The 57,671-nt window shown below is 70.3% G+C and carries 39 protein-coding genes (1 of these 39 running past the window's edge); 15 read left to right on the top strand and 24 right to left on the bottom strand.

The annotated features are described in order from the left end of the window. The 5 genes from MDN94_RS15295 to glgP form a co-directional block, all read right to left on the bottom strand. Positions 1–6,524, bottom strand: partial view of an RHS repeat-associated core domain-containing protein gene (locus tag MDN94_RS15295; protein ID WP_482726347.1) — the 5' portion only. It extends 361 nt beyond the left edge of the window; 6,524 of the gene's 6,885 nt are visible here — the first part of the coding sequence; it begins with the start codon at positions 6,522–6,524; its stop codon lies off the left edge, out of view. Between the two features lie 115 nt (positions 6,525–6,639). Beyond that, entirely contained in the window at positions 6,640–10,287 is a 3,648-nt protein-coding gene (locus MDN94_RS15290) for a LamG domain-containing protein (protein ID WP_482726346.1), read from the bottom strand. 23 nt (positions 10,288–10,310) lie between these two features. Next, positions 10,311–11,867: an FG-GAP repeat domain-containing protein gene (locus MDN94_RS15285; RefSeq protein WP_482726345.1), complete on the bottom strand. Its 1,557-nt coding sequence runs from the start codon at positions 11,865–11,867 to the stop codon at positions 10,311–10,313. Between the two features lie 296 nt (positions 11,868–12,163). Then, positions 12,164–13,732 carry an FG-GAP repeat domain-containing protein gene (locus MDN94_RS15280; protein WP_482726344.1) on the bottom strand — a complete coding sequence of 523 codons (1,569 nt, stop codon included), beginning with the start codon at positions 13,730–13,732 and terminating at the stop codon, positions 12,164–12,166. A gap of 429 nt (positions 13,733–14,161) precedes the next feature. Continuing rightward, positions 14,162–16,846 carry an alpha-glucan family phosphorylase gene (gene glgP / locus MDN94_RS15275; protein ID WP_482726343.1) on the bottom strand — a complete coding sequence of 895 codons (2,685 nt, stop codon included), beginning with the start codon at positions 16,844–16,846 and terminating at the stop codon, positions 14,162–14,164. A 474-nt stretch (positions 16,847–17,320) separates the two neighbouring features. Here glgP and MDN94_RS15270 point away from each other — a divergent pair, with 474 nt between their 5' ends. The 4 genes from MDN94_RS15270 (at position 17,321) to glgB (ending at position 25,701) form a co-directional block, all read left to right on the top strand. After that, positions 17,321–19,318, top strand: coding sequence for an alpha-1,4-glucan--maltose-1-phosphate maltosyltransferase (locus MDN94_RS15270; protein ID WP_482726342.1), 1,998 nt, complete (start codon positions 17,321–17,323; stop codon positions 19,316–19,318). Further along, positions 19,315–21,051 (top strand): maltose alpha-D-glucosyltransferase, encoded by a 1,737-nt coding sequence (gene treS, locus MDN94_RS15265; protein WP_441266093.1) that lies wholly within the window; start codon positions 19,315–19,317, stop codon positions 21,049–21,051. Before MDN94_RS15270 ends, treS begins: the two co-directional genes overlap by 4 nt. Positions 21,052–21,228: 177 nt before the next feature. Continuing rightward, positions 21,229–22,605, top strand: a complete 1,377-nt coding sequence (locus MDN94_RS15260) for a maltokinase N-terminal cap-like domain-containing protein (RefSeq protein ID WP_482726341.1) — start codon at positions 21,229–21,231, stop codon at positions 22,603–22,605. Between the two features lie 51 nt (positions 22,606–22,656). Next, positions 22,657–25,701 (top strand): 1,4-alpha-glucan branching enzyme, encoded by a 3,045-nt coding sequence (glgB, locus tag MDN94_RS15255; RefSeq protein ID WP_482726340.1) that lies wholly within the window; start codon positions 22,657–22,659, stop codon positions 25,699–25,701. Between the two features lie 106 nt (positions 25,702–25,807). On the opposite strand, the gene MDN94_RS15250 is transcribed toward glgB, so the two are convergent. Together MDN94_RS15250 and MDN94_RS15245 are read right to left on the bottom strand one after the other, a co-directional pair. Then, positions 25,808–28,057, bottom strand: coding sequence for a HelD family protein (locus tag MDN94_RS15250; protein ID WP_482726339.1), 2,250 nt, complete (start codon positions 28,055–28,057; stop codon positions 25,808–25,810). A 1-nt stretch (position 28,058) separates the two neighbouring features. Then, positions 28,059–28,547: a hypothetical protein gene (locus tag MDN94_RS15245; RefSeq protein WP_482726338.1), complete on the bottom strand. Its 489-nt coding sequence runs from the start codon at positions 28,545–28,547 to the stop codon at positions 28,059–28,061. Positions 28,548–28,780: 233 nt separating this feature from the next. Between MDN94_RS15245 and MDN94_RS15240 the strand changes: the two genes are divergently transcribed. Next, positions 28,781–30,217: a WGR domain-containing protein gene (locus tag MDN94_RS15240; protein ID WP_482726337.1), complete on the top strand. Its 1,437-nt coding sequence runs from the start codon at positions 28,781–28,783 to the stop codon at positions 30,215–30,217. Positions 30,218–30,248: 31 nt separating this feature from the next. Here MDN94_RS15240 and trxA read toward each other — a convergent pair whose 3' ends face one another. The 3 genes from trxA to MDN94_RS15225 form a co-directional block, all read right to left on the bottom strand. After that, a complete protein-coding gene (gene trxA, locus MDN94_RS15235) occupies positions 30,249–30,590 on the bottom strand; it encodes a thioredoxin (RefSeq protein ID WP_482726336.1) in 342 nt (113 codons plus the stop codon). Between the two features lie 3 nt (positions 30,591–30,593). Beyond that, entirely contained in the window at positions 30,594–30,986 is a 393-nt protein-coding gene (locus MDN94_RS15230) for a MerR family transcriptional regulator (RefSeq protein ID WP_482726335.1), read from the bottom strand. A 161-nt stretch (positions 30,987–31,147) separates the two neighbouring features. Next, entirely contained in the window at positions 31,148–32,521 is a 1,374-nt protein-coding gene (locus tag MDN94_RS15225; RefSeq protein ID WP_482726334.1) for a cation:dicarboxylate symporter family transporter, read from the bottom strand. Positions 32,522–32,648: 127 nt separating this feature from the next. Here MDN94_RS15225 and MDN94_RS15220 point away from each other — a divergent pair, with 127 nt between their 5' ends. The 6 genes from MDN94_RS15220 to MDN94_RS15195 all read left to right on the top strand — a co-directional run bounded on the left by MDN94_RS15220 (position 32,649) and on the right by MDN94_RS15195 (position 39,448). Beyond that, complete coding sequence (locus MDN94_RS15220) at positions 32,649–34,655, top strand: sensor histidine kinase (RefSeq protein WP_482726333.1); 2,007 nt, start codon at positions 32,649–32,651, stop codon at positions 34,653–34,655. Further along, the gene (locus MDN94_RS15215) at positions 34,652–35,332 is read left to right on the top strand and encodes a response regulator (protein WP_482726332.1); all 681 of its coding nucleotides are present in this window, start codon (positions 34,652–34,654) and stop codon (positions 35,330–35,332) included. Before MDN94_RS15220 ends, MDN94_RS15215 begins: the two co-directional genes overlap by 4 nt. Positions 35,333–35,486: 154 nt before the next feature. Next, positions 35,487–36,845 carry an extracellular solute-binding protein gene (locus tag MDN94_RS15210; protein WP_482726331.1) on the top strand — a complete coding sequence of 453 codons (1,359 nt, stop codon included), beginning with the start codon at positions 35,487–35,489 and terminating at the stop codon, positions 36,843–36,845. Between the two features lie 70 nt (positions 36,846–36,915). Further along, positions 36,916–37,719 carry a carbohydrate ABC transporter permease gene (locus MDN94_RS15205; RefSeq protein WP_482727080.1) on the top strand — a complete coding sequence of 268 codons (804 nt, stop codon included), beginning with the start codon at positions 36,916–36,918 and terminating at the stop codon, positions 37,717–37,719. Then, a complete protein-coding gene (locus MDN94_RS15200; protein ID WP_482726330.1) occupies positions 37,719–38,543 on the top strand; it encodes a carbohydrate ABC transporter permease in 825 nt (274 codons plus the stop codon). The genes MDN94_RS15205 and MDN94_RS15200 overlap by 1 nt, the downstream gene beginning before the upstream one ends. A 284-nt stretch (positions 38,544–38,827) precedes the next feature. Further along, on the top strand, positions 38,828–39,448 hold the full coding sequence (locus tag MDN94_RS15195) for a helix-turn-helix domain-containing protein (protein WP_482727079.1): 621 nt from the start codon (positions 38,828–38,830) through the stop codon (positions 39,446–39,448). 260 nt (positions 39,449–39,708) lie between these two features. Here the strand turns inward: MDN94_RS15195 and MDN94_RS15190 are convergent, their stop codons facing one another. Next, positions 39,709–40,734 (bottom strand): ATP-dependent 6-phosphofructokinase, encoded by a 1,026-nt coding sequence (locus MDN94_RS15190; RefSeq protein ID WP_441266109.1) that lies wholly within the window; start codon positions 40,732–40,734, stop codon positions 39,709–39,711. Between the two features lie 303 nt (positions 40,735–41,037). On the opposite strand from MDN94_RS15190, the gene pta reads away from it, so the two are divergent. The 3 genes from pta (at position 41,038) to pyk (ending at position 45,906) form a co-directional block, all read left to right on the top strand. Further along, positions 41,038–43,119: a phosphate acetyltransferase gene (pta, locus tag MDN94_RS15185; RefSeq protein WP_482726329.1), complete on the top strand. Its 2,082-nt coding sequence runs from the start codon at positions 41,038–41,040 to the stop codon at positions 43,117–43,119. After that, positions 43,116–44,369 (top strand): acetate kinase, encoded by a 1,254-nt coding sequence (locus tag MDN94_RS15180; protein WP_482726328.1) that lies wholly within the window; start codon positions 43,116–43,118, stop codon positions 44,367–44,369. Before pta ends, MDN94_RS15180 begins: the two co-directional genes overlap by 4 nt. A 106-nt stretch (positions 44,370–44,475) precedes the next feature. Further along, the gene (gene pyk, locus MDN94_RS15175) at positions 44,476–45,906 is read left to right on the top strand and encodes a pyruvate kinase (RefSeq protein ID WP_482726327.1); all 1,431 of its coding nucleotides are present in this window, start codon (positions 44,476–44,478) and stop codon (positions 45,904–45,906) included. A gap of 224 nt (positions 45,907–46,130) precedes the next feature. Here the strand turns inward: pyk and MDN94_RS15170 are convergent, their stop codons facing one another. From MDN94_RS15170 to MDN94_RS15150, 5 genes are all read right to left on the bottom strand, one after another. Beyond that, complete coding sequence (locus MDN94_RS15170) at positions 46,131–46,691, bottom strand: hypothetical protein (RefSeq protein ID WP_482726326.1); 561 nt, start codon at positions 46,689–46,691, stop codon at positions 46,131–46,133. A 125-nt stretch (positions 46,692–46,816) separates the two neighbouring features. After that, complete coding sequence (locus tag MDN94_RS15165; protein WP_482726325.1) at positions 46,817–48,148, bottom strand: hypothetical protein; 1,332 nt, start codon at positions 48,146–48,148, stop codon at positions 46,817–46,819. Next, the gene (locus MDN94_RS15160) at positions 48,138–48,683 is read right to left on the bottom strand and encodes a DUF6114 domain-containing protein (protein ID WP_482726324.1); all 546 of its coding nucleotides are present in this window, start codon (positions 48,681–48,683) and stop codon (positions 48,138–48,140) included. Before MDN94_RS15160 ends, MDN94_RS15165 begins: the two co-directional genes overlap by 11 nt. Positions 48,684–48,780: 97 nt before the next feature. Then, entirely contained in the window at positions 48,781–49,437 is a 657-nt protein-coding gene (locus MDN94_RS15155; protein ID WP_441266120.1) for a DUF6230 family protein, read from the bottom strand. A gap of 717 nt (positions 49,438–50,154) precedes the next feature. Next, positions 50,155–51,123: a tetratricopeptide repeat protein gene (locus tag MDN94_RS15150; protein WP_482726323.1), complete on the bottom strand. Its 969-nt coding sequence runs from the start codon at positions 51,121–51,123 to the stop codon at positions 50,155–50,157. A 282-nt stretch (positions 51,124–51,405) separates the two neighbouring features. Between MDN94_RS15150 and MDN94_RS15145 the strand changes: the two genes are divergently transcribed. Further along, the gene (locus MDN94_RS15145) at positions 51,406–52,053 is read left to right on the top strand and encodes a TetR/AcrR family transcriptional regulator (protein WP_482726322.1); all 648 of its coding nucleotides are present in this window, start codon (positions 51,406–51,408) and stop codon (positions 52,051–52,053) included. A 28-nt stretch (positions 52,054–52,081) separates the two neighbouring features. Here MDN94_RS15145 and icmA read toward each other — a convergent pair whose 3' ends face one another. The 8 genes from icmA to MDN94_RS15105 all read right to left on the bottom strand — a co-directional run bounded on the left by icmA (position 52,082) and on the right by MDN94_RS15105 (position 57,620). Next, positions 52,082–53,782, bottom strand: a complete 1,701-nt coding sequence (gene icmA / locus MDN94_RS15140; protein ID WP_482726321.1) for a coenzyme B12-dependent isobutyryl-CoA mutase large subunit — start codon at positions 53,780–53,782, stop codon at positions 52,082–52,084. A gap of 78 nt (positions 53,783–53,860) precedes the next feature. Next, positions 53,861–54,190, bottom strand: coding sequence for a DUF3817 domain-containing protein (locus MDN94_RS15135; RefSeq protein WP_441266124.1), 330 nt, complete (start codon positions 54,188–54,190; stop codon positions 53,861–53,863). Positions 54,191–54,242: 52 nt separating this feature from the next. After that, positions 54,243–54,752 (bottom strand): MarR family winged helix-turn-helix transcriptional regulator, encoded by a 510-nt coding sequence (locus MDN94_RS15130; RefSeq protein ID WP_482726320.1) that lies wholly within the window; start codon positions 54,750–54,752, stop codon positions 54,243–54,245. Positions 54,753–54,855: 103 nt separating this feature from the next. After that, a complete protein-coding gene (locus MDN94_RS15125; RefSeq protein WP_482726319.1) occupies positions 54,856–55,488 on the bottom strand; it encodes a TetR/AcrR family transcriptional regulator in 633 nt (210 codons plus the stop codon). Continuing rightward, positions 55,485–56,165 (bottom strand): DUF4166 domain-containing protein, encoded by a 681-nt coding sequence (locus MDN94_RS15120; protein WP_482726318.1) that lies wholly within the window; start codon positions 56,163–56,165, stop codon positions 55,485–55,487. Before MDN94_RS15120 ends, MDN94_RS15125 begins: the two co-directional genes overlap by 4 nt. Next, positions 56,162–56,851 (bottom strand): hypothetical protein, encoded by a 690-nt coding sequence (locus MDN94_RS15115; protein ID WP_482726317.1) that lies wholly within the window; start codon positions 56,849–56,851, stop codon positions 56,162–56,164. The genes MDN94_RS15120 and MDN94_RS15115 overlap by 4 nt, the downstream gene beginning before the upstream one ends. 134 nt (positions 56,852–56,985) lie before the next feature. Beyond that, on the bottom strand, positions 56,986–57,279 hold the full coding sequence (locus tag MDN94_RS15110) for an MTH1187 family thiamine-binding protein (protein WP_482726316.1): 294 nt from the start codon (positions 57,277–57,279) through the stop codon (positions 56,986–56,988). Next, positions 57,276–57,620 carry a DUF3817 domain-containing protein gene (locus MDN94_RS15105; RefSeq protein WP_482726315.1) on the bottom strand — a complete coding sequence of 115 codons (345 nt, stop codon included), beginning with the start codon at positions 57,618–57,620 and terminating at the stop codon, positions 57,276–57,278. The genes MDN94_RS15110 and MDN94_RS15105 overlap by 4 nt, the downstream gene beginning before the upstream one ends. Between the last annotated feature and the right edge of the window lie 51 nt (positions 57,621–57,671).

The raw sequence follows: 57,671 nt of genomic DNA, 5'->3' as shown, positions 1-57,671 counted from the left end.
TACGCGTGGACTCCGGAAACCGTGAGGTCGTGCGTGCGCTGGCGCTTCTCGAAGAAGTCCAGTGTGGTCAACTCGACCTGGTCGCCGTCGGCCGTGCGCAGGTCCATGCCCGGCTCGAGGTCACCGGCATCGACCCACGCCTGCGCGGACTCGACCCAGAACGGGTGCGTGACGGTGGAGACCAGCGTCTCGGCTCCCGAACCCGTCGAGACCGTCAGCGTCACGAAGTCCTTGTCGTCCTCCGTGACGATCGTACCGACGACCTCGCGGTCCGAGTTCTCGCCGGTCTTCGGATCGGTGACCTCGACCTTGTCGCCGAGCCGTACGTCCTCGATCTTCTTCTTGCTGCCGTCGGCCATGAGGACGAGGGATCCCGGCAGGAAGCTGTGCGCCTCGCAACTGTCGTCGTCGCGTTTCTTGTTCTTGCCCTTGGGTTTCGCCTTCTTGGACTTCTCCAGGGCGTCCTCGGCCTTGTCGAGCTGCTTCTCCGCCTTGCGGAGCCTGTTGATGGCTCCGTAGAGGTCCGGCAGGAGCTCGATGGCCTTCTTGATCTTCTTTGCCTTGACCAGACCCTTGAGCCACGCCCCGAGGAACAGACTCGCCACCTCGCCGGCAGCCTTCAGACAGGTACCGACCGCAGGGTTCGACGCGCAGTCCTGCACGGCGTTGACACCCGCGATGTCCTTGAGCTCCTCGATGATCTTGTCGGTCACCTCGGTGATGCCCTGGTTGGCCGACGCGACCGCCTGCTTGGCCACCTCGACGTCCTGCTCCTCCTTGGTCTTCGCCGGAGCGGACTTCTTCGATTCGCCGAACTCCCAGCCGTTGGGGCCCATCCGGCAGGTGATGATGCCTTCCCAGCACTCGGCGGGAATGGTGCCCGAGGGGTCGGCGAAGGTCACCGGCGAGTTGTTGCCGTAGGCGTACCCGCTCATCTGCTGGGCGTTGGCAAAGGCGACGATCGGGTCGGCCGAGATGAAGCGACCGAGCACCGGGTCGTACTCGCGGGCGCCGAGATGGGTGAGTCCTGTGGTCTCGTCCAGAGTTCCTCCGACGAAGCCCTCCTGCCCCGGCCAGCTGCCACCACCCGGGGCCTGGCCACGCGCGTTGCCGAACGGGTCGTAACGACGCTGCGTCACCGCTCCCGTGGCCGACTGGACGGCGACCTCACCGGTGCCGTTGTGGTCGGAGGCGAGGAAGGTGATCGTGTTGTCGTTCGTCCGCACTGCGACGTTCTGCCCGGCCAGCGCGTAGTAGCGGGTGGCCTGGACGCTCGTCGATCCGGCCGGGAGGAAGAGCTCCATGCCCGGCAGGTAGACGGTCGTGCCCGAGGGGTCCTTGCGCTGGACCCGGCTGCCCTCGGAGTCGTAGAGGAAGGTGGTGTCCCCGGCCTCGTCGGCCGGCGTAGTGACGTCGTCGGGAACGGCCACCTTGCTCAGCTTGCCGGTCACGTCCCAGCTGAGCGTGTCGGTGTCGCCACCCACAGTGCGGGTGTCCATGTTGCCCGCTGCGTCGTAGCCGTACGTGGACTGCCGATCGCCGGTCGGCGTGTTCTCGACGACCTTGGTCACGGCGTGCGGTCCGGCGCCGTTCTCGCCGTAGGTGTAGGTCCGAGTGACGTCCTTGGACGTGTCCAGACCGGTGTCGTGGACGATCTCCTGCGTACGGTTGCCGATGGCGTCGGCCCGGTAGGACTTCCAGTAGGCCGCGGGTCCGCCGAGCGCGGCGGAGCCGGGATCGGCCGCACAGGCGGACGGCTGGGAGCCGTCGACCGGGGCGATGGTGCCGATCGTGCCGGAGCCGGCCGCGGTGGTGGTGTTGGCCGACGGCGTCCACGCCTCGGAGAGACGCTTGTTCGCGTCGTACCGGAAGCACTGCACGTCCACCAGGCTCGACCCCGCGCCGGTGTCCGCCATGGACAGGATGTTGCCGGCCTTGTCGTACGAGTACGCGGTCTGCTTGACCGGCCCGCCGGTCGAGCCGTAGACGTCGACCTTCGCTTCCTTCAGACGCTTGGTCCCGCGCTCGTAGTCGAAGGTCTGCCAGACCTTCTTGCCGCCGGAGTTCAACTCGAACTGCAGCAGCTCACTCGTCGGCGACCAGGTGGTGCCGGAGATGATCGTGTCCGTGCCCTTCATCGTGACGGGCCGCTGGAGCTCGTCGTACCCGAAGGCCAGGACCTCGGCGGACAACCCGCCCGCGGCCGGCAGGCCGGAGGACTGCGGGGTGCCGTCACGGTTGAAGGCGCTGGTGAAGGTGTAGTTGCCGGCCAGTGCGCCCTGCGACGCGGGCACGGTGTACAGCGTCTTCGTCGGACGGTAGAAGTCGTCGGCGGTCTGGACGATGGTGCCGAAGTACTCCGTGCCGCTGATCCACCGGAGCGACGCGTACGGCTGGCCGAGAAGGCCGGGGCGGTCGTACCGCGTCTCCGTGATCTTCTTACCCGCCGAGACCGCACCGTCGTACGTGGCGGTCATGCGTCCGATGGCGTCGTACGTGCTGGTGATCGTCGTGTTGCGGCCCTCGTGGGTGACGGACGTGACGCGGTCCGCGTTGTCGTAGCCCATCACGGTCGTGCCGGAGTCCGGGTCCTGGGACCGGATCTTGCGGCCGCGCTGGTCGTAGTCGAACGACCAGGTGTTCTGCTGGGAGTCGACGACGGTCTCCAGCTCGCCGGACGGCGTGTAGGAGTACTTCGTGGACGTGTACGCCACCGGCCCCGTACCGCCGGGCGTGCCGCTCTGGTACTGGCGCACCTCGGTGACCTTGCCCGAGGCGTCGGTCAGCGTGGTCGTGCCGACACCGCCCTGCGGGGGGATCTGGTGGATCCTGTCGCCCTCGTGCACCGTGGTGCTGCGCCACTGCTCGACGCCCGCGACGGAGAACACGGTGGCGGTGGCGCGCCCCATGTCGTCGTACTCGTAGTGGGTCTGCGACTCGACCTCACCGTTGTGCACGACCAGCAGCTGGTCCGAGGGGGCGCCGGCCGCCTGGTAGGTGTCGTAGGCGGTCTTCAGCTTGCCCCGGCTGTCGTAGAAGGTGTCGGCGACGAGCCGTGTGCCGCCGGGGCCCACGGCCTGACGCTGGCGGGCTCGCAGCATGCTGTCGTAGAGCGTGTACTCGCTGCTGTAGGAGCCCCCCTCCTCCAGGATCTCGGACTTGACGGCCACGGGGGCGTCCTGGCGGACCAGGTAGGTGTACTTGTTGTTCGGCGTCTGGTTGCCGGCCTTGCTGCGGTCCTGCAGCCACACCGAGGTGACACGGCCGAGGCCGTCGAAAGCCATGTCGGTGCGCTTGCCGTTGGCGTCGGTCTGTCCCCGGGACTGGCCCCACGCCGGTTCGTAGTCCGTGGTGACCGCGTGCCCCAGGACGTTGGTCGCCTTGGTCTGCGTCGTCAGGCCGTTGACCATGGTGTACGTCGTGGTCGTCTTGCCCGTTGCCGGTGTGGTCGCCGTGGACGGGCGGCCGTAGGTGTCGTAGGTGTTCTTGAAGGTCTCCTGGTAGGTGGGCGTGGTGCCGTCGTGCGACGCGAGGCGTTCGGAGGAGGTCTCCAGTCCGCGGGTCGGGGCGGCACCGTGGGCGAGGGCGTCGTAGAAGGTCCGGGTGTCGGAGATGACCTGCGTCTTGCGGTCGGGCGTGACGGCACAGTTGACGGCGACGGTCTCGACCCGCTTGACGCGGTCGAGGAAGTTCTGGCCGCCGGAGGTGTTGTCCGCGTACGTGGTGCGGGTGCAGGTGTCGTCCTTGGCCGCGGCGTCCTTCTCCGCCTGGCTCGCGGTGGCGGGTACCACCAGCCCGAAGTCCTCGGCCTCGGTGATACGACCCGTGCCCGTGGCCGTGTCGTAGGTCGTCTCCGTGCGGCTCTCACGCCAGCCGCCCGCATTGAGCGCGGTGAACCCGCGGGTGACGGTCGGCTTGACCAGAGTGGCCCGGACGGTGCCCCAGCTCTTGGTCTGGGTGGCGGTGTGGTGCTTCCAGGGCTTCTTGATCACCTTGGTGGCGACCGAGGCGCCGTTGTAGACCTGGGTCTCCAACTCGAAGCCGGTGAAGTCCTCGTCGTCGGTGTACACCGTGCCGGTCGAGTCGGTGACCGACGCGGAACGGGTGCCGCCTCCGGGTAGCTTGTCGCCGTTCAGGCCCTGCATGTAGGTGTACTCGATGCGGGACCGCTGCACGTCCTCGGAACCGCTGGTGACCTTGACCTTGCCGTAGCCCTGCCACTCGCCCCAGGTCAGGAACTCCGTGGGAGTGATGCCGTCGGGCTTCGAGTGACGCCAGCCGGCCGGACCCTCGTAGGAGTACCTGGTCACCATCTTGTCGGCGCCGCCCGTGCGGTCGGTCTCGACGATCTCGGCGACCACGTACTTGTGGAACCAGTCGTCGATCGGGTCGACATGACCGGGGGCGGCCCACTTGACGGGGTAGCAGCGCTTGGTCGACTCGCCCGGCTTGGGCAGGGTGGGGACGGTGCACTCCGCAGGTGCGTAGTTGACGTCCAACTGCGCACCGGTCTCGCTCACCACTGCGGCCAGGCGGTAGCGCTTGAACGGGGAGATGTTGTCGCCGATCGCGTCGACGCGGTTGTCCTTCTGCTCGCCGAACAGCTCCAGTGAAGGAACCTTGGCCGTGGTGCCGACCCGTCCCTCGTGGTCGATCTTCGACAACCACATGCTCTTGGAGTCGTCGCCGTTGTCCAGGAACAGGTGTGTAAAGCCCCAGGCGTCCACGTCCTGGTAGTCGGTGGCGTCCTTGCGTATCTGGGTGATGACGGCCTTGAGCCGCTTCGTGGTGAAGAACGTCGGCGAGATCTGGTCGGAGCCGCACTTGGTCGACGCCTTGCACTCCCGGTCGATCGGCACGTCCGGCCAGCGTGCGGCGTTGGCCGACGTTCGCTTGCTCTCGGCGCAGTCGAAGGAAGTGTCCGGCAGACAGCGCTCGGTGACGTCGAAGACGACACGCGCCGGAGCCTTGGCCGCGTAGGCCTGGCCGTCGCGCTGGCCGTAGTCGATCCGCTTCAGGTATCCGCCGCGGTCGTACGCGGTGCCGTTGACGTCGGTCTTGCCGTTCAGGGCGTAGTGGTTGACCTCCTTGGCGTAGTAGTGGGAGACGACGTTGTCGTGCGGGTCCTTGACGTAGTCGAGGTTCCAGCGCCAGGCCTGCTTGCAGTGGGCGCTGGTGAACGTCGCGTTGTAGCAGGGTTCCCCGGAGTCGTCGCCGAAGACGGGCAGCGTCCACACGGACGATGTCTCTTCGTTGCCGGCCGCCCAGCCCGGAAGCCGGTTCAGGCCGAAGTAGTACTCCTTGCTGTCCGGGGTGGTGATCCGCCAGTGCTCACCGTCGTTGTCGCCGTTGGTGGCTCCGGTCAGCTTCTCCACCTTGGAGCCGTCGGAGTTCGACAGCCGCCACTGGCCGGTCGCGTCGTCCTTGATGATCTGGGACGCGCTGCCGTTGAGCATGATGGTGGCGTTGTCGAACGCCCAGCACTGCTCGGCCGAGCCGTCGTGGCCGTCCTCGGTGCACGGCTTGTACTGGCGCTCGATGTACCCGGACTCGTAGCTGAAGCCCTCACCGATCCAGGAACCCTGGTTGTTGGTGGCCGAGGTGCGGCCGTCGGTGGACTGCGACTGGTACGAAAGCCCGACGGTGGGCGCCAGACCGCCCGCGACCGGCACCGTGCGCATCGGGTAGGACCAGGAGAAGCCGCCCGTCGACTGGGAGACGCTCCAACTCGCCGAGGGAGCGAGCGCGGTCGCGCCGTAGGTGCCCTGTGAGGACGACGCTCCCGCTGTCAGGGCGACGAGTGACGCGCCTTGGACGGCCATGGTGGACGGGCCGCCCGGCTCGGCGGCGGCCGTGACCTCGGCCGTCGCGGTGTTCGTGGCGGGATCGTTCACCGTGGGCAGCGGTGTGCCGGTGGACGGGCAGGCCTTGCTGCCCGGTTCGGCGACCGCGGCGCAGGCGGGGAGCTGGACCAGACGCAGTCGGGCTCCGTACGAGCCGCCGTACGCCTCGTCGAAGGCCGAGTAGTCGACGGACAGACGCACCTTGGCGTCGGCCTCGGCTCCGTCGGCCCGCTGGACGCGCAGGACGGCCCCGGCACCGAGGTCCGACGCGCGCTCGGCAGGCAGGACGTCGATCCGTACGTCGGCAGGGCCGGCGGGCGCCTTGGCCGTGGAGGACCGGGCCCCTGCGCCCTTGCGGTCCGTCGCCTGCTTGGTACTCACGGGCGCGACCGCGACCGGAAGGCCGCCGACCTTCACCTTCGTGGAGGATGCGGAGACGGCGACGTCCGCGCTGCCGCCGACCGGCCAGACCGCCTTGTCCAGCCGGCTGACAGCCGCCTTCTTGGCAGGGTCGGACGGGCGCGGCAGAGCCTTGCCGTCCTTGCCCTCCAGGGGGTCGCCGAAGTTCTGTACATCTGGCCGGCCGCGGCCCTGCTCCTCGACCGGCAAGGCCTCGGCGGCACTGCCCGCCAAGGCGATGATCACACCCAGCGCGGTCGCTGAGAGCAACCACCTGGGCATGTGCCGGTTCATCAACCGGCCTTGGAATGGCATCACGTGTCTCCACACGTCGACAGGAATGGAACAGACCGTGCGGGCGGGCCGGCTCTGAAGGTCCGACCCGCCCGCACGGGGCTTACATGTCCGGCAGAGCCATCGGGTTGGACATCTGCTGGATCGCGGTCTTGTCCGCGGCTCCGCTGTAGACACGGACCTCATCGATCGCGCCCGCGAAGTACTCGCTTCCGCCGCCGAGTGCCGAACGGCCCACCTGGAGGGCGCCGGTGGCGGCCCACAGGGTGTCGTCGGTGCCGTGCGCGATGTCGGCGAGCATGCCGTTCACGTACAGCCGGATCTCGTTGGCGAACGCGTCGTAGACCACGGCCAGGTGCTGGCCTGCAGGGTCGGTGTCCGGCAGCTCCTGGTCGTCGGCGAACCTCTTCACCGGGGCCGTGGCCGAGTCGGACTCGGCGACCGCGAGCTCCCACATCGACGGAGTCTCGGCGTCCGGTGCGGGCCTGTAGCGGACCGCGAGGCGGTTGGCCGCCGCCCCCGGCAACGAGAGGACCGTTTGGGCCTTCTCCGGGTCCAGCGTCGTGAGCAGCGTCCGGGCGGTGAGCGTGAAGCTGCTCGCTCCGGTGACGGGTGCGGTGGCCGTGGACGCGTAGTCCCCGTCACCGTCGAGCACCAGGTGGCCCGCCCCGACGAGGGGGTACGGGTCCAGCGACAGCGGGTCGTCCGGCGCGCTCTTCACGGCCGCGTTGCCCGCCAGCGTCAGCGCCTGCCCCGCCCCCGTGTCCGGGGACGAGCCCGAGGTGGCCGAGTCCAGCTGCCAGTAGTTCTTCCGGTCGGGCTTGACCGTCATCATCTCCGCCACCTGCGCGGCGGGCAGAACACGGTCGAAGACGCGAACCTCGGCGAGGTCGCCGTCGAAGTTGTCCCGGTAGCCGCTCTTGGCCGTGGTGCGGCCGAGCTGCAGCGGGCCGTAGGAGCGCCACACCGAGCGGCGGGAGGCGGTGCCCTTCGAGTCCTTGTTGACGTAGAGCCGCAGTTCGGACTTGGTGGCGTCGTAGACGCCGGTCAGCAGGACCCACTGGTCGGGGACGACGCTGACGCCCGTGGCGACGGCCTTCCACTCGCCGAGCGTGTCGACGTCGGTCACCGGGACGGAGAACGCCCAGGTGCCGGCAGTCTGGTCGTAGCCGAGCGTGAAGCCCGGTTCGCCGGTGCCGTCCTGGCTGATGACCGCCATGTCACGGGTGGGCGTGCCCTTCGGACGGACCCAGGCGCTGACGCTGAAGCTCTTCGCGGAGTCGAGGACCGTCTCGTTGACGTCGGCGTAGGCGGCGGAGGTCCCGTCGAAGCGGGCGGCGGCGTCGGCCTTGCCGCCGGGGCCCTCCACCCCGAAGGTGACACCGGTGCCGGCGTCCGCGGAGAAGGCTCCCGTCTCGTCGTGCGCCTCGGTGCTGGTCGGCGCGTCGGCGAGGTTCCACTGGGCGGCGACGGGCGTGCCCTCGGTGACGAGGAACTCGTAGTGCGCCTTGGTGCTCGGGTTCTCCGCCTTGTCGACGGCGATGACGTCGACCCAGTGGCGTCCGGCGCGGGTCGGCATCCAGCTCACCGTCGCGGGGCCGCCGGCCGAGGTGGCGTTGATCGTGGTCGTCGGCGTTGCCGTGCTGTCGAACGCGTAGCGGTATTTGACGACGTCCGTGTCGGGCACGGAGTCGTTCGGGTTCGGCGAGAAGGTGAACGAGCCGTAGGTGCCGACGCCGTCGTGGTAGACGGTGTCGGACGGGTACTGCTTGGACAGCACGTTCGGCCTGCCCGGCAGCGTCCGATCGTAGATGAACTCGCAACGTACGGAGTCGCCGTCGTAGCTCCACGGGCCGTAGCCGTCACCGTCGTAGGCGCGGGCACTCCAGTAGATGACGGTGTTCTGCGGGATCGTCGACTTCACCGTGTGCGTGAACTTGGTGCCGGAGGTCGGTGCCAGCCAGGAGGGTGTGAGGTACGTGTAGCTCTTGGCCTCCTTGGTGACCGGGTCGGTCCAGTCGACCTTGAACTCGACCTTGACCTTGTCGGTGTTGCCGTTCGCGTGGTCGGGGTCGCTGGCCACGGCCTGGAGCTGCGGCGGGACCTCGGCGTACGGACGGCCGGTGCCGGAGGTGCAGACACCGCCGGGGTTCTGCGACAGCGTGGTGATCTTCCGCGGCAGGTTGTTGTAGCTGATGGAGAGGTACGCGTTGCCGCAGATCCGCTTCCACTCGGGCAGCCGGGTCTCGTCGGCGGCGCGCAGACCGAGCGTCATCGAGGACCAGCCCTCGGCCGCGGCGGTCTTCACCTCGCTGGTCAGCTCACCGGTGGGACCGGACTCGAAGTGCAGGTTGGCCTGGCTCGAGCAGCTGGTCGGCGAGATGGCCTTGTCGACCGTGCCGATGTGGTCCAGCCAGTCGTCCGAGGTGTTGGACCAGCTGGAGGACGACGTGATGCTGTAGTTCTTGCCTCCGATGCGGTAGAGCCGGATCGGTTCCGCGGTCGGCGAGGCGCTGTAGATGTGCTCGACACGGGCGGAGAACGTGGCGCCGAGGATCTGCTTGCCCTTGTAGAACGACATCGGCATGGTGAACAGCAGCCGCCGCACACCCACCCCGTTGCAGGACACCGGGCTGTAGTCGGTGGGGCACTTGCCCACACCGGCGCTGCCGGAGTACTTCCAGTCCTGCTCGCTCGGCATGCCCGACATCACGCCGGTCCACGCGGTGCGTGAAGTCGTGCGCTGGATCGGGTCGATGACGACCGGGAAGACGGTGTCCTTGCCCTTGAGCAGCTTCTGGTCGGGCACCAGGGACAGCTTGCCCTTGCCGACCTCGATGCCGAGCGGGGAGGTCTTCCCGCCGCCGCCGGGGCCGGCGAGCGCGGCCTCGGGTGCGACGGACGAGGCCGGAGCGGCGTCCGCGGACGCGGCGGCGACCGCCTTGGAGACGGCCTTCGGTCCCTGCTTCCTTGCGGCTGCCTCCTTGACGGCGGCCGAGTCCCACATCACCGGCTTGCCGGCCTCGAAGACGGTGCCGCCGACGGCGGCGTCCTCGGCCTTGAGGGCGCCGGTGGCGTCCTCCTTCACCGTGAGACCGTCGGTCTTCAGACCGAGGTCGAGCCTGGCGAGGCGCGGATCGGCGGCGGCCTGCGGGGTCTTGACGACGAGGAGGTGGCCGAAGCCGTCCGCCTCGGCGCGCACCGCGAGGTCGACGCCGGGCAGGGCGTCCTTGTAGGTGGCGGTGTCACCGTCGAGGACCGGCGCGGGAAGCTTCCCGTGCGGCCAGGTCAGCGACAGCTCGCGGCCCGCCTGGTTCATGGTGACGAACGGCTTACCCGCCGTGCCGTCGGAGAACGACAGGCCGACCGCGGCCGCCTTCGGCGCCACGCTGCCGTCGGCGCCACGCACCAGGGTCCTGTCGATGTCGACCCATGAGCCGCCCTGGAAGGTACGGATCGGGTCGGTGTACTCGCGGGCGGTGAAGGTGCCGTTGGGCTCGGCGTAGATCTCCCGGCGTGCCGTGCGCATGCCGAGGATCTCGATCTTCTTGCCGCTCTTCTTGGCGACCGCGAGGGCCTCGGCCTCCGTCTGCACGGGCGTGCCGGTGCCGACCGCGGCCTGCTCGGGTGCGGCGTCGCTGCCGTCCGAGGCGTCCGGCAGCGCGTTGAAGCCGCCGGTCAGTACGGCGCCGGCCGCCACCGCGGCGATCGCGCCGCGCAGCACGAGGCCGCGTCGTATACGTCTGGACACGTGTCCGTTCTCCCTGTCGTTCATCAGCGGACCGCCGCACCGAATGCGGTGTCGCCGGCGGGAATTCCGTCCCCGCCGGGCGTGAAGGTCTTCGTGGGGGCGCTGCCGCCGGCCGTGCCCCACGGGAAGAGGTGCACGGCGTGGTCGGCCGCCGGCCCGTAGGGCATCCCGACGTAGAGCCCGCCGGGGCTCGCGGCCAGGCTCAGGCCGGCGAGCTGTGTGGGGGCAGGCGCAGCGGGGATGCCCCAGCCCGGGTCGATCCACGCGTCGGACGCTCCGGGCGCGCCGACCATGGGGACGATGTGGACGCCGCCCTTCTCCGGGTGCTCCTCGGCCGACTCCTCACCGGGGACGCCGATGGCGAGCCGGGTGTTGGTGCCGGAACTCGTGCTGCTGGGCGCGGTGTTGACAGCAGCCAGGCGCTGGCCGAAGAAGTCGCCCGCTTCGCTCGCCTGCTCGACGTCGGCGGTGTCCTGCTCGATCCACTGGGTCTCGGTGAAGCTGCCGCTCGCCGTGAGCCTGAAGATCTGGACGGCGCCCGCGTCGACCACGCTCTTGAGGTCCTCGCCGGGCACGCCCACGGCGAGCAGCGACTCGGTGGTGGAGGTGGCCCCGGAGGGGCGGTACGGAACCATCGCGAGGGCGGTCCCGAAGCCGTCGCCCACCTCCTCGTTGCCGGCGATCGCGTCCTGGTCCTGGGCGAGGCCGACCAGCGGCTTGGGGTACCCGGAGACCAGGGTGTGGCTGAACACGGCGACGCCGCCCGCGAAGGTGGTGGTGCCGAGCGCCTCGCCGGGGGTCCCGACGGCGAAGTGGGTGGGGGTGGCCACGAGCGTCGAGCCGAACCGGTCGTCGGTCTCGGCCACTCCGGGCACGGCTCCCGCCGTCTCGGTGTCCTGGTGGTTGCCGTGGGCGGTGGTGGCGTCGGCGGAGACGTAGAAGAACGCCCCGGTGTCCGCGACCGTGCCGATGTCCTCGCCGGGAGCACCGATCAGGAGGTACGAGGAACCTCCGGCGGCCTTGCCGGCGGCCAGTGCGTACCCGGTCCAGTCACCGGCTTCGTCGCCGCCGCCCAGCGAATGGGTGGCACCCTGCTTGTGTTCTCTGACGGCCCTGCCGCCGAGGAGACCGGTCGCCGATCCGTAGATGATCTGCACGAGCCCCGCATCCGGGCTCTCCAGGTCTTCGTACGGGATACCGACGGCGAGGTCGCTGCACCCGTCGGCGTCGGCGTCGTAGACCGCGAGGGCGAAACCGTACTGGTCCTCGTTCTCGGCCCCGCCGGGTACTCCGGCGGTCTCCTGGGACAGCTGCAAGGTGCCCTTGCCGCCGCCGTACACGATGTGTACGAGGCCTGCCCGGGTCTTGCCGTTGACGGTCGCCTCCGGGTCGGCGATCGCCGTGTCCCGGATTCCGTCGCCGTTGAAGTCCGACTCCACGCCGGAGCAGGCGGCGGCGACGGCCGCGGCGGGCGTCACCGGCCCGGCGCCCAGGGCCGAGGCGGTCAGGACGAGCGCGCCGGCGGCGAGCGCCGTCCGTCGTCGCGTGGTGCGTCGTGGCCGACGCGTAGGACTGGTCACTGCGTTGGTTCCTCCCCTTTGCTACCCGGCTGCTTGCGCCGGAGGTTCTCGGCGTCGGCGCCGTGCGGCGCCCACGTGTGTCGAGGGGGCCGTGGGTGCGGGGGCGGAGCCGTTCGCGGTGCCGCCCGGCGGCTTCCGCGGACGGGCATACGTGTCCGAGGGCACGCCGGACACAGCCCTGTGGGGATCTCCGCCACCAGAACATCTCGTCGGCCCGGGGCGCACGGGCCCACCGGCACGGCACGGCCCACCGGCGCCGCGGCCCCTCGGCCACGGCGCGGACCGGCCGCCTGCTGTCAGCTCAGGAACGCGCCGAACGCGACGCCGTCGACCGGGATTCCACCCTGGCCGGGCCGCCAGCTCTGCGTGGGCGCACCGCCGTTGGGCGTGTTCCACGGGAAGGCGTGGACGGCCCGGTCGGCGACGGGACCGTACGGGACACCCACGTAGAGCGAGCCCGGGCTCGTGCCGAGGCCCATGCCCGTGAGCATGCGGGGCGCGCGGGCGGCGGGGATGCCGTTGCCGGGCGAGATCCAGCTGTCGCCGGCACCGGGCGCGCCGAGCAGCGGCAGGATCTGCACGCCGCCTTCCTCCCGGTACTCCTCGGAGGACTCCTCACCGGGCACGCCCACGGCGAGACGCATCGTGGCCGCGGTGCCGGTCGCGGTCGGGGCCGTGTTGACCGCGGCGAGACGCTGGCCGAAGAAGTCGCCGGCCTCTGCCTCACCCTCCGTGTCGGGCTGGTTCTGGTCGATCCAGGTGATCGGCGCCACGGTGCCGTCCGCCTTGAGGTGGTACGTGTGCACGGCGCCGGCGTCGACGGTGGTCGCCAGGTCCTCGCCGGGGACACCGACGGCGAGGAGTGAATCGGAGTTCGAGGTGGCGCCGGCCGGGCGGTAGGGCGCCATCGCCAGGGACGTGCCGTACTGGTCGCCGGCCTGTGCGGTGGTGTCACCGCTGCCACTGCGGCCCTGACCCATGCCGAACAGCGGGTCGGGAATGCCGGAGGTGTTGATCGAGGGCCGGAAGGCGATCACGGCGCCCGCGAACTCGACGTTCGCCGAGGTGGTGGCGATGGACTCGCCGGGTGCGCCGACGACGAAGTGGCGGTCGGTGGCGGCGATCGACCCGCCGAAGCGGTCGTTGGGCTCGGGGTCCTCCCACACTCCGGCACTGTCCTGGGCCACGTGCGCGACGTTGTAGGCGGTGCCGTAGACGTAGTGGAACATCCCCATGTCCTTGCCCTCGGCGCCGTCCTCGCCGGGCGCTCCGATCACGAGGAAGGGGATGTTGGTGGCCGACCTGCCGGCGGCCACGGCGTATCCGACCCAGTCCTCGGCCTCGTAGCCTCCGGCGAGTTTGCCGTCGCTGCCCTGGCGGAAACCGATGGTGCCGAGCCCGTTCCCTGCCATGCCGGCCGGTGAGCCGTAGATCAGGTGGACCAGGCCCGCGTCCTTGACGGTGCGGTCGGTCAGGTTGATGTCCTCGAAGGGGATACCGACGGCGATGTCGCTGCATCCGTCGGAGTTGGCGTCGTAGACGGCGTAGGAGAAGCCGAACTGGTCACCGGTCTCCGCCCCGTCGGACACGTTCGGCGAGTCCTGCGAGAGCGCGAACGTGCCCTTGCCGCCGCCGTAGACGATGTGGATCTGCCCGGCGCGCTCCTTGCCCGCGATCGTGGCCTCCGGGTCGGCGATCGCGATGTCGCGGATCCCGTCACCGTTGAAGTCGTGCTGCGCTCCGGCGCAGCCGGTGGCGGCGACCGCCTGGCTCAGCGGTGCCGCCCCCTGCCCCAGCAGGGTGACGGCGCAGGCGAGTGCCAGCGCCGTCACACCACGGGTCGTTCGTGTGCCGATGTACGGCATGTTTCCCCCACCCCGCGCCGTACTCCGCGAGGAGCGGCGACGGCCTTTCGGTTGACCTGTCGTCGGGGCGGCCCCGGCTCATGGCCGGGGAAGCCCCGTGTGCTCCGGCAGACCGTGTCCGAACGTGGGGAAGCGTTTCCGCAGGGCCTCCCCGCCCCGCGGGCGCTTCGCCGCCCGGTTCCCTGCCCCCACGATCCACGGAAGCGGAACGGGACTATGGCATGATCACGCCGATCACGACAAGATCACATGTCCGACATGGAGCCATCGATCACGAACACAGGTTGGTCACAGGGCCTTTGATACGACGTCACGAGTCCTTCACAAAGGGATACCTGCCGCGTACCCGGAACAACGGCGTACGGCCGCCCCCCACGGGAGCGGCCGTACCAGGTCCCCGGCCTCTCGGCCTCGTCGCGAGTCAGCACGTCAGCGCATCAGCACGCCCGCGTCCTCGCCCGACGTCTCCGTCGGCACGGCGACGAGCCCGAGGTCCGAACCCGACGGCAGCAGGCGGTGCGCCGGCAGGATGCGGACCGTGTAGCCGAAGGGGCCCGTCCGGTCCAGCGCGAGGGGCCCTTCGTACACCCAGCGCCCCTCGAGGTCCGGGCCGCTCGCCGGCTTCAGCGGGAAGGTCTGGGCGTCGCGGATGGCGTCGTCCGAGTCGACGCGGCCGGCGACCACCTGTACCTCGACATCGTCCGGCTGGAGTTCGCCGAGCGCCGCCTGGACGCGGATGGTGAGGGTCGAGCCGAGACCCGCCGACGCGACCTGGCCCGCGGCCGCGTCCTGGTCGACGGCCTCCACATGGTCGACGGCCACCTGACGCCAGGCCGAGCGCACCCTGGCCTTCCAGACCGCGAGATCCTGTGCGCTGGTGGCGTCCAGGGCGCGGTGCGCCCGCGCCGCCGGTGCGTACAGCCGCTCCACGTACTCGCGCACCATGCGGCCCGCGAGCACCTTCGGGCCGAGGGTGGTCAGGGTACGACGCACCATCTCGATCCAGCGGTCGGGCAGCCCGCCGGTGCCCCGGTCGTAGAACCGCGGGGCGACCCTCTCCTCGATCAGCGAGTACAGCGCCGCGGCCTCGAGTTCGTCGCGGCGGTCCTCGTCGGTGGACGCGCCGTCGGCGGTGGGGATCGCCCAGCCGAAGTCCGGCTCGAACCACTCGTCCCACCAGCCGTCGAGGACGGAGAGGTTGAGGGCTCCGTTGAGCGCCGCCTTCATACCGCTGGTGCCGCACGCCTCCAGGGGCCGCAGCGGGTTGTTCAGCCAGACGTCGCAGCCCGGGTAGAGCTTCTTCGCCATCGCCATGCCGTAGTCGGGCAGGAAGACGATGCGGTGGCGCACCCTCGGGTCGTCCGCGAAGCGCACCAGTTCCCGCACCAGCCGCTTGCCGCCGTCGTCCGCCGGATGGGCCTTGCCGGCGACCACGATCTGGATCGGCTGGGTGGGGTGCAGCAGCAGCTCCGTCAGCCTCTCCCGGTCACGGAGCATCAGGGTGAGCCGCTTGTACGAGGGCACCCGGCGGGCGAAGCCGATGGTGAGCACGTCCGGGTCCAGCACCCCGTCGATCCAGCCGAGTTCGGCCGCGCCCGCACCGCGCTGGCGCCAGGAGGCGCGCAGCCGCTCCCGCACCTCCATGACCAGTTGTTCGCGCAGCGACCTGCGCAGCTCCCAGATATCGGCATCGGGGATGTTCCCGACGGAGTCCCAGCGCCCGGAGCCGCCCACGGAGAGGGCGTCCTCCGCACGGCTGGTGCCGATCTGCCGGGCACCGAGGCGGAACACCTCCGGCGCCACCCAGGTCGGGGCGTGCACACCGTTGGTGATGGAGGTGATGGGCACCTCCGTGGCGTCGAATCCCGGCCACAGTCCGGCGAACATGCTGCGGCTCACCGCGCCGTGGAGTTCGGAGACGCCGTTGGCGCGCTGGGCTAGCCGCAGTCCCATCACGGCCATGTTGAAGACGCCGGGCTCGCCGCCCGGATAGGTCTCCATGCCCAGCTGAAGGACCTTGTCGACGGGCACGCCGGGCAGCTCCGCGCCCTCGGAGAAGTGGCGTGCGACGAGTTCGCGATCGAAACGGTCGATGCCGGCCGGCACGGGGGTGTGGGTGGTGAACACGGTCCCTGCCCGCACGGCCTCCAGCGCCGCGTCGAAGCCGAGCCCGCTGCCTCCGTGCTCGGGCGGCTCCCCCAGTTCGCGGATGCGTTCGAGGCCGAGGAATCCGGCGTGACCCTCGTTGGTGTGGAACACCTCGGGCGCGGGACGGTCGGTGAGCCGGCAGTAGGCGCGGACCGCCCGCACTCCGCCGATGCCCAGCAGCATCTCCTGGAGCAGCCGGTGCTCGCTGCCGCCGCCGTACAGCCGGTCGGTGACGTCGCGGGCGCCCGGCCCGTTCTCCTCGATGTCGGAGTCGAGCATCAGCAGCGGTACCCGGCCGACCTGCGCGACCCAGATGTGCGCGTGCAACGACCGGCCGCCGGGGAGGGCGAGGGACACCCGGGCCGGGGTGCCGTCCACCTCGCGCAGCAGGCTCACCGGCAGTTCGTTCGGATCGAGCACCGGGTAGTGCTCCTGCTGCCAGCCGTCGCGGGAAAGGGACTGGCGGAAGTAGCCGTGCCGGTAGAGCAGGCCGACCCCGATCAGCGGTACGCCGAGGTCGCTGGCCGCCTTGAGGTGGTCGCCGGCGAGGATTCCGAGGCCGCCGGAGTACTGCGGCAGGGCGGCGGTGACGCCGAACTCGGGCGAGAAGTAGGCGATGGCGGTGGGGAACGCGGGGGTGTCGGGGCCGCCGTCACCGCCCTCGCCGCCGTTGGACTGGTACCACCTGCGGCCGTGCAGATAGTCGTCCAGGTCGTCGGCCGCGGCGGCGAGTCTGCGCAGGAAGCGCCGGTCTTTGGCCAGTTCGGCCATACGGATGGCGGACACGTTCCCGAGGAGCCGCACGGGATCGCCGCCGACGGCCCGCCACCCTTCGGGATCGACGGTCCGGAAGAGCTCTCGGGTCTCGGTGTGCCAGGACCAGCGCAGATTGCGTGCGAGATCGCTGAGCGGCCCGAGCGGTTCGGGGAGGACGGGGCGGACGGTGAATCGACGAATGGCCTTCACAAGTTCACCTTCGCAGGGGAGGTACACATCCGAGCGGACGCAGGACGGTGCGTCCTTTTCCGTCATTTCCGACGGTATCGGTCCGCGCCCTCCGTAACCACGGCGCACGGGTGTCGCACCGGCGCGTTGGCGCATCCGGCGCGTAAACGGCCGTCAGAAAAGTCCGGTTCCCCATGCATGACGGGCCGGTCTCTTTTCGTGTGTCTTGTGCGACCCCGTACGTCCTAGTAGTTAACACATCACCGGATTGCCCACCCGAAGCGCATGGGAAGGCTCACCCGGTACGCAGGCGAGCACCCTCGAACGGCCTTCCTACCGTCCACCCGAGTGAACGCGGACAGGAGCGGACATGCCCGCAGCCCGCCAGTCACCGTTTCAACAGATACAAATGAAACTCAGTCAAATGAGACCCACTCCGCACAAACGAGACATCCCGCTCGATCCGACCTGCCCGCACAGCCCTCAGGTGATGTTGTGAACTCGCTCATCGGTCGCATCCCCGTCCTGGACGTCCGCCCACTCGTCGACTGCGGCAGAAGGCCCGCGAAGGCCGTGGCGGGTGAGACCTTCCAGGTCACCGCCACGGTCTTCCGCGAGGGCCATGACGCAGTCGCCGCCAACGTCGTGCTGCACGACCCGAAGGGCCGCTCCGGTCCCTTCACCCCCATGCGGGAACTCGCCCCCGGCACCGACCGGTGGGGAGCGGAGGTCACCCCCTCCACGGAAGGCCACTGGACGTACACCGTCGAGGCCTGGAGCGATCCCGTCGCCACATGGCGCCACCACGCCGGCATCAAGATCCCTGCCGGGATCGACACCGAACTGGTCCTGGCCGAAGGAGCGGAACTGTACGAACGAGCCGCGGCCGGCGTCCCCAAGAAGGACGGCAGGGAGGCCGTGCTCGCCGCCGCCGACGCGCTGCGCGACACGTCCAGGCCCGCGGCGGCCCGGCTTGCCGCCGCGTTCGCGCCCGACGCGGAGGCCGCCCTCTCCCGCCACCCACTGCGCGAGCTCGTCAGCTCCTCACCGCCGCTGCCGCTCCAGGTCGAACGCCGGCGGGCGCTCTACGGCTCCTGGTACGAGCTGTTCCCGCGTTCGGAGGGCGCGGTGGTCGAAGAGGGCGAGCCGCCCGTCTCCGGCACCTTCCGCACCGCCGCCGAAAGGCTGCCCGCTGTCGCCGCGATGGGCTTCGACGTGGTGTACCTGCCGCCGATCCACCCCATCGGGACCACCCACCGCAAGGGCCCCGACAACTCACTGACCGCCGGCCCCCACGACGTCGGCGTGCCCTGGGCGATCGGCTCCGCGTTCGGCGGGCACGACGCGATCCACCCGGAGCTCGGCACGCTCGCCGACTTCGACCACTTCGTGACGGCCGCCCGTTCGCTGCGCATGGAGGTCGCACTCGACTTCGCCCTCCAGTGCTCCCCCGACCACCCCTGGGTCAAGGAGCATCCCGAGTGGTTCCACCACCGGGCCGACGGCTCCATCGCGTACGCGGAGAACCCGCCGAAGAAGTACCAGGACATCTACCCCATCGCGTTCGACACGGACATGAAGGGCCTGGTCCGCGAGACGGTCCGGGTACTGCGCTTCTGGATGGACCACGGGGTGCGGATCTTCCGTGTCGACAACCCGCACACCAAGCCGGTCGTCTTCTGGGAGAAGGTGATCGGAGAGATCAACGGCAAGGACCCGGACGTCATCTTCTTGGCGGAGGCGTTCACCAGGCCGGCGATGATGCGCACCCTGGGCGCGATCGGCTTCCAGCAGTCGTACACGTACTTCACCTGGCGCAACACCAAGCACGAGCTCACCGAGTACGTCACCGAACTGGCCGGTGACTCGGCGGCCTTCATGCGCCCGAACTTCTTCGTGAACACCCCCGACATCCTGCACGCCTACCTTCAGGAGGGCGGCCGGCCAGCCTACGAGGTGCGGGCCGTGCTGGCCGCGACGATGTCGCCGTCCTGGGGCCTGTACGCGGGCTACGAGCTCTGCGAGAACGTCCCGCTCAAGGTCGGCAGCGAGGAGTACCGGCATTCGGAGAAGTACCAACTGCGCCCGCGGGACTGGGAGACGGCCGAGCGTGAGGGCCGCACGATCTCACCGCTGATCACCACTCTCAACCGGATCAGGCGGCGCCACCCGGCGCTCCAGCAACTGCGTGACATCCACTTCCACCACATCGACAACGACCGGATGATCGCCTACTCGAAGCGGTCCGGTTCCGATGTGGTCCTGGTCGTGGCGAACCTCGACCCCCACCACACCCAGGAGGCCACGGTCTCGTTGGACATGCCGCAACTCGGTCTCGAAGGGGACGAGACCGTACCGGTGCGCGACGAGCTCACCGGCGAGACCTATCACTGGGGCAGGGCGAACTATGTGCGCCTCGAGCAGGGTACCGCGCCCGCGCACATCCTCACCCTGCGACCGTCCCAGCAGACCGGAGGGTCACCCACATCATGATCGTGAATGAGCCCGTCCACGACACGTTCGAGGACACCCCCGCACGCGACCGCGACCCCGACTGGTTCAAGCGGGCCGTCTTCTACGAGGTCCTGGTCCGCTCCTTCCAGGACAGCAACGGCGACGGCGTCGGAGACCTCAAGGGGATCACCGCCAAACTGGACTATCTGCAGTGGCTGGGCGTGGACTGCCTGTGGCTGCCGCCGTTCTTCAAATCCCCCTTGCGGGACGGCGGTTACGACGTCGCCGACTACACCTCCGTGCTTCCCGAGTTCGGTGACCTGGCCGACTTCGTGGAGTTCGTCGACGCGGCCCACCAGCGCGGCATGCGCGTCATCATCGACTTCGTCATGAACCACACCAGCGACCAGCACCCGTGGTTCCTCCAGTCGCGCAGCGACCCGGACGGCCCGTACGGCGACTACTACGTCTGGGCCGACGACGACAAGCAGTACCAGGACGCGCGGATCATCTTCGTCGACACCGAGTCGTCGAACTGGACCTTCGACCCGGTGCGCAAGCAGTACTACTGGCACCGGTTCTTCTCCCACCAGCCGGACCTCAACTACGAGAACCCGGCTGTGCAGGAGGAGATCATCTCCGCGCTGCGATTCTGGCTCGACCTCGGCATCGACGGGTTCCGGCTGGACGCGGTGCCCTACCTCTACCAGGAGGAAGGCACCAACTGCGAGAACCTGCCGCGCACCCACTCCTTCCTCAAGCGGGTGCGCAAGGAGATCGACGCTCACTACCCGGACACGGTGCTGCTGGCGGAGGCCAACCAGTGGCCGGAGGACGTCGTCGACTACTTCGGTGACTACACGGCCGGCGGCGACGAGTGCCACATGGCGTTCCACTTCCCCGTGATGCCGCGGATCTTCATGGCGGTACGGCGCGAGTCCCGCTACCCGGTCTCGGAAATCCTCGCCAAGACGCCGGCCATCCCGAAGAACTGCCAGTGGGGCATCTTCCTGCGCAACCACGACGAGCTCACGCTCGAGATGGTCACGGACGAAGAGCGCGACTACATGTACGCCGAGTACGCCAAGGACCCGCGGATGCGGGCCAACATCGGCATCCGCCGTCGGCTCGCGCCCCTGCTCGACAACGACCGCAACCAGATCGAGCTGTTCACCGCGCTGCTGCTGTCGCTGCCCGGCTCACCGATCCTCTACTACGGGGACGAGATCGGGATGGGCGACAACATCTGGCTCGGCGACCGGGACGCCGTGCGCACCCCGATGCAGTGGACCCCGGACCGCAACGCGGGCTTCTCGTCCTGCGACCCCGGACGGCTCTACCTGCCGACCATCATGGACCCGGTCTACGGCTACCAGGTCACCAACGTCGAGGCGTCGATGTCGTCGCCCTCCTCGCTGCTGCACTGGACCCGGCGGATGATCGAGATCCGTAAGCAGAATCCGGCCTTCGGGCTCGGTTCGTATACGGAACTCCCCTCCTCCAACCCGGCCGTGCTCGCCTTCTTGAGGGAGGCACCCTCCAAGGAAGAAGGGGGAGACGACCTGGTCCTGTGCGTCCACAACTTCTCGCGGTTCGCGCAGCCGACAGAGCTCGATCTGCGGACCTTCAGTGGACGCCATCCGGTGGAACTCATCGGCGGGGTGCGGTTCCCGCCCATCGGCCAGTGGCCGTACCTGCTGACCCTGGCAGGCCACGGCTTCTACTGGTTCCGCCTCCGCAAGGACGCGAAGAGCGCAGCCGCCACAGCCTGACGTGTCCGCGAGGGGGACAGAACCGGTCCGAAAGGCGCCCCCTACTCCGGCGGGGCGGTTTCCACCGCCCCGCTTCGGGCACTCCCCCCTCACCCCCGCGCGCCGCCGGACAGCCACAGCTGCAATCCGGGACACTTTGCGCATTCGTGGTGTACCCGGGGAAAGGACGCGATGCCCATGTCGGAGGCTGCATCCACCCGGACTCCGCTCGGTCTGCTTCCCTCGCTCGCCCCACTGCTGCGCCAATGGCTGCCCGAACAGCGCTGGTTCGCGGGCAAGGGGTACGAGGTCGGAGGCTTCTCACTCGTCTGCGCGACGGAGCTGCTCCCCCTGAACGGGCCCGGCCCCGGGCTGCTGCACCTGCTCGTGCGGGTCACGCAACGGGACGTGCCCGTGCGGTCGTCCGCCGACTGCTACCAACTGCTCATCGGCGTGCGCGAGACCCTGCCGCCGCCGATGGCACCCGCGTTGATCGGCCATCTCACCGACGGACCGCTCGACGGGCGGACCGTGTACGAGGGGACCCGCGACCCGCGGCTCGCCGCGCTCCTGCTGGAACGGCTGCGCACACCGGGCCTGCTCGGGCCGCTGCGTTTCGAGCGGTTCGACGGCGCGCCCGCTCTGCCGGCCCGGCTGCCCGCACGGCCGCTGGACGCCGAACAGTCCAACTCCTCGCTCGTTTACGGCGACGCGTACATCCTCAAGCTCTTCCGCCGCATCCACCCGGGGCCCAACCCCGACCTCGAACTGCCGCTCGCCCTCGCGCGGGCAGGGTGCGGACGGGTGCCCGCACCGGTCGCCTGGTACGGGACCAGCACGCCGGAACCTTTCACCCTCGGCGTCCTCCAGCCGTTCCTGCCGGGCTCCCGCGACGGCTGGGTACTCGCGCTGGAGGCACTGGCCGCCGACCGCTCCTTCCAGGGCGAGGCCCATGAGCTGGGCCGGGTGACCGCCGAGGTGCACACGGCGCTCGCCGACACCCTGCCGACGGTGAAGCTCGGCGGCCCGCAGACCGAGCGGCTGGCGGCGGCGATGGTCCGGCGGCTGGAGACGGCCGCGCAGTCGGTGCCCGCGCTGGTGCCGTACGTGCCGCGGCTGCGTGCGGCCTTCGACGCGGTGGCCACGCTCGGCAGCCGCGGGCGCACCTGGGCGGCCCAACGGGTGCACGGGGACCTGCATCTCGGCCAGATACTGCGAGGCCCGAAGGACACCCCCTGGTCCGTCATCGACTTCGAGGGCGAACCGGCCAGGCCGCTCACCGAACGGTGCCGTCCGCAGCCCGCCGTGCGCGATGTTGCGGGCATGCTCCGCTCCTTCGACTACGCGGCCCGTACGCACCGCCCCTGGAACCCGGCGTGGGCGGAGCGGTGCCGCGCGGCGTACTGCGACGGCTACGCCGAAGCCGGCGGCGACGACCCCCGCCATGAGCCCGAACTGCTCCGCGCCTACGAGACCGACAAGGCCGTCTACGAAGTCGTCTACGAGGCCAGACACCGGCCGGACTGGCTGCCCGTGCCGATGGCCGCGATCGAACGCCTCGCCGCACTCGACTGACCTGCACCGCTTCTCCCACCGACGCATCCGCCGCCCTAGGAGGCCGAATCCGTGACCGCCCGACCGTCGTCCCGCAAGCCCTCGGGACCGGAAGTCCCGCACCAGCCGACCGAGACGCACAGCGCAGAGACCGGACCCGCCGGGCCGGCCGAGCCGGGCGCGGTGCGCGGCACGGAGAGGACGAGGTCCGGCTCCGGCCGCGCCCCTGGTTCCGCGACCGGCGCCGTCACGCCGCCCGCCGCTGACGAGCCGTCCGTGACCGGGACCGCGCAGCCGGTCGGAGCCGACTCCCCCGCACCAAAGGGCTCCGCGCCCGCCGGGAACGAGCCGGCGGGGACGGCCGGCACCGGTTCCGTGCCGACGGGCGCCGGGGCGCGCCCGGCTCGCTCCGGCGTGAGGAAGGCCGCGCGCGCGGACGCCGCCGCGGCGGCGGACCCGGACGCGGCGCCCGGGTCCGTGACTGCCACCGCCGAGGCGGACCCGGCCGTAGCCCAGCCGGCCGGCTCGGGCGGGAGCGCGGCCCGGCCCGCACGGGCGGCGCGCGCCCGGGCGGGCGCCGCCAAGGCGGCGGGAGCTGGGACCGCACCGGCGGGGGCGGCCCGTGCCAGGGCGGGGGCCACCCCCCCGAAGAGCACCCCGGCCGGCGGGCCGGGCACGGACGTTCCCGCCTCCGATGCTCCCGCGGTGACCTCGGCATCGGCCGGGACCGCCACCGGGGCTGCGGCGGGCGGCGGCACGGCGGGGACGGCAGCCGGAACCACCACCGGTTCCGGCGAACGGGACGGTCAGGACGGACCCGGCGCCGCGTCAGCCGATCGCGACGGGTCCGCATCCGGCCCCGGCAAGGCGCCCCGTACCAAGCCGGCCGGCGCTCCCCGGCCGCGCGACGGACGCGGCGTCCGTGCGGCGAAGCCGCTCGGCGACGACGACCGGGGCCGGCTGCTGAGCGGCGGCCACCACGACCCGCACGCCCTGCTCGGCGCCCACTCGGTGCGCAGCGGCGTCGAACTGCGGGTGCTGCGTCCGCACGCCCTGTCCGTGACCGTCCTCGCCAAGGGCCTGCGCACCGAGCTGAACAACGACGGCGACGGCCTCTTCTCCGGCGTCCTCCCGCTGCGGACGACCCCCGACTACCGTCTGCTCGTCACCTACGAAGGCCACGAGGACGGCTTCGAGGTCGAGGACCCGTACCGCTTCCTTCCCGCCCTCGGCGAGCTCGACCTGCATCTGATCGGCGAGGGCAGGCACGAGGAGCTGTGGCGGGCCCTGGGCGCGCATCCGATGACGCACCAGGGCGTCACCGGAACCCGGTTCACCGTCTGGGCGCCGAACGCGCGAGGCGTACGTGTGGTCGGCGACTTCAACTTCTGGGACGGTTCCGGCTTCCCCATGCGGTCGCTCGGCGCGACCGGCGTGTGGGAGCTGTTCCTGCCCGGCATCGGCGAGGGCGCGCTCTACAAGTTCGAGATCATGCGCCCGGACGGCTCGTTCACGCAGCGGGCCGACCCGATGGCCAGGCGCACGGAGGTGCCGCCCGCCAACGCGTCGATCGTGACCGAGTCGCACCACGAGTGGGGCGACCAGGAGTGGATGACGCGCCGCGGCGAGGTGCCCGTCCACGAGGCGCCGCTGTCGGTCTACGAGGTGCACCTTCCGTCCTGGCGGCCCGGGCTGACCTACCGCCAGCTCGCGGTGCAGCTCCCGGAGTACGTGAAGGACCTCGGCTTCACGCATGTGGAGTTCATGCCGGTCGCCGAGCATCCCTTCGGCGGCTCCTGGGGCTACCAGGTCACCGGCTTCTACGCGCCGACCTCACGCATGGGCACCCCGGACGACTTCCGGCACCTGGTGGACAGCCTGCACCGGGCGGGCATCGGCGTGCTGGTGGACTGGGTGCCCGCCCACTTCCCCAGGGACGACTGGGCGCTGGCCGAGTTCGACGGACGCCCCTTGTACGAGCACAGCGACCCGGCGCGGGCGGCGCACCCCGACTGGGGCACCCTCGAGTTCGACTACGGGCGCAAGGAGGTCCGCAACTTCCTGGTGGCCAACGCGACGTACTGGTGCGAGGAGTTCCACATCGACGGCCTGCGGGTCGACGCGGTCGCCTCGATGCTCTACCTCGACTACTCCCGCGAGGACGGCGAATGGTCGCCGAACGTGCACGGCGGCAGGGAGAACCTGGACGCCGTCGCCTTCCTCCAGGAGATGAACGCGACCGTGTACCGCCGCTGCCCCGGTGTGGTCACCGTCGCGGAGGAGTCCACCGCCTGGAACGGCGTCACCCGGGCCACCCACCACGTGGGCGACGACGGATTCGGCGGTCTCGGCTTCGGCCTGAAGTGGAACATGGGCTGGATGCACGACTCGCTGGGCTACGTCGAGCACGAACCGGTGCACCGCAAGTTCCACCACAACGAGATGACGTTCTCGATGGTGTACGCCTACAGCGAGAACTACGTCCTGCCGATCTCGCACGACGAGGTCGTGCACGGCAAGCGGGCGCTGGTCAGCAAGATGCCCGGCGACTGGTGGCAGCAGCGGGCCAACCACCGTGCCTATCTGGGCTTCATGTGGGCCCACCCCGGTAAGCAGCTCCTTTTCATGGGGCAGGAGTTCGCCCAGGGCGCCGAGTGGTCCGAGGGCCACGGCCCCGACTGGTGGCTGCTCGACCCGTCCTACTCGGCGGAACCGGACCACCGCGGTGTGCGGGACCTCGTGCGCGAGCTGAACACCGTGTACGGCAAGGCTCCCGCGCTGTGGCAGCGGGACACCGCGCCGGAGGGCTTCGCATGGGTGGACGGCGGGGCGTGGGAGGACAACGTGTTCGCCTTCCTGCGCTTCGACAAGCACGGCTCGCCGCTGCTGGCGGTGAGCAACTTCTCGCCGGTGGTGCGGCACGGCTACCGGCTGGGCGTCCCGGAGACGGTCACCGCCTGGGCGGAGGTCCTCAACACCGACGAGGAGCGCTTCGGCGGCTCCGGAGTCCTCAACGCGGACCCGATGAAGGCGGAGCAGGTGGAGTCCCACGGCCGCCGTTCGTCGATCGCGCCGACCCTGCCGCCGCTGGCGACGGTCTGGTTCCGGCCGGCCTGAGTCCGGCCGGAACCGCACGGCGACGGCCGCGGTCACCGCGAAGGTGACCGCGGCCTTCGCGCGTTCCTGACGGCCGCTCCCGCTCGCCGGCGACGTCAGCGGCGGCTCAGGCCGCTCCGGTTCCGGCCCGGCCGCTCGTGCGCACCACTCCCAGGCGCTGCGTCGCCCTGGTGTACGCCACATAGAGGTCGTTCACACCCTGCGCGGAAGCGGACAGGATCAGGTCCGGCTCCGCCACGATCACGGTGTCGAACTCCAGGCCCTTGGCGGCCCTCGGGTCGAGCAGGACCACGGGCCGCGTCAGATCGGGCTCGCCCGTGGCGGACACGTCCGAAACAGCGTCCGCGATCGCGGTGTGCAAAGCGGTGGCGGCGATCACCGCGATCCGGCCCTCGCGCGGGGCGTCGGCCACCCTGGCGGCGACGGTGGCGGCGAGCTCCGCCGGGTCCACGGTCACCTCCCATGGTTCGACCCCGGTCGAGCGCACCGAACGCGGCGGTTCGAACGCCGGGTCCTTGCTGCGCCGCACCTCGGCGGCGAGGGCCATGATCTCGGCAGGTGTGCGGTAGTTGACGCCCAGCCGGGTGTGCTCGAAGCGGTCGCCGACGTACGGCTCGAGGATCTCCTGCCACGACGCGCAGCCGGCCGCGTCGCCGGTCTGCGCGGGGTCGCCGACCAGCGTCATGGACCTGGTCGGGCAACGGCGCATCAGCAGCCGCCACGCCATCTGCGAGAGCTCCTGCGCCTCGTCGACGATGATGTGCCCGAAAGCCCAGGTACGGTCGGCGGCGGCCCGTTCCGCGGCGCTGCGGTGGTCCGCCTCCTCCTGGCGTTCGGCCATCCGCTCGGCGTCGATGATGTCGTGCGCGGCGAGGACCTCCGAGTCCTCGTCGTCCTTGTCCTCGAACTCGTACGTCCGTGAGGCGTAGGAGACTTCGAGCACGCCCTGCGCATAGGCGATCTGCCGCGCGCGCTCGGCCTCGGCACGGGCCAGGGCCGCCGAGTCGTCCTCGCCGAGGAGTTCGGCGGCCTCGTCGAGCAACGGCACGTCGGCCGGGGTCCACGGGCCCGTCTCCCGCCTGAGGAGTGCGACCTCCTCCGCCGGCAGATGGGCCGGCTCCGCGAGGAAGTCCGCCAGGAACTCCTGGGGCGTGAGCGGCGGCCACAGCGTGGCGATCGCGGCGTGGACGTCGGAGCTGGCGGCGATGGCCTTGCCGAGCTGCGCGATGTCGTCGGGGCCGAGGAAGTTGGGGCCTCCGTACGGGTCTTCGCCGATGCGGTCCGCGAGCTGGGCCGTCAGGTCGTCGATGATCCGGAACACGAAGTGGGGGCGGGCGAGATTGTGCGGCAGACCGGTCTCGCGGGCCTTGTGCCGTGCCTCGACGGCCATGCCCCAGTCGATGACGAGGTCGCCGTCGTCGTGCGGCACGACGAGCGGCTCCTCCTTGTCGGGCACCCTCTGCCGGTCGCGTACCGCCTCCGCCAGCACGTCCGCCATGTCCGCGCGGCCCTTGACCGCCGCGGCGGCGGGACTGTCGGTGCCGGTGGCGTGCACACCGGGGAAGAGCTCACCGACCGTCGACAGCAGTACACCGGTCTCGCCGAGCGAGGGCAGCACCTCCCCGATGTAGCCGAGGAAGGCCGGATTCGGTCCGACGATCAGCACCGCGCGCTTGGAGAGCTGCTCCCTGTGCGCGTACAGCAGATAGGCGGCCCTGTGGAGGGCGACCGCGGTCTTGCCCGTCCCCGGCCCACCCTCCACGACGAGGACACCGCGCTGCGGGGCCCGGATGATCCGGTCCTGCTCGGCCTGAATGGTCGACACGATGTCGCCCATCCGCCCGGTGCGGGCGCTGCCCAGCGCGGCGAGCAGCACCTCGTCGGCATCGTGGGACTCGTAGCCGGTACGGGTGGTGTCGGCGAGGTCCATGATCTCGTCGTGCAGTGCGGTGACCGTCCGCCCCTGCGTGGTGATGTGCCGCCGGCGGCGCAGCCCCATCGGCTCATGACCGGTGGCGAGATAGAAGGGGCGCGCGACGGGGGCCCGCCAGTCGATCAGCAGAGGAGTGCGTTCCGCGTCGTCACGGCGGATTCCGGTGCGCCCGATGTGATGGGTGACACCGTCGCGCCGGTCGATGCGGCCGAATACCAGACCGGTGTCGGCTGCATTCAGGGCCGCCAGCGACGCCGAATGCTCGACGACGCCGATGTCCCGCTCGACCCGCTCCTGCCTGCCCGTCCCGACCTGCGCGATCGTGGCGTCGAGAGCGGCTTCGGCCTCGTCACGGAGCTGGTCGAGCCGCTCGTGCACGAGAGAGACGAATTGCTGTTCCCGCCGCAATTCCTCGGTTGACAATTCAGCTCCTGACGCGGTAAGATACGTTTATTGAATTTCTCCGTCCGGAGATAAATCTCCCCGACGGAAACAATAAATATACCCAGAAAAATACCCCGGCCGTCAATTCGGCCGGGTTTTTTGTTGCCGTCGGCAGAGCGGTCGCGCTCCGCCGTGTGTACGCACCCAGCACAGCGGTCCCGGCCCACCACGGAAGCGGGAAGTACCCGGTGGAGGGCGCGTAGTGGGCGACGACCTGCGGATGTTCGACGAGGGTCTGCCGGACGGCGAAGCCGGCGGCCGGAGTGACCCGCAACAGCCATTGCGAGAGGCCGTCGGCCGGCAACGGGAGGGAGGTCAGGACGTACGGGACCGCGAACGCCGGAACGGCGACGAGCATCGCGGGCCGGGCGCGCCTCAGCAGGGCACCGAGCGCGAGCGTGAGCACCGCGGCGAGGGCGAGCGCGGCGGCCGTACCGACGGCCACGCGCACACCGGTGAACGCGGACACCCCGACGACGGAGATCCCGTTCCCTTTCAGGACCGCCGTGCCGGGCCGGGATCACGACGCCCACACCGAGAAGACCGGTCACCAACGTGAGGGCTCCGACGACGACCGTCTTCGCCGCGAGCACCCGGCGGGTGACCTGCGCCCCCGGGCTGTCAGTGGCGGGCCGTAGCGTTCAGTGCAGTGGGAGCAGGCGGTACACGGACCGCCGGTTCGGTCCTGGGGAGGGGTCTGCCATGTCTGCAACGACGTACCTGGAGCTGTCACAGGACGGCGGAGGCGCGCACAAGTTCTACGAGGTCACCGTGGAGGGGACGGTCGTCTCTGTGCGGTACGGCCGGATCGGCGCCGCCGGCCAGCTCCAGACCTCCACCTTCCCCACCGGCGAGAAGGCGCAGGCCGCCGCAGCGAAGAAGATCGGCGAGAAGGTCCGCAAGGGCTACGCGCCCGCCGTCCAAGGGCAGCGCAGGGCACGCCCGGTGACCCGCCGTCAGGTCACGTCGGCGCCGTCCACGGCCCGTTCGACCGCACCGGTGCTCTGGCGGTTCCGCACGGGCTCGGCGGCGTTCGGCATCCACATCGACGAGGACCGCTGCTGGGTCGGCAACCAGGCGGGTGACGTCTACACCCTCAGCCACACCGGCGAGGTGCTCGCCCGCTATTCGCTGCCGGACGGCGTCAAGTGCCTGGTGGCGGACGACTTCTGGATCTACGCCGGCTGCGACGACGGCAAGGTGTACGACCTGTCGTCGAAGCTGCCCTTCGCCGCCTACGACATCGCCGCCGACGTCGACATCTTCTGGCTCGACATCCGGGAGGGCGTCCTGAACGTCTCCGCCGCCGACGGAGGGCTGACCGTCATCGACCACGAGGACGAGTACCAGTGGTCGCGCCGGTCCGCCGGCGACCAGGCGTGGATGGTCCGCGCGGACGAGCACGCCGTCTACCACGGCCACCGCCGCGGAGTCACGGCGTACGCACCCGACGGAGGCCGGGAGCTGTGGCACACGCCGACGCAGGGGGGCGTGCTCTTCGGCTGGCAGGAGGACGCCTCCGTGTACGCCGGCACCGCCAGGAACGTGGTGCAGAAGCTCGGCAAGCACACCGGCGCCGTCGAGGCGACCTATCGATGCGACACGGCCGTCTACTCGTGCGCGTCCTCGCCCGACGGGCGCCACGTCTTCGCCGGTGACTCCTCGTCGTCCGTGTACTGCTTCGACGCCGACGGCACCCGCCTGTGGAAGCTGGGCACCGGCGGCGGTTCCGCGCTGTCGATGCAGTACCGGGACGAGAAGCTCTACATGGTCACCACCGACGGCTCCCTTGTGTGCATGGACGCCGGCGAGAGTGCCGTCGGCGCCGCCCAGCGCGGCACGGTGCCCGTCGCGCGAGACGTGAAGTCCGCGGCCGCCCTCCCTACTTACACGCCTCCGGCGTCGCTGTCGGCGGTGGCGACGATCTCCGAGCCGCCGAGCACGGGCGTCGTGGTCGAGTGCGTGCGGACCGGCGGCAAGCTCCGCGTCCACGTCGTCTCGAACGGCTTCGAGCCTTCGTGGAACGTGCAGTTCCCGCGCGACATACGTGAGGCCGGCGCGCGGTACGTGGTGGACGCGCTGCATCCCGCGCAGGGCGGCTTCTACCGGGTACGGGGTGAGATCCGCCGCCTCGTCTGAGGCACCGCTGCCGCTGTCACCGTCGGCGCCGTCATCCTCGGCCGAGCACATCCTCCAGCTCTTGGAGAAGCCGGCGCTTGGGGCGCGCGCCGACCATCGACTTCACGGGCTCACCCCCGTCGAAGACCATCAGCGTCGGCATCGACAGCACGCCGTAGCGGACCACCGTCTCCGGATTGGTGTCGGCGTCGATCTGCACCACCTTCAGCCGTCCGGCCTCCTCGCGGGCGACCGCGCTCAGCACGGGTGCGAGCTGACGGCACGGACCGCACCAGTCCGCGGTGAACTCCAAGAGAACGGGACGGTCCGCGCCGAGCACTTCTGTATCGAAATCCGTGTCCGTCACCGCGGCCACGCCCTCTGCCTGGATCATTCGTCAGCCTCCGAATTCGCATTGTGGGTCCGGGCCCTCGGGCAACTGCGCCTCTGCCCGCAGCAACTGCTCACCGACCAGCGCCCGCACCGACCGCAGTTGCCCGATCAGCGTGTCCAGTTCGGCGAGCTTGGCCCGGTAGACGGCGAGCGAGGCGGGGCAGGAGTCGCCGGCCGGATGGCCGGCGCGCAGGCACTCGACGAACGGCCTCGTCTCCTCGAGGCCGAACCCGAAGTCCTGAAGGGTCCGGATCTGCCGTACCAGGCGCAGGTCCCCCTCGTCGTACGTGCGGTAGCCGTTCACCGCGCGCCGGGCGGGCAGCAGCCCGCGGGACTCGTAGTAGCGCAGGGTCCGGGTGGTGGTGCCGGCCCGCTCCGCAAGCTCGCCGATTCGCATGTCGGAGACCGTAATCCTTGACGCCGACGTCAAGGCAACGCCTTGTCCTACGACGACTGCCGGCAGCCGTGCGCACGACGCCCGCCGGAAACGGAAAGCGGCGTGTGCCGGACCCAAGGGGGGAAGAGGTCCGGCACACGCCTGGAAGGAAGGTCCGAGAGTCAGACCTTCACAGGCTCACGCTCGTCGCCCCGCGGGGCCGGGACGTCCGACGGACCGCTGTCGCCGTGCGGCGCGTGGTCGTCGACGAGGGTCTTCTCGTCGAAGGGGACCTTGCCGGCCAGCACCTGGGCGGCCCGCTCCTTGTCGATCTCCTTCGTCCACGTGCCGACCAGGACCGTCGCAACCGCGTTGCCCGCGAAGTTCGTCAGGGCACGCGCCTCGCTCATGAAGCGGTCGATGCCGACGATCAGGCCGACACCGTCGACCAGCTCGGGCCGGTGCGACTGCAGGCCGCCGGCAAGCGTCGCGAGGCCCGCTCCGGTGACACCCGCCGCGCCCTTCGAAGCGATGATCATGAAGACCAGCAGGGAGATCTGCTCGGAGGCGCTCAGCGGCGCGCCCGTCGCGTTGGCGATGAACAGCGACGCCATCGTCAGGTAGATCGCGGTGCCGTCGAGGTTGAAGGAGTAGCCGGTCGGGACGGTGATGCCGACCACCGGCTTGCTCACGCCCATGTGCTCCATCTTCGCGATGAGGCGCGGGAGCGCGGACTCGGACGACGAGGTGGAGAGGATCAGCAGGAACTCGCGGCCCAGGTACTTCAGCAGCGAGAAGAGGTTCATCCCGGCGATCAGGCGGAGCAGCAGGCCCAGCACCACGAAGACGAACAGGGCGCAGGTGACGTAGAAGCCGATCATGATGACGGCGAGCGACTTCAGGGCGTCCAGACCGGTCTCGCCGACGACCGCGGCGATGGCGCCGAAGGCGCCGACGGGCGCGGCCCACATGATCATGGCGAGGATACGGAAGACCAGGCGCTGGATGTGTCCGATGCCGCGCAGCACCGGCTCTCCCACCGACCCCATGGCCTGCAGCGCGAAGCCCGCCAGCAGCGCGACGAGCAGCGTCTGCAGCACCTCGCCCTCGGTGAAGGCGGAGACCAGCGTGGTGGGGATGATGCCGAGCAGGAAGTCGGCGGTGCTCTCGCCGCCGCCGGACGCCTGCTCTGCACCCGCCGCACGGGCCGCCTCGGTCAGGTGGAGCCCGGCGCCCGGGTCGAGCAGGTTGCCGACGAGCAGACCGATGGCGAGGGCGACGGTCGACATGACCAGGAAGTAGCCGAGTGCCAGACCGCCGACGGCGCCGACCTTGGCGGCCTTGCGGACCGAACCGATCCCCAGCACGATCGTGCAGAAGATCACCGGCGAGATCATCATCTTGATGAGGTTCACGAAGCCCTTGCCGATGGGCTTGAGCTCGACGGCGACCCCGGGGGCGGCGAAACCGACGATGATGCCGAGCACCACCGCGCCGATGACTGCCAGATACAGATAATGGGTACGGTCCCGCTTGCCTGCGGCTGTAGTGGCCACGGGGTGCCTCCTCGTTCGAATGTTCGTCCACGTCCCGATGGATCTCAGCGACTATCCATCAGGCTGTGACACCGGTCACCCTTGCGTTCGTTTCGTTCACACAAATCCGTCCAGGCAGACTGGCGGCATGCGCATCCCCCGTCCCCGCAGCCTGGCGACCCAGCTCTTCGCGATGCAGGTCGTGCTGGTCGCCGCGATCGTGGCCGGCTGCGCGCTCTTCGCCTACCTCACCGACCGGTCGCAGGCGGAGGAGAGCGCGCGCCTGCAGTCCCGTGCCACCGCGGCCGCCGCCGCGCGCTCCCCCTCGGTCTCGGAGGCCGTGCGGTCGAAGGACCCGTCGGCGTTCCTCCAGCCGTACGCGGAGGGCCTGCGCAAGGACGCCGGCATGGACTTCGTCGTGATCATGGATCCCCAGGGACGGCGCTGGACGCATCCCGAGCCGGACCGGATCGGACGTACGTATCTCGGCCACATCGAGCCGGCGCTGGACGGTCGGGTCTACAGCGAGCAGTACGTCGGGACTCTCGGGCTGTCGGTGCGCACGGTGGCGCCGGTGTACGACGGCGGCCGGGTCGTCGCCATCGTCAGCGCGGGCATCACCGTCGAGGAGATCACCGAGCAGGTGCGCGACCAGGTCACGGCACTGCTCGCCATGGCGGGTGCGGCACTCGTGCTCGGCGGGGCCGGCACGTACGTCATCAACGCCCGGCTGCGGCGGCACACGCACGGGATGAACGCGGCGGAACTCGGCCGCATGCACGACTACCACGAGGCCGCACTGCACGCCGTGCGCGAAGGTCTCGTCATGCTCGACGGCGGCCGGCGGATCGCGCTCGCCAACGACGGGGCGCGTGAGCTGCTGGGGCTCGGCGAGGACGCTGTGGGCCGCCATGTCGCGGAACTAGGACTTCCGCGGCCGCTCACCGGAGCGCTGCTGGCCTCCGAGCCGCGCGTGGACGAGCTCCATCTCTCCGCGGACCGGGTCGTCGTCGTCAACAGCCGGCCCGTGGTGGGCGGGGAGCAGCGCGGCACCGTCGTCACCCTGCGCGACCACACCGAGCTCCAGGCCCTCTCCGGTGAACTGGACTCCGAGCGGGGTTTCACCCAGGCGCTGCGGTCCCAGGCCCACGAGGCCGCCAACCGGCTCCACACGGTCGTGTCACTGATCGAACTCGGCCGGGCGGACGAGGCGATCGTCTTCGCCACGGCCGAACTGGAACTGGCCCAGGCCCTCACCGACCGCGTCGTCGACGCGGTCGGCGAACCTGTGCTGGCGGCGCTGCTCCTCGGCAAGGCGGCGCAGGCCAACGAGCGCGGAGTGGAACTGGTCCTCGCGGAGGACAGCCGCATCGACGACGGCGTCATCCCGCGCTCGCTCCCGTCCCGCGACCTGGTGACGATCCTGGGCAACCTGATCGACAACGCCGTCGACGCGGCGTCGGAGACGGGCACGGAATCCCGTCCCGTCGCGGCCGCACCGCCCTCGGCTCCCGCGCCCGGCTCGTTCGAAGCACCGTACGAGGAGCCGTACGAGCAGCCGGACGGGGCGCCGGACGAGGCCCCGACCACCGTCCCGGCCGTAAGGGCCACGCCGTCGGCCGCACCGGCCGTGCCCGACCCGCCCTCCCCCGCCGAGACCGCGCCCGTGCCGCGACCGGCGCCGGCGGTGCCCGCCCCACGTACCGCGGACGAGCCGCCCGCCCACGGCGCGGACGCGCATGGCAAGGACGCGCATGGCAAGGACGCGCATGGCACGCACGCACCTGGCGCGCCGTCCCACGGCGCGACCGCGCCGCCCGACGGCAGCGTCCCCGCGGGCGGCGTACTCCTCGACATCGCGGACGCGCCGCCGCCCCGCGCCGTACGTGCGCGGGTCACCGTGACCGCCCGGGTCGAGGGCGGTGAACTGCTGCTGCGCGTCAGGGACACCGGCGCCGGTGTCGACCCGGCCGACGCCGCCGAGGTGTTCCGGCGCGGCTGGTCCACCCACGGCGCGGGCCGCGGGCTGGGTCTCGCGCTCGTGCAGCAGGCGGTGCACCGCGGCCGTGGCACCATCGTGCTGGCCCAGGGCCCGGACGGCGGCGCGGAGTTCACCGTGCGGCTGCCGCTGCATCCCGCGGAGGTGCCGGCGTGACGATCAGGGTTCTCGTGGTCGAGGACGACCCCGTCGCCGCCGACGCGCACGCCCTCTACGTAGGACGCGTCGCCGGGTTCAAGGTCGCCGGGATCGCCCATTCACGGGCCGAGGCCGTGCGCGCTCTGGAGCGCACCCAGGTGGACCTGCTGCTGCTCGACCTGTACCTGCCCGACGGTCACGGTCTGGCGCTCGTACGGTCGCTGCGCGCGGCCGGCCACTCCGCCGATGTCATCGCCGTCACCTCCGCACGCGATCTGGCGATCGTCCGCGAGGGTGTGTCGCTCGGGGTCGTGCAGTACGTCCTCAAACCGTTCACGTTCGCCACCCTCCGCGACCGGCTCACCCGTTACGCGGAGTTCCGTGCCTCCGCGGGCGAGGCGAGCGGCCAGGACGAGGTGGACCGGGCGCTCGCGACCCTGCGCACGCCCCGTGTCACCACCTCCCTCCCCAAGGGCCTCAGCGGTCCCACCCTGGAGGCGGTCACACGGACCCTGCGCGAGTCGGCGGAAGGGCTCACCGCCACGGAGGCGGCCGCGGCCGTCGGCATCTCGCGGATCACCGCACGCCGCTATCTGGAGCACCTGGTCACCACCGGCCGGGCCGACCGCGCCCCTCAGTACGGGCAGATCGGCCGCCCCGAGCTCCAGTACCGCTGGATCAGCACCGCCCGCTGAGCCGTCAAGTCGCGCGTCCTGCACGGGGATTGCTTTTGTCAACTGACCGGTCATACGGTCACCGGGCAGCAGCCCACGCGCCCCGCAGCACGCTCGCGGCAGAAAGCGCACCGCAGTCCTGCCCGGCGCCCCCGGCTCCGAGGAGGTCGTGCCCGTGCGCCCCACCGCCCCACTGGCCCTCACCATCGCTGTCACCGCCCTCGCGGCGACCCTCACCGCCTGCGGCAGCGGGTCCGGCGGCGACCCGGACACCGTGGAGGTCGTCTACAACCGTTCCACGGACAACAAGATCCGCTTCAAGGACGCCTATCTGGAGGCGGCGAAGCGGCAGTTCGAGAAGGAGAATCCGGGCAAGAAGGTCAAGCTCGTCCCGATCCAGGCCCCGGACAACGACTACGCCACCAAGGCCCAGCAGATGATGCGTTCCCCGAAGACGGCGCCGGACCTGGTCTACGAGGACACCTTCCGCATCAACTCCGACATCAAGGCCGGATACCTGAAGCCGCTCGACGACCAGCTCGCCGGTTGGGACCAGTGGGACCGCTTCGTCGACACCGCGAAGAACGCCGCGAAGGCCGAGGACGGTAAGACGTACGGCGTTCCGGACGGCACGGACACCCGGGGCCTGTGGTTCAACAAGGAGATCTTCGCGAAGGCGGGCCTGCCGGCCGAATGGCAGCCGAAGAACTGGGCGGAGATCCTCGATGCCGCCCGCACCGTCAAGGAGAGGGTCCCCGGCGTCGTCCCGCTCAACCTCTACACCGGCAAGGGCCCCGGCGAGGCAGCCGTCATGCAGGGCTTCGAGATGCTGCTGTACGGCACGGGCGAGGACCCTCTCTACGATCCCACCGCCAAGAAGTGGGTCACCGCAGGGCAGGGCTTCAAGGACGCCCTCGACTTCGTCGGCACGGTCTACGAGCAGAAGCTCGGACCGGACGTCTCCGACGCGCTCGACCCCAATGTGGGCACCCGCGTCGCCACCGAATGGTTCCCGGAAGGAAAGCTCGCGATGTCGCTCGACGGCTCCTGGATGGGCCAGAACTGGATCAACAAGGGACCCAAGGAGTGGCCCGAGTGGAGCGAGAAGCTCGGCCAGGCTCCGATGCCCACCCAGCACGGCCAGGCGCCGGGCAAGGTGTCGATGTCGGGCGGCTGGGCCTGGTCGATCCCGGCGAAGGCCACGAACCCCGACCTCGCCTTCGAGTTCGTGAAGACGCTGCAGACCAGGGAGAACGCGACAAAGTGGTGCGTCGTCGGCGCGCAGATCGCCGTGCGCGAGGATGTGGCGGCCGATCCGCGCTACTTGAGGTCGATGCCGGGCATCGAGTTCTTCACCGGCCTCGTCCGGTACACGCACTACCGGCCGGCGCTGCCCGTATACCCGCAGGTCTCGACGGCGATCGGCGAAGCGATGGAGCAGGTGACCACCGGGGACGCCTCTGCGGCGGAAGCGGCGAAGGCGTACGACGAACAACTGAGGACCATCACCGACGGCGCCGTCGTCGCCAAGTGAGCGACCGGTGAGCGCCTCCCGAACGGGATGGTGGCGGTGGGTACCGCTCGCCCCCGCCACCATCCTGCTGATGCTGTTCCTCGCCGGCCCGATCGGCTACTGCGTCTGGATCGCCTTCACCGACACCCGGCTGACGGGCCAGGCAGGGTCCGAGTTCGTCGGATGGGACAACTTCCTCCGTGCCTTCGCCGACGAAGACTTCCGCAACGCCGTCGGGCTGACCCTCGTCTTCACCTTCGTGTCCGCGATCGTCGGCCAGAACACCCTGGGCCTGGCCCTCGCCGGTCTGATGCGTGCGGCGTCCCGTCCCGTGCGTACCCTCACGGGAACCCTGGTGATCACCGCGTGGGTGCTGCCCGAGATCGTGGCGGCGTTCCTGCTCTACACCTTCTTCCGGCGCGAGGGCACGCTCAACGCGATCCTCGACTGGCTGCATCTTCCGGCACAGAACTGGCTGTTCACCCTGCCGATCCTGGCCGTCTCGTTCGCCAATGTGTGGCGCGGCACCGCGTTCTCGATGCTCATCTACTCCGCGGCACTGTCGGAGATCCCGCGGGAGGTGACGGAGGCCGCCGAGGTCGACGGGGCGTCCGGCCCGCGCCGTGTCCTGTACATCACCCTGCCGATGATCCGGCGCTCCATCGGCACGAACCTGATGCTCAACACCCTCTCGACCCTCTCGGTCTTCGGCCTGATCTGGGCGATGACACGCGGCGGACCGGGCAACCGCAGCCAGACCCTGCCGGTGTTCATGTACGACCAGGCGTTCCTCAAGTCCTTGATCGGCTACGGCACGGCGGTGGCGCTGCTGCTGTTGCTGGTGGGTTCGCTGTTCTCGGTCGTCTATCTGCGGCTGATGAAGGCGGAGCTGTGATGCGCCGCGCGACCCGGGCGCGCCTCGCCGCCGACACGGCGCTGCTGGTGACCGCGGCGGCGTTCGCGGTGCCGCTGCTGTGGCTGGTCCTCGCTTCCGTGGACGCGGAGGCGGACCTGCGGCTGCGGCTCCCCGCATCGGTCACGGCCGGCAACTTCGACGCGGTGCTCACCGACGAGATCACGTACACGCCGATGCTCAACAGTCTGCTGCTGTGCGGGGGCGCGACGGTGGTCTGCGTGGTGTGCGCGGCACTGGCCGCCTATCCGCTCTCGCGGCACCGGTCGCGCTGGGGCCGCTCGTACCTGCTGACCGTCCTGTTCACGACCTGTCTGCCGATCACCGCGATCATGGTCCCGGTGTACGGCCTGTTCGTGCAGGTCGACCTGATCGACACGATGTACGGCACGGCGCTGTTCCTGGCCACCGCGCAACTTCCCTTCGCCGTCTGGCTGATGAAGAACTTCATGGACGGCCTCCCGGTGGTGCTGGAGGAGGCCGCGTGGACGGACGGGGCGTCGAACGTGCAGACACTGACACGGGTGGTGCTGCCCCTCATGGGACCTGGCGTGACGGTGGTGACGATCTACACGTTCATCATGCTCTGGGGGAACTTCTTCGTCCCCTTCATGCTGCTCCTGAGCCCCGAGCAGCTGCCCGCGTCCGTCTCGATCTTCACGTTCTTCGGCAACTACGGCTCGGTCGTCTACGGACAGCTCGCGGCGTTCTCGATGCTGTACTCGGCGCCGGTGCTGGTGCTGTACATCCTGATCTCCCGCAGGCTGGGCGGCGGCTTCGCCCTGGGCGGGGCGGTGAAGGGGTGACGGACAGGCCCGCATCGCCACGGCCGGCCCGCCCGGATGCGCGGTACGCCCCCGGCCCCACAGAACCGCCCGGTAACCGCGGTGACCCATTCCCCACCGGCCCGGCCATGGCCGTCTCGACGGTACGGGCGGGTGATCAGGTCGGAGCTTTCGACAAGCTGTGGCTTTGGGTGTACGCACCGTAGTCACCGGGCGACGGCCACCCCTAGGTTGTGCGCGTGCAGCACAACCCCTCCCCTCCGTTCAACGCCCCCGCCGCGCGCCGACTGCGCGAGGCCCTGGGGATGGCGCCGGGTCACGTGGCGTACGGGCTGCGGGCCCAGTACGGAATGCCGGTCACCCCCGAGACCGTGACCGCGTGGGAACGGGGGCTCGCCGTCCCCGACACCCGGGAGCTGACCGCCCTGGCCGGCGTACTGTGGTGCTCGCCGGGCGAGCTTCTCTCCGCCGCCACGAGCCTGCGCGAGCACCGGATCGCCCGCGGTCTCGCGCCCGACGAGCTGGCCCGGCGCCTCGGCATGGACGCCTCCGCCTATCTGCGGATGGAGGAGTCGGGCAGATGGCGGGGCAACGAGCGGCAGACCGCGGCGCTGGCGGGAGCGCTCGGCCTGGCGCCCCGCGAACTGCTCGCCGCGACCGGCCGCGACAAGGAGCTCGCCGAGCTGCTGCGGGTCGCGGTGACCTCGCGCTGGCAGGCTTACGTACGCCCGGTGGGCAAGATGCTGCCGCTGGAACGCGGGCATCTCCAGGACGTCCTCCAGCAACTGCACGCCGACTACCAGTCCCGGATGGTGGCCACCCTCAGCTGGGGCGCGGCCATGGACGACACCGGCGAGCCGGGCCGTGAGTTCCTCGACCGGATCGTGGACCACTTCTGGGAGCTGGTGCGCGGCCCCGGGCAATAGGAGCGCGCTTGCCCCGGGCCGACTCGGCCGGGTCCCGTACCCGATCCGGATCCGGGGCACGCTCCCGGCGAAGTCCATCCGCTGCTCCCCCTCTGCCGCACACCTGCTGGGACAAGGTGGGACACGTCCCGGACACGGGACAGCCTTGCGAGCGGCGGCGGGTAACTCAAGAGTGGCCTTCGCAAACCACCGGCGGGAAGACGCCGAACGGCCTTGATCGCCATGGGGGCGATCAAGGCCGTTCGGCCGGGGGCGAATCCTCAGAAGACGGACTCGGCCTCGAACATCCGGTTGTCCGGGACTGTCTTCAGCCGGGTGACCGCGTGCGCCAGCGGCACCATCTTCACGTCCGTGCCACGCAAAGCGGTCATCATGCCGAACTCGCCCCGGTGCGCGGCCTCCACCGCGTGCCATCCGAAGCGGGTCGCGAGGACCCTGTCGTACGCCGTGGGTGTGCCGCCCCGCTGGACGTGGCCGAGAATCACCGGCTTGGCCTCCTTGCCGAGCCGGCGCTCCAGCTCGGCGGCGAGCCGGTTGCCGATGCCCTGGAAGCGCTCGTGGCCGAACTGGTCGATCTCGCCCTTCGCGTACTCCATGGAGCCCTCGGCCGGGTGGGCGCCCTCCGCGACGCAGATCACCGCGAACTTCTTGCCGCGGGCGAAGCGCTCCTCGACCATCTTGACGAGGTCGTCCACCTCGAAGGGCCGCTCGGGCAGGCAGATGCCGTGCGCGCCGCCGGCCATGCCCGACTCCAGGGCGATCCACCCGGCGTGCCGGCCCATGACCTCGACGACCATGACCCGCTGGTGCGACTCGGCGGTGGTCTTCAGACGGTCGATGGCCTCCGTGGCGACCATGACGGCGGTGTCGAAGCCGAAGGTGCGATCGGTGGAGGAGATGTCGTTGTCGATGGTCTTCGGGACGCCGACGACGGGCATCCCCGCCTCTGCCAGCATCCGGGACGCGGTGAGCGTCCCTTCGCCACCGATCGGGATGAGCGCGTCGATGCCGTACTGCTTCGCCAACTCCGCCGCGTTCTCAGCGGCTTCGCGCAGCCGGCCGCGCTCGAGGCGGGCCGAGCCGAGGATCGTGCCACCGCGGGCGAGGATGCCACTGACGGCGTTGAGGTCGAGCGGACGGTAGTGGCCGTCGAGGAGTCCCTTGAATCCGTCCTCGAAACCGATGACTTCGTCGCCGTGACCCGTCATGGCACGGTGCACGACGGACCGGATCACTGCGTTCAGACCCGGGCAGTCTCCGCCTGCGGTGAGCACTCCGATGCGCATCGTGCTGTGTCTCCTGCTCGTCAGTGGTCTTTGTGAGCCCACATCCGATTGTCCCACGGGCCGGGGAACGCCCGCCCTCACTGCTACTCCGCGCCGCCCGGGGCCGTCGCGCCGTCGTTCCCGCCCGGCGGGCGCCTTAGCCACCCGCGGAGGTATTGTCAAGAGGGCATTGCCGCCCCGTGCGGCCTTTCGGCGCACCCGGCCCGCCGTCCGTACGGCGGAGCACCACGGTGGGCCGGCGAAGCGGCGGGGGGCCGGGGCACGCCCCGGATCGCACCCATGGACTTGGACGGGAGAGTACGCGTGGCGCGGAGCGTTTACGTGACCGGGATCGACCGCGGAGACGGCCGGCAGGTGGTCGAGCTGGGGGTCATGGAGCTCCTGACCCGCCAGGTGGACCGGGTGGGCGTCTTCCGCCCCCTCGTCCACGACGGCCCCGACCGGCTCTTCGAGCTGCTGCGGGCGCGCTACCGGCTCTCCCAGGACCCCGCCTCCGTCTACGGCATGGACTACGACCGGGCGGCCGCGCTCCAGGCGGAGCAGGGCACCGACGAGCTGGTCTCGCGTCTCGTCGAGCGCTTCCTGGCGGTGGCCAGGGACTACGAGGTGGTCCTGGTCCTCGGCACCGACTACGCGGGCACCCAGCTGCCCGACGAGCTGGCGCTCAACGCCCGGCTCGCCAACGAGTTCGGCGCCTCCGTGATCGCGGTGGTGGGCGGCAAGGGCCAGACCCCGGAGTCCGTACGGGCGGAGACGCGCAACGCCTTCCGCGCCTACGAGGCCCTCGGCTGCAACGTCCTCGCCATGGTCGCCAACCGGGTCACCCCCGACGAGCGGGCGGGCATGGCCGAGCGGCTCGCGGCCCGCCTCCCCGTCCCCTGCTACGTGCTCCCCGACGAGCCCGCGCTCGCCGCCCCCACGGTCGCCCAGATCACGCACGCCCTGGGCGGCACGGTCCTCCTCGGCGACGACTCGGGGCTCGCCCGCGACGCCCTCGACTTCGTCTTCGGCGGCGCGATGCTCCCGAGCTTCCTGCCCGCTCTGACGCCCGGCTGCCTGGTCGTCACCCCCGGCGACCGTGCCGACCTGGTCGTGGGCGCCCTCGCCGCGCACTCCGCGGGCACGCCGCCCATCGCGGGCGTGCTGCTGACGCTGAACGAGCGCCCCAGCGAGGAGATCCTGACCCTCGCGGCCCGCCTCGCGCCCGGCACCCCGGTCGTCTCCGTGACGGGGAACAGCTTCCCGACGGCGGCGGAACTGTTCGCGATGGAGGGCAGGTTGAACGCCTCCACGCCGCGCAAGGCGGAGACCGCGATCGGTCTCTTCGAGCGTCACGTGGACACCGGCGACCTGCTGGCCAGGCTCGCGGTGGCCCGCAGCGGCCGGGTCACCCCGATGATGTTCGAGCACGAACTGCTGGAGCAGGCCCGTGCCCACCGCCGCCGGGTGGTACTGCCGGAGGGCACGGAGGAACGAGTACTGCGCGCGGCGGACGTCCTGGTGCGCCGCGACGTGTGCGACCTGACCCTCCTCGGCGACACCGAGGTCATCCGCAAGAAGGCCGCCGACCTCGGCATCGACCTGTCGGCCGCCCAGCTCATCGACCCGCAGACGTCCGAACTGCGTCAGCCCTTCGCCGAGCGGTACGCCCAGCTGCGCGCCCACAAGGGCGTGACGGTCGAGCTGGCGTACGACGTGGTGGCGGACGTGAACTACTTCGGCACGCTCATGGTGGACAAGGGCCTGGCCGACGGCATGGTGTCGGGCTCCGTCCACTCCACGGCCGCCACCATCCGCCCGGCCTTCGAGATCATCAAGACCGAGCGGGAGGCGTCGATCGTCTCGTCGGTGTTCTTCATGTGCCTGGCCGACGAGGTGCTCGTCTACGGCGACTGCGCGATCAATCCGGACCCGGACGCGGAGCAGCTCGCCGACATCGCGGTGCAGTCGGCCGCGACGGCCGCCCGCTTCGGCGTGGAGCCGCGGATCGCGATGCTGTCGTACTCCACCGGCACGTCGGGCTCCGGAGCCGATGTGGACAAGGTGCGCGAGGCGACGAAGCTGGTGCGCGCGTCGCGTCCGGACCTGCACGTCGAGGGCCCGATCCAGTACGACGCCGCGGTCGAGCCCTCCGTCGCCGCCACGAAGCTGCCGGACTCCGAGGTCGCCGGCCGGGCAACGGTCCTGATCTTCCCGGACCTGAACACCGGCAACAACACCTACAAGGCCGTGCAGCGCTCGGCGGGCGCCGTCGCGGTCGGACCGGTGCTCCAGGGTCTGCGCAAGCCGGTCAACGACCTGTCGCGCGGCGCGCTGGTCAGCGACATCGTCAACACGGTCGCGATCACCGCGATCCAGTCCCAGGCCCAGGAGCTCCCCGCATGAGCGCCCCGCAGTCCCCCACACGCGTCCTCGTCCTCAACTCCGGCTCGTCGTCGCTGAAGTACCAGCTGCTCGACATGCGAGACGCGTCCCGGCTGGCGGTCGGTCTGGTGGAGAGGATCGGCGAGGCGACCTCGCGCCTGGTGCACACGCCCCTCGAGGGCGGCGGTGATCGGCGCGAGCGCACGGGTCCGATCGCGGACCACGACGCGGCGCTCAAGGCGGTGTCCGAGGAGCTCACGCAGGACGGGTTCGGGCTGGACTCCCCCGCTCTGGCAGCGATCGGCCACCGGGTGGTGCACGGCGGTCTGAAGTTCCACGCCCCGACCGTGATCACCGAGGAGGTGATCGAGGAGGTGGAGCGCCTCGTGCCGGTCGCGCCGCTGCACAACCCGGCGAACATCACCGGGATCCGCACGGCCCGGACCCTGCGCCCGGACCTCCCCCAGGTCGCCGTCTTCGACACCGCCTTCCACACGACGATGCCGGAGGCCGCCGCCCGGTACGCCATCGACGTCGAGACCGCGGACGCGCACCGTATCCGCCGCTACGGCTTCCACGGCACCTCGCACGCCTACGTCTCGCGGGCCACCGCGGCGCTGCTAGGCAAGGACCCGTCCCAGGTGAACGTCATCGTGCTGCACCTGGGCAACGGCGCCTCCGCGTCCGCGGTGGCCGGTGGTCGGTGCGTGGAGACCTCGATGGGGCTGACCCCCTTGGAAGGTCTCGTGATGGGTACGCGCTCCGGTGACATCGACCCGGCGGTGACCTTCCACCTGAAGCGTGTCGCCGGCATGAGCACCGACGAGATCGACGCACTGCTCAACAAGAAGAGCGGTCTGGTGGGCCTGTGCGGGGACAACGACATGAGGGAGATCCGCCGGCGGATCGACGAGGGCGACGAGCGGGCGCGGCTGGCGTTCGACATCTACGTCCACCGGCTGAAGAAGTACATCGGCGCGTACTACGCGGTGCTCGGGCGGGTGGACGCGGTGGCGTTCACGGCGGGTGTCGGGGAGAACGCCGCCCCGGTGCGAGAGGCTGCCGTCGCGGGTCTGGAGGAGATGGGCCTCGTGGTGGATCCCGGGCTGAACGCCGCCCGGTCGGACACGGCGCGGCTGATCTCGCCGGAGTACGCACGGGTGGCGGTCGCCGTCGTGCCGACGGACGAGGAGCTCGAGATCGCGCGACAGACCTTCGAGCTGGTGACGGGAGAAGGGAAGAAGGAGGTGCCCGACAGCCCGACAGCCTGAAGCGCTGGAAGGCCGGAAGGCTGAACGCCTGAGCGGGCCGGCGCCCATTTGTACATTCCACCAGACGGAATATTCCGCAGGGAAACAAACCGATAGGATCCGCCTTATGCGCCGTTCCAAAATCGTCTGCACACTGGGCCCCGCCGTCGACTCATACGAGCAGCTGAAAGCGCTCATCGAGGCCGGTATGAACGTGGCCCGTTTCAACTTCAGCCACGGGACCCACGCCGACCACGAGGAGCGGTACCACCGCGTCCGTCAGGCGTCCGAGGACACAGGCCACGCCGTGGGCGTGCTGGCCGACCTCCAGGGTCCCAAGATCCGCCTGGAGACCTTCGCCGAGGGACCGGTCGAACTGGTCCGCGGTGACGAGTTCACCATCACGACCGAGGATGTCCCCGGCGACAAGTCGATCTGCGGGACCACCTACAAGGGCCTGCCAGGAGACGTCTCCAAGGGCGACCAGGTCCTGATCAACGACGGCAACGTCGAGCTGCGCGTCGTCGAGGTCGACGGATCGCGGGTCAAGACGATCGTCGTCGAAGGCGGCGTGATCTCCGACCACAAGGGCATCAACCTGCCCGGCGCGGCCGTCAACGTCCCCGCCCTTTCCGAGAAGGACGTCGAGGATCTGCGCTTCGCACTGCGCATGGGCTGCGACATGGTCGCGCTCTCCTTCGTCCGTGACGCGAGCGACGTCAAGGACGTCCACAAGGTCATGGACGAGGAGGGCCGCCGCGTCCCCGTCATCGCCAAGGTGGAGAAGCCGCAGGCGGTCGAGAACATGCAGGACGTCGTCATGGCCTTCGACGGCGTGATGGTGGCCCGTGGCGACCTCGCGGTGGAGTACCCGCTCGAGCGGGTGCCGATGGTCCAGAAGCGCCTCATCGAACTGTGCCGCCGCAACGCCAAGCCGGTGATCGTGGCGACCCAGATGATGGAGTCGATGATCACCAACTCCCGCCCCACCCGCGCCGAGGCGTCCGATGTCGCGAACGCGATCCTGGACGGCGCGGACGCGGTCATGCTCTCCGCGGAGTCGTCGGTCGGCGCGTACCCGATCGAGACGGTCAAGACGATGTCGAAGATCGTCACCGCGGCGGAGGAGGAGCTGCTCTCCAAGGGCCTCCAGCCGCTGGTTCCCGGCAAGAAGCCCCGCACCCAGGGCGGTTCGGTCGCCCGCGCGGCCGCCGAGATCGCGGACTTCCTGGACGGCAAGGCGCTGATCGCGTTCACCAAGTCCGGTGACACGGCCCGCCGTCTGTCGCGCTACCGCGCCCAGCAGCCCATCCTCGCCTTCACGACGGACCAGTCGACACGCAACCAGCTGACGCTGAGCTGGGGCGTGGAGTCCTTCCTCGCGCCGTTCGTGGAGACGACGGACGCGATGGTCGAGATCGTCGACGCCGAGCTGCTCAAGCTCCAGCGTTACAACGCGGGTGACGTCATGGTGATCACGGCCGGCTCGCCTCCCGGCGTCCCGGGCACGACGAACATGGTGCGCGTCCACCACCTCGGCGGCGAGGCCCGCGGCTGACCCGATCGGCTCGTATCACGTGACGCGGTGGGCCGCACCTCTGGTCGAGGTGCGGCCCACCGCGTGTGCCGGGGGCTCCGTACCAAGAGACGGATGTGTCGGCCGCGTTCGCGGTCCTGGTCGGCCAGAGCCCGAAGACCATGCCGAGCAGCAGGCGTCAGCAGCCAAGGCCGAGGAGGCCGCGAAGACCGCAACAGCGCGCGTCCGCGGCTGAGGCGGCAAAGTCAGCGGCGGCGGCCAAGCCGGTCCGCGCCGACGCGGACCGGCCCTCGTGCGTTCCAGGCGTCCGCGGGACAGATGTGTTCGAGGTCCTTCGAGATCGCGCTGTACAGCGTGGCGCGGTCGGGATCGTCAGGGTCCGGGACGTGGAAGGTGAAGTGGACGTCGTGCGGGTACTCGCCGACGATGAGGGTGAACTGGCTTCTCACCGTGGGGAGCTCCCACAGCTCCCAGTCGGTCCCCTCCGACGCGAGTACCTCTTTCAGGTCCGCGAACGTGATCGTCGCCGCGATGGTCCCCATCGCTCCCTGCTGCCCGTTCGGCACGTCCACAGTGTCGGTCCAGGTGCTGAGCGCGACCTGCTTGATCCTGCGGCAGCGGCAGACCTCCAGGCGCACGTCCCCGTAGGCGAAGGTCCGAGGCCAGGACTTCTTCGGGTTGGGGAAGCAGTCGGCATCGGCGAGCGGGCCGAGTACGCCGGCGATGTCGTCGAACGCGGCTCCCGGCCTCAGAATGCCCACCCCTGCGACGTTCGCGTAGTCGGCCAGCACGTCCTTGATGTCCATGCCTGAAAAGATCTCAGAGAATGCGGTCCGGCGCGTCGGCCCGCTGAGCGTGAACGACTGAGGGCCGCACCCCCCTGAACGGGTGCGGCCCACAGCCTTTTTCGCGGCTCCCGGTGGCTTCGGCGTCAGGCGCCCGGGCCGGTGAAGTAGTTGTGCAGGCCGGGGACCGTCAGCGTCCCGCCGAACTGGCCGGCCTGGGTGACCTTCACGTCGGTGAACATGGCGAAGGGGACGTTCAGCGGCGGCGGGGTCTCCGGGCTGAAGGTGATCGGGATGATACCGAAGAGGTTGCCCTTCAGCTCCTCCGTGTACATGGTCACTTCACCGTCACGGATCGTCGAGGTGGAGCCCTTGGCGGCCTCGACGTGCGCGGTCGTGCCGTTCGGGCCGACCACGAGCTGGTGCAGGTCCTTGATGTCCACGCCCGTCGCGGTGAACTTCAGAACCTTCTTGATCTTGCCGCTGCCGGTCTTGACCTCCACGATGCCGTGGTAGTCGAGGCCCGTCAGCGTGAGCATGGAACTCTCGAGGATCCACGGGTCGTCCGGGAGCAGCGGTCGGCCGGGCTCGAGTTGGGCGTCGGCCAGGGCCTCCGGGTCCGGGGTGGGGCACGGGAAGCGCGGCTTGGCGCCGTCCGGGATGGCCTCGTCCTGCTTGGGGTCGAGTCCCTTGACGTCCTCGTCCAGCTCTTCGACCTCGGCGCCGGCCTTGTCCGCCGCGTCCTTGATCGCTTCCTTGGTCTTGTCGACCGTCTCGTCCACCGTGTCGGCGGGCTTCTCCGCAGGCTCCTTGGCCGGTGCCTCCGAAGGTGCCTCCGTAGGCGCCTCCGACGGGGCGGCCGAGGGTTCCTCGGCCGGCTGCGTCGCGGTCTCGCTCGGCGACGGCGTCTCGGACGGCTCGCCCTTCAGCGTGTCGCCGATGCCGTCGATGATGTCCTTGACCGTGTCGCCCACGCCCAGCGGGTCGAGCGGGTTGGTCGACTGGCTCGGGGTGGGCTCCGGCGCGGGCGCCGCCTGCTCGGATCCGGCCGCGGAGGCGGACGGGCTCTCGGCAGGCTCCGGCTCCTGCGCCCCGTCGCCCGTTCCGGCTCCGGACGTGGGGCTCGGCGTCGGCTCCGGATCTGCCGTGTCCGACGGGGACGGTGACTCGGACGGCTTCGCCGTCTCGGACTCCGACGCGGACGGTGACGGCGACTGCGAAGGCTCGTCGGAGCGGGTCACGCACGGGCCGGGAGCGAAGGGGATGTCCTTGTCGTCGGCCAGGGCCAGCTTCGGGGTGAGCCCCATGCCGACGAAGACGGCGGTGGGCATCGCGGCCAGGGCTATCGCCTTGCTCGCGGGCATCTGGAACTTGTGGAACAGGGACTTCCTGGGCGCGGCGTGGCGCGGCCCCTTTCTCTCCCGCGAGCCGTCGCCGCCCGCGTCCGCGGTCAGCGGTGGTGTCACGTCACCCGGCACTGTTCCTCCCGCCGTTGCCTTCGATGGATGTCTCGTGCGTGTCCGCGCCGAAGCCGTCACGCTGCTCCGGTACGGCGGGGCCGTCGGGCGCGGCCTGCTGGACGACGGGCGCCTCGTCGGCGCTCACGAGCTTCCCCGGCGCCCACGACAAAGAGAGCGCGCCGCCCGTGAGGGACAGGACGAACCCGATGATGAAGCCGCCCAGGTTGGCGATCGGAAGGGACACCAGCGCCAGGAGAATCGTGGCGACACCCGCGAACACCCGGACGATGTGCTGGAACCACATCGTCAGACCCAGCGTCACCAGCAGCACGCCGATGATCAGCGAGCCGGCCCCCGCCGTCGTCTGCATCGCGAGGTTCATGTGGCCGATTTTGAAGGTCGCATACGGGAAGTAGGCGATGGGAATCCCGCCGAGCAGGGTCAGCAGACCCGCCCAGAAGGGCCGCTGCCCCCGCCAGGCACGGAAGTTCCGCCGGAGGACGCGGATGTAGTGCTCGTCCCGCCCCTGTGACACTGCAGTCTCGGCGCTCATGGAAAACAGCTCCCTGGTACTGGCGTTGCTGTGTGAAGAGAGTGGCGGGCGGGCGAAGCTGCCAGAGTCTCACCCGCCCGCCCGGACGGGGCTACCGTCAGTAGCACTCGACCTTGGGGCCGTCGCCCTTGTGCAGGCGCATGCTCAGACCGCTGAGCTCGAAGGTGCCGGCGGTCGTCGCCCACGCCTTCTGCTCGACACCGGTCAGCTCGACCTCTTCCGCCTGCTGGGCGAACCCGTTGGGCAGAATCGAGGTGTCCTTGACCGCCGGGCCCTTGCCGGTGCCCGGGTTGTCGGTGTCCTTGGCCGCGACGCCGATGTCGATGTTCTTGAACTTGGCGTTCGCGTCCAGCTCGGACACGTCCAGGTAGAGCTTCTCGGCCTGGACGGCCGTGCCCTTGTCGCCGGCCGTCAGCTTCAGCGTGATCTTGCCGACGAACGGGACGTCGGTGACCACCGACTGGCACATCTTGGTGATCGACGCGTTCTTGAACGTCGAGATCGCGACAGGGTGCGCGACCTTCTCGTCACCCTTGAGGTCCTTGTACCCCATGTCGACGCCGCCGTACTGGGAGAACCCAGATCCGACGAGCTTTCCGGCCGTGACCTTGAACTCCTGGCCCGACACCGCGAAGGACGCGGCGAGCGCCCCCTGTGCCAGGCCGACGCCTATCGCAGCCGTCGCGGCCACGCTCGGCACCATGACAAGGGCGAACCGCTTCCATCTGGTTCCACCGCGAGCCATAGACTCCATGACTTTCCTCCTTCTCGGACGTACATCTCCGGTCCGGACCCGCGGGCCCGTCCTGGGATGGGAGAAGTGCTACGTCCTCGGGAAGGAGAGCGCCTGGTCTTCAGGCGCGACGTGCGTCCGAAGAACACCGGCGATCACCCCCGAGCGACAACCACTGGTCGCGCCTGACTCGTCACGCACAACCTGCCGGACAGGCCCTGCCGTTCTGTGGCAGGAACCCCCCTGTCCGCGACCGGCGCCTGGGACGCCGATCGGCCCGGTGGGGACCCAATGGGCCGCGGCACGACTGGAAGCCGGGCTGGTGCGGTATTGGACCGAGCGTCGCCGATCGTGGTCCATTCCACGCCAGGGCACAAGGGGGTTCGTTACTGGCTAGTAACGGCCTGATAACCACGCCACGACCGCGCGATGTCGCTCGAGCACGCTGGGTGCCACCAACGCCGCCGACACAGAGGGTGATAGCCATCGATAACCGGACAGAACAAGGGCGTTGCTGTACTCGGAGTAACCCGGCCACCCGTTTACCAAGTTTTGGCAAAGCCGCGCCGTGTTTTGTCACTGTGTCGCCAAAACGGCGGTGACGCCGTATCAGCGCCACCGCCGCAAATCCGTCAGAACGCCACCCTCAGGGCACCCTTGTCATAACGGCTGTCAATGAATGTCCGGCCGGGGCCCGGTGGGACGCCGCCGAAACCTCAGCGACATCACAGGAGTGGCTCAGAAGAGCACCCGCGCGAGCGCCTGGCGGGCCGCCGTCACCCGTGGGTCGTCCTGACCGACCACCTCGAAGAGCTCCAGCAGCCGCACCCGCGCCGTGTCGCGCTCGTCCCCGGCGGTGCGCCGCACCGTCTCCACGAGCCGGCCGAAGGCGTCCTCGACATGTCCGCCGACGAGGTCCAGGTCCGCGGCGGCGATCTGCGCCGTGGCGTCGGCCGGGTCGGCGGCGGCGGCGTCGCGGACCTTCTGCGGGTCCATGTCCTTCACACGGCCGAGGAGTTCGGCCTGCGCGAGGCCGAGCTTCGCCTCCGTGTTGCCCGGGTCGTCGGACAGCACGTTCTTGTACGCCTGGACCGCGCCGCCGAAGTCGCCCGCGTCCAGGGCCTGTACGGCCGCTTCCAGCAGTGCGTCGTAAGGGCCGGCCGGGGCGGGGGCCTGTGCGGTCTCCCCCTGGGCGTCCGGGTCGACCGCGATACCGGTGAGACCGAAGCGCTCCTCGGCCACCTGCACGAGCTGGTCCAGCGTCTGGCGGATCTGCGCCTCCGGCGCGGCGCCCTGGAAGAGGGGCAGCGCCTGGCCGGCCACCACCGCGAACACCGCGGGGATGCCCTGGATCCCGAACTGCTGCATCAGCATCTGGTTGGCGTCGACGTCGACCTTGGCGAGAACGAACCGGCCGTTGTACTCCGTGGCGAGGCGCTCCAGCAGCGGGCCGAGCTGCTTGCACGGCTCGCACCACTCGGCCCAGAAGTCGATGACGACCGGGACCTCGGTGGAGCGCTGCAGGACGTCGCGCTCGAAGCGCGCCTCGTCGGTGTCGATCACCAGGCCGGCAGGGGACACGGCTTGGCCGCCACCCTGACGGGCGGCCTCGGCCCTCGCCTGCTCCGCCTTCGCCTTGGCCTCGTTGGCCGCCTTCACCGCGGCGAGGTCGACGACGCCGCTCATGGACATGTTCCTAGGCTGCATGAGTACATCCTCCCCCTTCCGCGCGCACAAAGGAAAAGCCGCCCGCCGCTGCCGCCGGCAGGCGGCCCGAGGGTGCGACCCCTCCGTCGACCGTGTTCGACTCCGCGGCCGGTCCTGCATTTGTGATATGTCGGCGCCGGGTCCCCACCATGGCGCCTGTGGTTGTCGCGACGAGCCGGTCATGGCTTTCGCTACGGGTCGTAGCGTATCTGCGTGGGTCCGGCGGTGTGAAGCATTTTCCGGTGAGCTGCCTCACAGCCGCCTTTCTCCTTACCGGCGGGTATGGTCGCGGGCATGTCCAGCAGCACCCACCCCGAAACACCGCGTACGGGTCGTACGGGACGGCCTCGCAGCGCCGAGGCCGATACGGCGATCCTGGAGGCGACCCGCGCCTCCCTCGTCGAGCTGGGGTGGTCGAAGCTGACCATGGGGGACGTCGCCACGCGGGCGGGGGTCGCCAAGACCACGCTGTACCGCCGCTGGGCCAACAAGAACGAGCTGGTCGTAGACGCCGTGGCCGTCCTGTTCGACGAGCTCGAACTCGCCGACCACGGCAGCCTGGTCGCGGACGTGGAGGGTGTGGTGCTCCAGTTCGCCGAGTTGCTCGGGCAGCCCGAGACCAAGACGGCCCTGATGGGCGTCGTCGCGGAGTCCACCTGCGACGAGGCGCTGCGGACACGCATCCGGTCGGCGATCGTCGAGCGGCAGAAGCGGCTCGTCGTCGAGGGCCGGGAACGCGCTCAGGCCCGCGGCGAGCTTCCGTACGAGGCGGACCCCGAGGCGGAAGCCCGCAACACGGACCTGATCTTCGACGTGGTGGCCGGCGCGGTGGTCCACCGGGCGTTGGTGAGCGCGCAGCCGGTGGACGCGGAGTGGGCGCGGCGGTTCACGTCGCTGCTGGTGTCGGGCCTCGCCGCCCTGCCCCGGTGAGCCGGGCGGCGAGGAGTCCGCGACGGGCTCAGAAGCCGGGCGGCTCCGTGTAGATGCCCCACTCGTCGCGCAGGGCGTCGCAGATCTCGCCCAGCGTGGCCTCCGCCCGTACGGCGTCGAGCATCGGCGCGATCATGTTGGAGCCGTCGCGCGCGGCGGTCAGCATCGCCTCCAGCGAGGACCGCACGAGCGCCTCGTCGCGGCCGGCCTTGCGGTCGGCCAGCGCCCGCACCTGCTCGCGTTCGACCTCGTGGCTGACCCGCAGGATCTCCAGGTCGCCGGTGACGGAGCCGGTCGCCGTGTTGACGCCGACGACCTTCTTGTCGCCCTTCTCCAGGGACTGCTGGTAGCGGAAGGCGGACTCGGCGATCTCGCCGGTGAACCAGCCGTCCTCGATGCCGCGCAGGATGCCGGAGGTGATCGGGCCGATCGGGTGCTGCCCTTCGGGGTGTGCCCGGCGGCCGCGTTCCCTGATCTGGTCGAAGATCTTCTCCGCGTCGGCCTCGATGCGGTCGGTGAGCTGCTCGACGTACCAGGAACCGCCCAGCGGGTCGGCGACGTTGGCGACGCCGGTCTCCTCCATGAGCACCTGCTGCGTGCGCAGAGCGATCTCGGCGGCCTGCTCGCTGGGGAGGGCCAGGGTCTCGTCGAGGGCGTTGGTGTGCAGGGAGTTGGTGCCGCCGAGGACCGCGGACAGCGCCTCGACGGCCGTGCGCACCACGTTGTTGTACGGCTGCTGGGCGGTGAGCGAGACACCGGCGGTCTGGGTGTGGAAGCGCAGCCACTGGGCCTTGTCGGTCTTCGCCCCGTAGACCTCCTTCATCCAGCGCGCCCAGATCCGGCGGGCGGCGCGGAACTTGGCGATCTCCTCGAAGAAGTCGAGGTGCGCGTCGAAGAAGAAGGACAGGCCGGGGGCGAAGGTGTCGACGTCGAGACCGCGGGACAGGCCCAGCTCGACATAGCCGAAGCCGTCGGCGAGGGTGTACGCGAGCTCCTGCGCGGCCGTCGCACCGGCCTCGCGGATGTGGTAGCCGGAGACCGACAGCGGCTTGTACGCGGGGATGCCCTGCGCACAGTGCTCCATCAGGTCGCCGATCAGGCGCAGGTGCGGCTCGGGCTGGAAGAGCCACTCCTTCTGCGCGATGTATTCCTTGAAGATGTCGGTCTGCAGCGTGCCGTTGAGCACGGCCGGGTCGACCCCTTGACGCTCGGCGGCGACCAGGTACATGCAGAAGACGGGGACGGCGGGACCGGAGATGGTCATCGACGTCGTCACGTCGCCGAGCGGGATGTCCTTGAAGAGGACCTCCATGTCGGCTGCGGAGTCGATGGCGACACCGCAGTGGCCGACCTCGCCGAGCGAGCGGGGGTCGTCGGAGTCGCGGCCCATGAGGGTCGGCATGTCGAAGGCGACGGAGAGCCCGCCGCCGCCGGCGGCCAGGATCATCTTGTAGCGCTCGTTGGTCTGCTCGGCGTTCCCAAAGCCGGCGAACTGGCGGATGGTCCAGGTGCGGCCCCGGTAGCCGGTGGGATGCAGTCCGCGGGTGAAGGGGTACTCACCGGGCCAGCCGATGCGCTCGAACCCCTCGTAGTGGTCCCCGGGCCGGGGGCCGTACACGGGCTCGACCGGGTCCCCGGAGAGCGTGGTGAAGTCGGCGTCCCGCTTGCGGGCCTTGTCGTAACGGGCCTGCCAGCGTCGGCGGCCTTCCTCGATCGCGTCAGCGTCCATACTCCAAATTTACTAGGACGTCCTAGTAAATGTCGATGGCAAAGCGCCGCGAGCCTCGCTCGCGGCGCTTTGCGGGTGCTACGCGTCGGCCGTCGCCGGGGCGGCGTCACCGGCGATCAGGGCGCGCGCCTCACGTGTGATCTTCGGCTCGACGAAGAACGAGGCGAAGGGGATGCAGCCCGCGGCCAGCACCCACAGCAGCTTGCCGAACGGCCACTTCGCCTTGGAGCCAAGGTCGAAGGCGAAGACGACGTAGATGATGAAGAGCACGCCGTGTACCTGCGAGATCAGCATGGTGTCGCCGGTGTCGAAGCCGTACTTGGCGACGATCGCCACGGTGAAGACCAGCAGCCATACGGCGGTGACGTACGCCATCACCCGGTAACGGAAAAGCACATTCGCCTTCATGGCATCGAGCGTAACGGGGCGGCCGCGGCGATCGTCCCGCGGGGCGCGTGACCTACTTCTCTTCGAAGTCGCCGGCCGCGACCCGCAGCGGACGCAGCAGCGCGAAGATCTCCGCGCACTCCTCCGCGTCGTACGTGCCCAGGCCGAAGTCCATCGCCATCAGATCGCGGGTGGCGGACTCCACCACCTCACGGCCCTTGTCGGTGACGGACGCGAGCGTGCCGCGGCCGTCGTTGGGGTTGGGCCGCTTGTCGACCAGGCCGGACCTGACCAGCCGGTCCACGGTGTTGGTCACCGACGTCGGGTGCACCATCAACCGCTCGCCGATCTTGGACATCGGCAGCTCGCCCGCGCGGGAGAAGGTGAGCAGCACCAGCGCCTCGTAGCGGGCGAAGGTCAGGCCGTACGGCTTGACGACGGCGTCGACCTCGGCGAGCAGGATCTGGTGCGCACGCATGATCGAGGTGATCGCTGCCATCGAGGGCACGGGTCCCCAGCGCTGCTGCCAGAGTTCGTCGGCGCGGGCGATGGGATCGAAGGGAAGGCTGAGCGGCTTCGGCACGGCACCGACCTTACCGACTGGTCACATGCTGGTCAGCCCTGTCTCGCTCTTCGGTCGACTCAGTCCTTCGGCCCAGCGCTCCGGCCGCCCGGCCGTACGGACCTCACCGGTGCGCGGACCGCCCGAGGCGGTGCCGGACGGCGCGCCGCGCCACGGGCCCCAGTTCGTCGAGGGCGGCGACCAGGACGGTGAGCTGCCCGAGGGCGTCCAGGGCGCGCTCCGCGCCGTCGGGGTCGACGCCCTCGTAGAGCTCCAGACCGACGAAAGAGGCGGCGACGGCACGGGCCAGTCCGGCGGCGTCGGTGAACTCGGCGAGCGGGGTCCCGGCGAGGACCCTCGTGAGCACCTCCTCGATCTCTGCGATCCACAGATCGAGTCCGGCGGCGGTGGCGGGTGCGAGCCGGGGGTGGGTCTGGGCTCCTGCCAACAGCTGGGAAAGGACGGCGACATGACCGCCGGCCCGCTCCTCTTCGTGCATCCGGCGGCCGAACTCGAGCAGCTCGGCCAGGGTGGTGACCGCCGCGAGACGGTCGCGGTAGCGGGCGACGCGCTGTTCCGCGCCGTGACGGCAGGCGGCGGCGAGCAGTTCGTCGACGGAGCCGAAGTGGTAGAAGACGAGCGCCTGGTTCACGCCCGCCGCGGCAGCCACGGCGCGCGCGGAGGTCTTGGCGAAGCCCTGTTCCGTCAGGGTGCGCAGAGCCCCTTCCAGCAGCTTCCGCCTGGTCTCCTCGCTCACGCCCGCATCTCCTCGCGTACCGGGCGCAGCCCCGCGCGCACCCCGTGCGAGCGTACGTCGCTGTAGTGGGCGGTGAACGAGCCCTCGTAGCCGAAGAGCGGCCCGAAGCGGCGGTTGGTCACCCGCACCCGGATACGGAAGCGGCCCGCGGCGTCGTCGTACGACTCGCGGACCTCGGCGTCGCCGCCGATCAGGCCGGGCACACGGACGTCGACCGGTCCTTCGCGGAAGCGGTGCTCGCCGGAGCGTATGAGCAGCGAACCGTCCGGCTCCGCGGACAGGTGGAGATCGCTGGCCAGGTGCTGATGCGTACCGAGGTAGTCGAGCACGCGGTCGCCCTCGGGGGCGAGGACCATGGTGGCGTCGAACCGGCGCGGCCCGCCGGGGAGTGCGAAGGTGCGGACGAAGGTGACGGTCTCACGCCCGTCGGAGTCGGTGTAGGGGACGTTCTCGATGGTGAAGGGGACGTCGCGGCCGGTGCGGGGAACGAGGATGTTGCGGCTGCCGCCGAGCGCGAGGAACGGCTTGACGAAGGCGGGGCCGTGCCAGATGCGGTCCATGACCCCGTGCCCCGTGCAGGCCTCGCCGCTGTCGAGCCCGACGGAGAAGCGCCGCCGGAGCTGGGGGTGGAGCCGTTCGAAGGTCTCTCCCATGGCGGTGCGGAAGATCGAGGTCATGAGTGCTCCAGGGTGCCGAGGAGGGCCGGCTCCGACGTGCGCGCCGGCGGGGTGCGCAGACAGCGCCGCGCCGCGGGTGTGACGGGAGAAGGCGGCAGGAACAGGGCGGCGGCGGCCGTCACGACCGCGGCGACCGGGGGCGCGTACGCGGCGGCGAGAAGGACGGCGAGCAGCCGTACGCCCGCTTCGGCAAGGGCGTGCGCCAGCAGCCGCTCGGGACGGATGCCCTGCTCGCACCAGAGCCGGAGCCGGTCGAAGGACCATGCGGTCGCCCAGCCCATCAGGGGACGGAGGACGAGACGGTCCGCCGCCGTGCCGAAGCGTCCCCATCGCGGCCGGTAGTCGTAGCCGGTCAGGAAGCGGATGCCGTCATCGGTCGGGACGTAGCGCCAGTAGCCGCTGCCCTCCTCAAGGAGGGAGAGCGGATGCGGCGAGGCGAAGCGCAGTGCGGAGACCCGGTCGCCGTCGCGGCGCCTTTCGCCGGCGCTCACGCCGGTGCCGGCGACCGTCAGAAAGGGCAGCACACGGGTCGCGTAGCGAAAGCGCTGCGGTTCACCGTCCAGGCGCGGCAGGTAGGCGATCTCGGTGAAGCGCAGATCCCACCGCTGGTGCCGGCACGGCTCCTGCGTGCGGTCCCACAACATCTCCATGTCGGCGCGGACCCGCGTCTCGACGTACAGCCTCATCACGCCCCCTGTTCCAGCCCTTTTTGAGCGACCGCTCAAAACAGAGGGTAGCCGGAGGCGAGCTGTCGCCGGACCCCGTTACGGGAAAGCCCCCGGCCGCTGTACGACCGGGGGCTTCGGGGTGCGTGGCTGCGTCAGTCCGCGAGGTGGCGTTCCACCGTCTCGACCTTGGAGGTGAGCCCGTCGGTGACGCCCGGCCGGATGTCGGCCTTGAGGACCAGCGAGACGCGGGGGGCACGGGCCTCCACGGCGGCGACCGCGCGCCCGACCACGTCCATCACCTCGTCCCAGTCGCCTTCGACCGACGTGAACATCGCGTCGGTGCGGTTGGGGAGTCCGGATTCGCGTACGACACGGACGGCGTCGGCGACGTACTCGCCCACGTCCTCGCCGACCCCGAGGGGCGTGACGGAGAAGGCGACGATCACGCGTCCACCACGTTCTTGCGGCGGGCGCGGGAGGCGATGACGGCGTCGTCGGCCTCACGCTTGAGCTTGCGCTCGGCGAAGAAGCCGCCGAAGGGCAGCACCGAGAGGACGAAGTAGAGCGCCGCGGTCTTCAGGTCCCACTTGGTGCGGTTCCACGCGTCCAGCCAGAAGAGCACATAGAGAACGAAGAGCAGACCGTGGATCGCACCCATGACCGGGACCGCGTTGAAGTCCGTCGTGCGCTTGAGGACCGAGCAGACGAGCAACAGGAGGAACGAGACGGCCTCCGGCGCGGAGACGAGACGGAGGCGGTGGAGGGAGGAGGCGGTCTTGATGTCCACGGGTCACCTTCGGTGGCGATGGGGATGGTCGGGGGGGCATGGATCTTGTGA

It is taken from the genome of Streptomyces sp. WAC00040 (assembly GCF_056835925.1).
This window is presented reverse-complemented; position numbering and strand designations above follow the sequence as displayed.

What these genes read in the sequence shown, in the direction of transcription:
- MDN94_RS15230 (WP_482726335.1), bottom strand. Translation starts at nt 30,986, where the DNA reads ATGCGAATCGGCGAGCTTGCGGAGCGGGCCGGCACCACCACCCGGACC.
- MDN94_RS15180 (WP_482726328.1), top strand. Translation starts at nt 43,116, where the DNA reads ATGAGCGCCCCGCAGTCCCCCACACGCGTCCTCGTCCTCAACTCCGGC.
- MDN94_RS15160 (WP_482726324.1), bottom strand. Translation starts at nt 48,683, where the DNA reads ATGAGCGCCGAGACTGCAGTGTCACAGGGGCGGGACGAGCACTACATC.
- MDN94_RS15240 (WP_482726337.1), top strand. Translation starts at nt 28,781, where the DNA reads ATGTCTGCAACGACGTACCTGGAGCTGTCACAGGACGGCGGAGGCGCG.
- MDN94_RS15155 (WP_441266120.1), bottom strand. Translation starts at nt 49,437, where the DNA reads ATGGAGTCTATGGCTCGCGGTGGAACCAGATGGAAGCGGTTCGCCCTT.
- MDN94_RS15195 (WP_482727079.1), top strand. Translation starts at nt 38,828, where the DNA reads ATGGCGCCGGGTCACGTGGCGTACGGGCTGCGGGCCCAGTACGGAATG.
- MDN94_RS15120 (WP_482726318.1), bottom strand. Translation starts at nt 56,165, where the DNA reads ATGACCTCGATCTTCCGCACCGCCATGGGAGAGACCTTCGAACGGCTC.
- MDN94_RS15145 (WP_482726322.1), top strand. Translation starts at nt 51,406, where the DNA reads ATGGTCGCGGGCATGTCCAGCAGCACCCACCCCGAAACACCGCGTACG.
- treS (WP_441266093.1), top strand. Translation starts at nt 19,315, where the DNA reads ATGATCGTGAATGAGCCCGTCCACGACACGTTCGAGGACACCCCCGCA.
- MDN94_RS15135 (WP_441266124.1), bottom strand. Translation starts at nt 54,190, where the DNA reads ATGAAGGCGAATGTGCTTTTCCGTTACCGGGTGATGGCGTACGTCACC.
- icmA (WP_482726321.1), bottom strand. Translation starts at nt 53,782, where the DNA reads ATGGACGCTGACGCGATCGAGGAAGGCCGCCGACGCTGGCAGGCCCGT.
- MDN94_RS15205 (WP_482727080.1), top strand. Translation starts at nt 36,916, where the DNA reads ATGCTGTTCCTCGCCGGCCCGATCGGCTACTGCGTCTGGATCGCCTTC.
- MDN94_RS15170 (WP_482726326.1), bottom strand. Translation starts at nt 46,691, where the DNA reads ATGGACATCAAGGACGTGCTGGCCGACTACGCGAACGTCGCAGGGGTG.
- MDN94_RS15260 (WP_482726341.1), top strand. Translation starts at nt 21,229, where the DNA reads ATGTCGGAGGCTGCATCCACCCGGACTCCGCTCGGTCTGCTTCCCTCG.
- MDN94_RS15190 (WP_441266109.1), bottom strand. Translation starts at nt 40,734, where the DNA reads ATGCGCATCGGAGTGCTCACCGCAGGCGGAGACTGCCCGGGTCTGAAC.
- MDN94_RS15220 (WP_482726333.1), top strand. Translation starts at nt 32,649, where the DNA reads ATGCGCATCCCCCGTCCCCGCAGCCTGGCGACCCAGCTCTTCGCGATG.
- MDN94_RS15200 (WP_482726330.1), top strand. Translation starts at nt 37,719, where the DNA reads ATGCGCCGCGCGACCCGGGCGCGCCTCGCCGCCGACACGGCGCTGCTG.
- trxA (WP_482726336.1), bottom strand. Translation starts at nt 30,590, where the DNA reads ATGATCCAGGCAGAGGGCGTGGCCGCGGTGACGGACACGGATTTCGAT.
- MDN94_RS15150 (WP_482726323.1), bottom strand. Translation starts at nt 51,123, where the DNA reads ATGCAGCCTAGGAACATGTCCATGAGCGGCGTCGTCGACCTCGCCGCG.
- MDN94_RS15115 (WP_482726317.1), bottom strand. Translation starts at nt 56,851, where the DNA reads ATGAGGCTGTACGTCGAGACGCGGGTCCGCGCCGACATGGAGATGTTG.
- pyk (WP_482726327.1), top strand. Translation starts at nt 44,476, where the DNA reads ATGCGCCGTTCCAAAATCGTCTGCACACTGGGCCCCGCCGTCGACTCA.
- MDN94_RS15280 (WP_482726344.1), bottom strand. Translation starts at nt 13,732, where the DNA reads ATGCCGTACATCGGCACACGAACGACCCGTGGTGTGACGGCGCTGGCA.